This is a genomic window from Bacillus sp. NMCC4 (genome assembly GCF_002998555.1).
Lineage (GTDB): Bacteria > Bacillota > Bacilli > Bacillales > Bacillaceae > Bacillus.
On record NZ_PVRA01000003.1, the window covers coordinates 339,353 to 397,023 of the forward strand.

54 protein-coding genes, 1 other RNA gene and 1 pseudogene (2 of these 56 running past the window's edge) are annotated in these 57,671 nt (G+C 41.2%); 41 read left to right on the plus strand and 15 right to left on the minus strand.

Going from position 1 to position 57,671, the window contains the following annotated elements; genetic code table 11:
• A protein-coding gene (locus tag C6Y02_RS09185; protein WP_024422697.1) for a hypothetical protein crosses the window boundary here: on the plus strand, positions 1-18 show its 3' end. The gene continues 201 nt to the left of window position 1, outside the view; 18 of the gene's 219 nt are visible here — the last part of the coding sequence; its start codon lies beyond the left edge, outside the window; its stop codon occupies positions 16-18.
• A 40-nt stretch (positions 19-58) separates the two neighbouring features.
• Here the strand turns inward: C6Y02_RS09185 and C6Y02_RS09190 are convergent, their stop codons facing one another.
• Entirely contained in the window at positions 59-532 is a 474-nt protein-coding gene (locus C6Y02_RS09190; protein ID WP_034660938.1) for an Hsp20/alpha crystallin family protein, read from the minus strand.
• Between the two features lie 95 nt (positions 533-627).
• On the opposite strand from C6Y02_RS09190, the gene rarD reads away from it, so the two are divergent.
• From rarD to bshB2, 4 genes are all read left to right on the plus strand, one after another.
• On the plus strand, positions 628-1,533 hold the full coding sequence (gene rarD, locus C6Y02_RS09195; protein WP_106031086.1) for an EamA family transporter RarD: 906 nt from the start codon (positions 628-630) through the stop codon (positions 1,531-1,533).
• A gap of 78 nt (positions 1,534-1,611) precedes the next feature.
• Positions 1,612-1,893, plus strand: a complete 282-nt coding sequence (locus C6Y02_RS09200; protein ID WP_034660935.1) for a hypothetical protein — start codon at positions 1,612-1,614, stop codon at positions 1,891-1,893.
• On the plus strand, positions 1,890-2,240 hold the full coding sequence (locus C6Y02_RS09205; RefSeq protein WP_034660934.1) for a YojF family protein: 351 nt from the start codon (positions 1,890-1,892) through the stop codon (positions 2,238-2,240). The genes C6Y02_RS09200 and C6Y02_RS09205 overlap by 4 nt, the downstream gene beginning before the upstream one ends.
• An 18-nt stretch (positions 2,241-2,258) precedes the next feature.
• Positions 2,259-2,924 carry a bacillithiol biosynthesis deacetylase BshB2 gene (gene bshB2, locus C6Y02_RS09210; RefSeq protein ID WP_034660932.1) on the plus strand — a complete coding sequence of 222 codons (666 nt, stop codon included), beginning with the start codon at positions 2,259-2,261 and terminating at the stop codon, positions 2,922-2,924.
• 46 nt (positions 2,925-2,970) lie between these two features.
• On the opposite strand, the gene C6Y02_RS09215 is transcribed toward bshB2, so the two are convergent.
• Positions 2,971-4,332 (minus strand): MATE family efflux transporter, encoded by a 1,362-nt coding sequence (locus tag C6Y02_RS09215; protein WP_106031087.1) that lies wholly within the window; start codon positions 4,330-4,332, stop codon positions 2,971-2,973.
• A gap of 58 nt (positions 4,333-4,390) precedes the next feature.
• On the minus strand, positions 4,391-4,516 hold the full coding sequence (locus C6Y02_RS19615; protein WP_003215647.1) for a hypothetical protein: 126 nt from the start codon (positions 4,514-4,516) through the stop codon (positions 4,391-4,393).
• A 78-nt stretch (positions 4,517-4,594) separates the two neighbouring features.
• Here C6Y02_RS19615 and cdaS point away from each other — a divergent pair, with 78 nt between their 5' ends.
• The 7 genes from cdaS to odhB all read left to right on the plus strand — a co-directional run bounded on the left by cdaS (position 4,595) and on the right by odhB (position 14,814).
• Positions 4,595-5,221, plus strand: a complete 627-nt coding sequence (gene cdaS, locus C6Y02_RS09220) for a sporulation-specific diadenylate cyclase CdaS (protein ID WP_060596554.1) — start codon at positions 4,595-4,597, stop codon at positions 5,219-5,221.
• A gap of 404 nt (positions 5,222-5,625) precedes the next feature.
• Complete coding sequence (locus tag C6Y02_RS09225; protein WP_066030765.1) at positions 5,626-6,933, plus strand: C40 family peptidase; 1,308 nt, start codon at positions 5,626-5,628, stop codon at positions 6,931-6,933.
• A 76-nt stretch (positions 6,934-7,009) separates the two neighbouring features.
• Positions 7,010-7,588, plus strand: a complete 579-nt coding sequence (locus C6Y02_RS09230) for a superoxide dismutase family protein (protein WP_034660928.1) — start codon at positions 7,010-7,012, stop codon at positions 7,586-7,588.
• Between the two features lie 89 nt (positions 7,589-7,677).
• A complete protein-coding gene (locus C6Y02_RS09235; protein WP_003215912.1) occupies positions 7,678-8,556 on the plus strand; it encodes an ATP-binding protein in 879 nt (292 codons plus the stop codon).
• Positions 8,557-8,567: 11 nt separating this feature from the next.
• A complete protein-coding gene (locus tag C6Y02_RS09240; protein WP_106031088.1) occupies positions 8,568-10,484 on the plus strand; it encodes a vWA domain-containing protein in 1,917 nt (638 codons plus the stop codon).
• A gap of 224 nt (positions 10,485-10,708) precedes the next feature.
• On the plus strand, positions 10,709-13,543 hold the full coding sequence (sucA, locus tag C6Y02_RS09245) for a 2-oxoglutarate dehydrogenase E1 component (protein WP_106031089.1): 2,835 nt from the start codon (positions 10,709-10,711) through the stop codon (positions 13,541-13,543).
• A gap of 14 nt (positions 13,544-13,557) precedes the next feature.
• Positions 13,558-14,814 carry a 2-oxoglutarate dehydrogenase complex dihydrolipoyllysine-residue succinyltransferase gene (odhB, locus tag C6Y02_RS09250; RefSeq protein ID WP_034660924.1) on the plus strand — a complete coding sequence of 419 codons (1,257 nt, stop codon included), beginning with the start codon at positions 13,558-13,560 and terminating at the stop codon, positions 14,812-14,814.
• A gap of 26 nt (positions 14,815-14,840) precedes the next feature.
• Here odhB and C6Y02_RS09255 read toward each other — a convergent pair whose 3' ends face one another.
• The 4 genes from C6Y02_RS09255 to C6Y02_RS09270 form a co-directional block, all read right to left on the minus strand.
• A complete protein-coding gene (locus C6Y02_RS09255; protein ID WP_106031090.1) occupies positions 14,841-15,800 on the minus strand; it encodes a bile acid:sodium symporter family protein in 960 nt (319 codons plus the stop codon).
• A 158-nt stretch (positions 15,801-15,958) separates the two neighbouring features.
• Complete coding sequence (locus tag C6Y02_RS09260; RefSeq protein WP_060596547.1) at positions 15,959-16,780, minus strand: superoxide dismutase; 822 nt, start codon at positions 16,778-16,780, stop codon at positions 15,959-15,961.
• On the minus strand, positions 16,773-18,647 hold the full coding sequence (locus C6Y02_RS09265; RefSeq protein WP_106031091.1) for a terpene cyclase/mutase family protein: 1,875 nt from the start codon (positions 18,645-18,647) through the stop codon (positions 16,773-16,775). The genes C6Y02_RS09260 and C6Y02_RS09265 overlap by 8 nt, the downstream gene beginning before the upstream one ends.
• Positions 18,648-18,751: 104 nt before the next feature.
• Complete coding sequence (locus C6Y02_RS09270) at positions 18,752-20,236, minus strand: aldehyde dehydrogenase family protein (RefSeq protein ID WP_060596545.1); 1,485 nt, start codon at positions 20,234-20,236, stop codon at positions 18,752-18,754.
• 213 nt (positions 20,237-20,449) lie between these two features.
• Here C6Y02_RS09270 and C6Y02_RS09275 point away from each other — a divergent pair, with 213 nt between their 5' ends.
• From C6Y02_RS09275 to C6Y02_RS09310, 8 genes are all read left to right on the plus strand, one after another.
• Positions 20,450-20,662, plus strand: coding sequence for a DUF6501 family protein (locus tag C6Y02_RS09275; RefSeq protein WP_012010250.1), 213 nt, complete (start codon positions 20,450-20,452; stop codon positions 20,660-20,662).
• 49 nt (positions 20,663-20,711) lie between these two features.
• On the plus strand, positions 20,712-20,849 hold the full coding sequence (locus C6Y02_RS09280) for a DUF4025 domain-containing protein (RefSeq protein WP_223249850.1): 138 nt from the start codon (positions 20,712-20,714) through the stop codon (positions 20,847-20,849).
• Positions 20,850-21,296: 447 nt separating this feature from the next.
• Positions 21,297-21,635 carry a PH domain-containing protein gene (locus C6Y02_RS09285; RefSeq protein WP_024422682.1) on the plus strand — a complete coding sequence of 113 codons (339 nt, stop codon included), beginning with the start codon at positions 21,297-21,299 and terminating at the stop codon, positions 21,633-21,635.
• Between the two features lie 172 nt (positions 21,636-21,807).
• Positions 21,808-22,455 (plus strand): SDR family oxidoreductase, encoded by a 648-nt coding sequence (locus C6Y02_RS09290; RefSeq protein WP_106031092.1) that lies wholly within the window; start codon positions 21,808-21,810, stop codon positions 22,453-22,455.
• Positions 22,456-22,546: 91 nt separating this feature from the next.
• Positions 22,547-23,047, plus strand: a complete 501-nt coding sequence (locus tag C6Y02_RS09295) for a TraR/DksA family transcriptional regulator (protein WP_034660918.1) — start codon at positions 22,547-22,549, stop codon at positions 23,045-23,047.
• A 132-nt stretch (positions 23,048-23,179) separates the two neighbouring features.
• Positions 23,180-23,365, plus strand: a non-coding RNA gene (ssrS, locus tag C6Y02_RS09300) — 6S RNA.
• 133 nt (positions 23,366-23,498) lie between these two features.
• On the plus strand, positions 23,499-25,280 hold the full coding sequence (recQ, locus tag C6Y02_RS09305; RefSeq protein ID WP_106031093.1) for a DNA helicase RecQ: 1,782 nt from the start codon (positions 23,499-23,501) through the stop codon (positions 25,278-25,280).
• Between the two features lie 256 nt (positions 25,281-25,536).
• Positions 25,537-26,328 (plus strand): LysM peptidoglycan-binding and 3D domain-containing protein, encoded by a 792-nt coding sequence (locus C6Y02_RS09310; protein WP_034660916.1) that lies wholly within the window; start codon positions 25,537-25,539, stop codon positions 26,326-26,328.
• Between the two features lie 152 nt (positions 26,329-26,480).
• On the opposite strand, the gene C6Y02_RS09315 is transcribed toward C6Y02_RS09310, so the two are convergent.
• Positions 26,481-26,993 carry a GNAT family protein gene (locus C6Y02_RS09315; protein ID WP_060596695.1) on the minus strand — a complete coding sequence of 171 codons (513 nt, stop codon included), beginning with the start codon at positions 26,991-26,993 and terminating at the stop codon, positions 26,481-26,483.
• Between the two features lie 198 nt (positions 26,994-27,191).
• On the opposite strand from C6Y02_RS09315, the gene C6Y02_RS09320 reads away from it, so the two are divergent.
• The 6 genes and pseudogenes from C6Y02_RS09320 to C6Y02_RS09345 all read left to right on the plus strand — a co-directional run bounded on the left by C6Y02_RS09320 (position 27,192) and on the right by C6Y02_RS09345 (position 33,149).
• The gene (locus tag C6Y02_RS09320) at positions 27,192-27,731 is read left to right on the plus strand and encodes a DUF420 domain-containing protein (protein ID WP_003215636.1); all 540 of its coding nucleotides are present in this window, start codon (positions 27,192-27,194) and stop codon (positions 27,729-27,731) included.
• A gap of 168 nt (positions 27,732-27,899) precedes the next feature.
• The gene (gene mmgD, locus C6Y02_RS09325; protein WP_106031094.1) at positions 27,900-29,042 is read left to right on the plus strand and encodes a citrate synthase; all 1,143 of its coding nucleotides are present in this window, start codon (positions 27,900-27,902) and stop codon (positions 29,040-29,042) included.
• 2 nt (positions 29,043-29,044) lie between these two features.
• Positions 29,045-30,481, plus strand: coding sequence for a bifunctional 2-methylcitrate dehydratase/aconitate hydratase (locus C6Y02_RS09330; RefSeq protein WP_106031095.1), 1,437 nt, complete (start codon positions 29,045-29,047; stop codon positions 30,479-30,481).
• A gap of 12 nt (positions 30,482-30,493) precedes the next feature.
• Complete coding sequence (gene prpB, locus C6Y02_RS09335; protein WP_106031096.1) at positions 30,494-31,411, plus strand: methylisocitrate lyase; 918 nt, start codon at positions 30,494-30,496, stop codon at positions 31,409-31,411.
• 132 nt (positions 31,412-31,543) lie between these two features.
• A pseudogene (locus C6Y02_RS09340) lies at positions 31,544-31,790 on the plus strand (transposase); the annotation flags it as partial.
• A gap of 273 nt (positions 31,791-32,063) precedes the next feature.
• On the plus strand, positions 32,064-33,149 hold the full coding sequence (locus C6Y02_RS09345) for a hypothetical protein (RefSeq protein WP_034660912.1): 1,086 nt from the start codon (positions 32,064-32,066) through the stop codon (positions 33,147-33,149).
• Positions 33,150-33,264: 115 nt separating this feature from the next.
• Here the strand turns inward: C6Y02_RS09345 and C6Y02_RS09350 are convergent, their stop codons facing one another.
• Entirely contained in the window at positions 33,265-33,927 is a 663-nt protein-coding gene (locus C6Y02_RS09350; protein WP_034660911.1) for a lysozyme family protein, read from the minus strand.
• Between the two features lie 97 nt (positions 33,928-34,024).
• Positions 34,025-35,350, minus strand: a complete 1,326-nt coding sequence (locus C6Y02_RS09355; RefSeq protein ID WP_106031097.1) for an APC family permease — start codon at positions 35,348-35,350, stop codon at positions 34,025-34,027.
• A 186-nt stretch (positions 35,351-35,536) separates the two neighbouring features.
• Between C6Y02_RS09355 and czrA the strand changes: the two genes are divergently transcribed.
• Positions 35,537-35,866, plus strand: a complete 330-nt coding sequence (czrA, locus tag C6Y02_RS09360; RefSeq protein WP_007500691.1) for a Zn(II)-responsive metalloregulatory transcriptional repressor CzrA — start codon at positions 35,537-35,539, stop codon at positions 35,864-35,866.
• Between the two features lie 32 nt (positions 35,867-35,898).
• On the opposite strand, the gene C6Y02_RS09365 is transcribed toward czrA, so the two are convergent.
• Positions 35,899-36,423 (minus strand): CcdC protein domain-containing protein, encoded by a 525-nt coding sequence (locus tag C6Y02_RS09365; RefSeq protein WP_106031098.1) that lies wholly within the window; start codon positions 36,421-36,423, stop codon positions 35,899-35,901.
• Positions 36,424-36,541: 118 nt separating this feature from the next.
• Here C6Y02_RS09365 and C6Y02_RS09370 point away from each other — a divergent pair, with 118 nt between their 5' ends.
• From C6Y02_RS09370 to C6Y02_RS09390, 5 genes are all read left to right on the plus strand, one after another.
• Positions 36,542-37,474 carry a helix-turn-helix transcriptional regulator gene (locus C6Y02_RS09370; RefSeq protein ID WP_034660908.1) on the plus strand — a complete coding sequence of 311 codons (933 nt, stop codon included), beginning with the start codon at positions 36,542-36,544 and terminating at the stop codon, positions 37,472-37,474.
• Between the two features lie 54 nt (positions 37,475-37,528).
• Positions 37,529-38,002 carry a GyrI-like domain-containing protein gene (locus C6Y02_RS09375; RefSeq protein ID WP_106031099.1) on the plus strand — a complete coding sequence of 158 codons (474 nt, stop codon included), beginning with the start codon at positions 37,529-37,531 and terminating at the stop codon, positions 38,000-38,002.
• A 307-nt stretch (positions 38,003-38,309) separates the two neighbouring features.
• A complete protein-coding gene (locus C6Y02_RS09380; RefSeq protein WP_106031100.1) occupies positions 38,310-39,191 on the plus strand; it encodes a hypothetical protein in 882 nt (293 codons plus the stop codon).
• Positions 39,154-39,759: a DUF4166 domain-containing protein gene (locus C6Y02_RS09385; protein WP_106031101.1), complete on the plus strand. Its 606-nt coding sequence runs from the start codon at positions 39,154-39,156 to the stop codon at positions 39,757-39,759. Before C6Y02_RS09380 ends, C6Y02_RS09385 begins: the two co-directional genes overlap by 38 nt.
• The gene (locus tag C6Y02_RS09390) at positions 39,752-41,383 is read left to right on the plus strand and encodes a YndJ family protein (protein WP_106031102.1); all 1,632 of its coding nucleotides are present in this window, start codon (positions 39,752-39,754) and stop codon (positions 41,381-41,383) included. Before C6Y02_RS09385 ends, C6Y02_RS09390 begins: the two co-directional genes overlap by 8 nt.
• On the opposite strand, the gene C6Y02_RS09395 is transcribed toward C6Y02_RS09390, so the two are convergent.
• Positions 41,373-41,852, minus strand: coding sequence for a site-2 protease family protein (locus C6Y02_RS09395; protein WP_034660901.1), 480 nt, complete (start codon positions 41,850-41,852; stop codon positions 41,373-41,375). The genes C6Y02_RS09390 and C6Y02_RS09395 overlap by 11 nt on opposite strands.
• A 231-nt stretch (positions 41,853-42,083) precedes the next feature.
• Here C6Y02_RS09395 and csaA point away from each other — a divergent pair, with 231 nt between their 5' ends.
• The 3 genes from csaA to C6Y02_RS09410 all read left to right on the plus strand — a co-directional run bounded on the left by csaA (position 42,084) and on the right by C6Y02_RS09410 (position 45,951).
• Complete coding sequence (gene csaA / locus C6Y02_RS09400; protein ID WP_066030780.1) at positions 42,084-42,416, plus strand: chaperone CsaA; 333 nt, start codon at positions 42,084-42,086, stop codon at positions 42,414-42,416.
• A gap of 513 nt (positions 42,417-42,929) precedes the next feature.
• Complete coding sequence (locus tag C6Y02_RS09405; RefSeq protein ID WP_066030781.1) at positions 42,930-44,321, plus strand: MFS transporter; 1,392 nt, start codon at positions 42,930-42,932, stop codon at positions 44,319-44,321.
• 22 nt (positions 44,322-44,343) lie between these two features.
• Positions 44,344-45,951: a glycoside hydrolase family 43 protein gene (locus C6Y02_RS09410; protein ID WP_106031103.1), complete on the plus strand. Its 1,608-nt coding sequence runs from the start codon at positions 44,344-44,346 to the stop codon at positions 45,949-45,951.
• 44 nt (positions 45,952-45,995) lie between these two features.
• Here C6Y02_RS09410 and xylR read toward each other — a convergent pair whose 3' ends face one another.
• Positions 45,996-47,156, minus strand: a complete 1,161-nt coding sequence (gene xylR / locus C6Y02_RS09415) for a transcriptional repressor XylR (RefSeq protein WP_106031104.1) — start codon at positions 47,154-47,156, stop codon at positions 45,996-45,998.
• 213 nt (positions 47,157-47,369) lie between these two features.
• Between xylR and xylA the strand changes: the two genes are divergently transcribed.
• From xylA to C6Y02_RS09430, 3 genes are all read left to right on the plus strand, one after another.
• A complete protein-coding gene (gene xylA / locus C6Y02_RS09420) occupies positions 47,370-48,707 on the plus strand; it encodes a xylose isomerase (RefSeq protein ID WP_106031105.1) in 1,338 nt (445 codons plus the stop codon).
• 35 nt (positions 48,708-48,742) lie between these two features.
• The gene (gene xylB / locus C6Y02_RS09425) at positions 48,743-50,242 is read left to right on the plus strand and encodes a xylulokinase (protein WP_106031106.1); all 1,500 of its coding nucleotides are present in this window, start codon (positions 48,743-48,745) and stop codon (positions 50,240-50,242) included.
• An 88-nt stretch (positions 50,243-50,330) separates the two neighbouring features.
• The gene (locus C6Y02_RS09430; RefSeq protein WP_034660895.1) at positions 50,331-51,014 is read left to right on the plus strand and encodes a glycoside hydrolase family 11 protein; all 684 of its coding nucleotides are present in this window, start codon (positions 50,331-50,333) and stop codon (positions 51,012-51,014) included.
• 244 nt (positions 51,015-51,258) lie between these two features.
• On the opposite strand, the gene C6Y02_RS09435 is transcribed toward C6Y02_RS09430, so the two are convergent.
• Together C6Y02_RS09435 and C6Y02_RS09440 are read right to left on the minus strand one after the other, a co-directional pair.
• Positions 51,259-53,301, minus strand: coding sequence for a molybdopterin oxidoreductase family protein (locus C6Y02_RS09435; RefSeq protein WP_106031107.1), 2,043 nt, complete (start codon positions 53,299-53,301; stop codon positions 51,259-51,261).
• Positions 53,302-53,428: 127 nt separating this feature from the next.
• Positions 53,429-54,625, minus strand: coding sequence for a cytochrome P450 (locus tag C6Y02_RS09440; protein ID WP_060596527.1), 1,197 nt, complete (start codon positions 54,623-54,625; stop codon positions 53,429-53,431).
• A 470-nt stretch (positions 54,626-55,095) separates the two neighbouring features.
• On the opposite strand from C6Y02_RS09440, the gene proC reads away from it, so the two are divergent.
• The 3 genes in view from proC to C6Y02_RS09455 are tightly spaced (at most 27 nt apart) and all read left to right on the plus strand, a layout consistent with a single transcriptional unit that may run on beyond the window.
• A complete protein-coding gene (gene proC, locus C6Y02_RS09445) occupies positions 55,096-55,893 on the plus strand; it encodes a pyrroline-5-carboxylate reductase (protein WP_411265989.1) in 798 nt (265 codons plus the stop codon).
• A 27-nt stretch (positions 55,894-55,920) separates the two neighbouring features.
• A complete protein-coding gene (gene proB / locus C6Y02_RS09450) occupies positions 55,921-57,039 on the plus strand; it encodes a glutamate 5-kinase (RefSeq protein ID WP_060596525.1) in 1,119 nt (372 codons plus the stop codon).
• Between the two features lie 18 nt (positions 57,040-57,057).
• On the plus strand, positions 57,058-57,671 hold the beginning of the coding sequence (locus tag C6Y02_RS09455) for a glutamate-5-semialdehyde dehydrogenase (protein WP_066030789.1). 655 nt of this gene lie beyond the right edge of the window; 614 of the gene's 1,269 nt are visible here — the first part of the coding sequence; it begins with the start codon at positions 57,058-57,060; its stop codon lies off the right edge, out of view.

The following is a 57,671-nucleotide window of genomic DNA, read 5'->3' on the forward strand; positions in this document are numbered from 1 at the left end:
TATCCACCATACTATTAAGAAAAAAGAGTAAGCCTGCTTCTATATGAAAGCAGGCTTTTTATAATGGAATATCGATTTCAGAGATCCCCGGATCATCATGCTTTAAAAACATAATCTCCAAAATACCGTCCTGATACGAAGCCTTCGTTCCTTTTCTTTTTACAGCAGCAGGAAGGACAACTTTCTTCTGCGTGCCTTCCTCAGGAAAATGATCAATAAACAGCAGGTTGGCTGTATGTTTGATTTTTACTTTTTCTGTGTTCGGCCGAGCAAGCTCAATTTTAACGAACACGTGATCAGTGGTTTCGAACACTTCCACTTCGGGTTCTTTTTCTTTTTTGACGTCTGTTTCTCTCGTTTTTTGATGTTGAGAGAGTGGATCCTGAAAAGGGAACTGAGCAGGATAATTGGAGCCGAATACACTTTCCATCACTTGATTGACATACTGCTCAACGTCTTTAGGGTCTGAATTCTTTAAGGCTTCTTTTGAAAATTGCTTTTGAAAAGGGAATAATCGGTTCCAGTCAAACATGCAAATCATCCTTTCTAAATGCCCTGAATTAGTATATGCCCATTCACCTGAGTGCGTGCTATAATATACGATAGGTTTAGAAAGGAATGGTTAGATTGAACGATCAGCAACAATCAAAAGGTGTTCTCTATACGGCAGCATCTTTTACATTATGGGGATTATTCCCGTTATATTGGAAACTGATGGAGCATATTTCGTCAGGCGAAATTTTAGCGCACAGAATTTTATGGTCATTTGTTTTTATGTGCGGTATTCTTCTGTATTTAAAACAAGTCCGGCCGGCGATGCAGACAGTGAAGGGTCTCATGCTGGATGGTAAAGCACTTTTTTCACTACTTTTATCTGCTATTTTAATTTCGGTTAACTGGTATGTGTACATTTGGGCAGTCAATCACCATCTCATGCTAGAAGCTAGTTTAGGGTATTATATTAATCCGCTTGTCTCTGTTTTACTAGGCATCATTTTCTTGAAAGAGCGGCTCAATAAATTACAAACCATTGCGATACTAATTGCCGCCACTGGGGTGATTCTTTCCACGATTCAGTACGGTTCATTTCCTGTCGTTGCGATATTACTTGCCTTTAGCTTCGGTTTTTATGGATTGATTAAAAAAAGAATGAGCTTCACGAGTGCAATTGGATTGACAATTGAAACGCTGCTTTTAGCCCCGGCGGCCCTTGTGTACATATTGTTCTTCTTAAAAGAACCTGTGGTGACAATGAATCCTAACAGCTTCGGATCGCTTGGTCTCTTATTCTTTGCAGGGGTCTTTACAGCGGTGCCACTTCTTTTATTCTCTGAAGGCGCAAAAAGAATTCCTCTTTATCAAGTGGGCATTTTACAATACATTGCACCGACGATTACGCTGTTTTTGGGGTTATTTGTGTATCACGAGCATTTATCTTCAGCTAAAATCGTGACGTTTCTTTGTATCTGGGTGGCGATTTTATTATTTACTACCTCTCAATTACGCATGAAAAAAACAGCGAATTCTCATTAAGTGGAACAAGCAGTTTGCTTTTTTTTGAATGCGGATCATGTCATAATAAGTTGTTACCAAAACTGTAGAGGTGATTACATGTCATCTGCCAATGAGCTTGCAGCCGCTTATCAATCTTTATGGAAAAATCGTCAGCTTGATGTCGATGATATGTCTTCTTTACTCGAGGCGATATGTGATGATTTAAGCGATGCGCGCACTCATCCGCGGGCGAGAAAATCATTCCATCAAAAATATGTGCTCGCTGTAGAGAGAATATTAGAAAGTGAGCTTGAGCATGATCATCAGCTGCAGCTGATCAGCTTACATACAAAAAAGCTGCGAGAATTAATTCAAAATGAAGGAAGGAACCACTCATGAAACCAATTCAAACGGAAGATGTCACAACACATCTTGAATCGTTTTTAAATCGTCCAGTTTTCGTTCATCTTGAAACGACAACTGGTTCTTATTCAGCTCATGTAAATGAACAAAATATGACGGTCGTGGCATATATCCGAAATGCGAAAGTCGTCTATTCACAGGCGAAAATAAAAGGACAAGGTCCGTACCGTGTTGGAATGAAAACAGAAGATGGCTGGATTTACGCAGAAGGATTAACGGATTATGTGTTTGATGACCATGGCCGCCTGCTGTTAGCAGGGCACTTGCCAGACGGAAAACTAGCGATCTCATTACAAATTAGTGAAACACCATTTCAGGTGTAGAAGAAAGGGTGACGAGTCATGAACGAACATGTACTAGTGATGTTGCCTCACCCAGATGATGAATCCTTTGGGGTTGCAGGTCTCATTGCACAAAGCAGAAAACGCGGAATCCCAGTCACGTATGCATGCGGGACACTTGGGGAAATGGGCAGAAATATGGGCAGCCCAACATATGCCAATCGTGAAACACTTCCTGAATTAAGAAAACAGGAATTAATCAATGCCTGCAAAGAAATGGATATCACAGACTTACGTATGCTTGGACTTCGTGATAAAACATTGGAATTTGAAGACGACGAGTATTTAGCTGATGTGATGGAAAACATCATTGATGAAGTCAAACCTACACTGATTGTCACGTTTTATCCAGGACACGGTGTACACCCTGATCATGATGCTACAGGAGAAGCGGTTATTCGCGCTCTTTACCGTAAGAAAAAAGAAGACCGTCCTGTCACATACTGCATGGCCATTACGAGAAATAGAGAAGAAGTGCTGGGAAATGCAGATATTATGATCGACATTACAGATGTAGCAGATATCAAATTAAATGCACTGAGAGCGCATAGAACGCAAACAGAAGGCATGCTGAGAGAGCTTGAACAGAAGCTGAAAAACAAAGAACCTGTCGTCCAAAAATGGTTCGATGAAGAAATTTTCTGGACGTACCAATGGAATGACTAAATAAAAAAGCAGCTGACATCGATCAGCTGCTTTTTTTGTGTCGTCTTTAGTGATTGGGCGCTTGCTGAAGCAAGCGTTTTTCAATCAATCTGAGACGAATAAAGAGGACGACGGCACCAGCGGCAAGTCCTGCAATGAGACCAATCCAATAGCCAAATGCCCCAAATGAGGTATAGGTGCCAATCAAATAGCCGGAAGGAAGACCGATCACCCAGTAAGAAACAAATGCGGCAATGAGCGTATAGTTCACATCTTTATAGCCGCGCAGAGCCCCTTGAATGGGTGCAGCAATTGCATCTGACAGCTGGAAAAAGATCGCATAAATCAAAAAGTGCTGTGTCAACTGTAAAACAGCCGATTCAGCTGTGTATAAACCAGCAATCTCTGGTCTAAATAACAAAATGAGTGCCGCCGTACACAATGAGAATAATACCGCCGTTCCAATTCCGATATAGCTGTAGTTTTGCGCGTCTTTATACCGCTTGGCACCGGATTCAAACCCAACGACAATTGTTAAAGCCATTGAGATACTGAGCGGTAAAATATATAAGATAGAAGCAAAGTTCATCGCAGCCTGGTGACTTGCAATCGTCACAGTATCAAAGTGACCCATTAACAGCGTGACAGCTGCAAAGATACTCGTTTCAAAAAAGATCGCAAACCCAATAGGAAGACCGATTTTTAGTATTTGCCCCATACGGGAGATATTGATTCGAGGCAGTTTTTGAAACAAACGAAATGAGGCAAATGGTTCTGCTTTCATGACAATACAAATACTCATGATGAAAATGGCCCAATACGTCATCGCAGATGCAAGGCCAGCTCCCGCACCGCCAAGCTTTGGAAAGCCAAAATTCCCAAAAATAAATACATAGTTTAAAGCAAAGTTAATAGGAAGTGCTGTTAACGTGATGAACATCGTCACACGTGTTTTCCCTAATGCATCAATAAATGACCTGAGTACCGAATAACCAAACAGCGGGATGATACCAAAAGCAAGAAAACTGAGAAAATGCCGCGCAGTATCCTCTACGGATTGCTCAAGTCCAAGTCCACCTAATACGTAAGGGATGCTGATTGTACCAATCGCAATCACACCGATACTTAAAAGAAAGGATAAATAAATCGCCTGAAAGACAGCCTTGGGAACATCTTTTTTATGCCCAGCGCCCATCAGCTGAGCGACAATCGGCGTAACGGCCATTAATATACCAGCAAGTCCTGTATAAACGGGTGTCCAAATACTAGAACCGATCGCAACACCCGCAAGGTCTTCTGCACTCACTTTTCCAGACATTACGGTGTCTAAAAACGTAATAAGCGAAAGACCCGCTTGAGTGATTAAAATCGGAATCAAAATGGTTAAAAATAGTGTCACCTTAGCTCGAATGCTATTTGTTTCTCTCATCATAAGTTCCTCTCTGAACAGAAATAACGAGAGGATTATATCATGCTATGTAAAAAAATCAATTCTCCGTCGGATTATTTTTCTTAGATGGCTTCGTTTTTTTAAACATTTGGGCATAAATAAAGGAAAGACTGACAACACCTAAAATGCTGCAAGCATATTGAATCACTTTCTGAATGGTCATATTAAGTCACCTCCATATCAATAGAATGCGCATAATTTGTTATTTTATGACAACAAAAAGGAGGAGGGAAAAGATCAAATGATCAATCGTACGAATGAAGAAGCGCTATTTAAAGTGGACATGAGAACACACTTGATGAAAATCATGAAGGATGCAAGTGACATTATTGATTCCCTTGATGAGATCGAGCAATGTCTACTTTGTGATCTCGAGTCATTACATGATGAGTTTAATGAAATGCACGCAGAGGCTTCCTCGTTTTATTTGCAATCGTATATGGAAGAATTCACACCTGGATTTGCTCAATTTTCGTTAGCCATTGAGAACTTATCAAAACAAAAACACGGGGCACTTATTGTGATTCAAAGGCGTGATGAGGTTGAGGATTTTATTCAAAAAGGGACAAATCTTCATGCGAAAATTAGTGCTTCATTAATAGAAAGCATTTTCTACCCAGGAAATCCACTTCATGATGGTGCTCTTTTAGTCAAAGAGAATACACTCGTATCTGCTGCAAATGTGCTCCCGCTTACTTCAAAAAAAGTTAATCCTTCTCTCGGGACAAGACACAGGGCCGCGATCGGACTCTCTGGTATGACCGATGCACTTGTTCTCGTCGTATCAGAAGAAACGGGAAAAATGTCGTTTGCGAAAGAAGGAGTCCTTTATCCGCTCACTGTAAAAGAACCTGAAATAAGGAAATAAAAATGAATCGCTGCATTCTTCATTCGGAAGGATGCTTTTTTTCATTTGAGGAGAAAAAACAGCCAATTGAGTAAAAAGTCATTTGATACAGAAAAATTTGTCATGTAGAATAGAACTATGAAACTAGCACCGTGCTTGTTTTGACAAATTTCTAAACGTCAACTTAAAAATTCCTTAAAAAATGTTTATAAATACAGCAAACTGCCGATAGAAACGATATGGCTTTGTTTTAGCATTTTGAGTTGGCTGCTTTAGCCTATTTGTTATTGCCCAAAGTCTACATGTCGAGTAATATAATAGAAATAAAGATAAAATAGTGCAAGAGAAGCAGAACCATTAAATGCTAAACTCAAAACTAGTACATAAGTCTTATTGAATGAAATATGAAAGGCGGAGATTCATCTATGAAGAAAAAAGTAGTAACCGGCCTCACAGTTTCAGCGATCGCTGGCTCAGCTGTGTTTGCTGCACCGGCAGAAGCACAGACGATCAAAGTGAAAAGCGGTGACTCACTTTGGAAGATTGCCGAACAGTACAATACAAGTATTTCGGAACTTCAATCTCTTAATCAACTAAAAACGACGATGATTTTTGCAGGACAAAGCTTGAAAATTCCTGGCGCAAAAAGCAAAAAATCCAGCTCGTCAACTGGATCAAAAGCAACGAAATCAAATGCTTCAACGACATCAAGCTACACTGTAAAGCTTGGAGATTCTTTATGGCTCATTGCAAAAAATCATAAAATGTCAGTCGCAAGCTTAAAAAGTCTAAACAGCTTAAACAGTGACTTAATTCGTCCTGGACAAAAGCTAAAGGTATCTGGAAGTACGAAGACAAGCGGGGGCCAGTCATCAAACTCCTCTTCAAATTCCAGCTCAAACAATAAGACAACGAACTCAAATAGTTCATCCTCATCAAGTACATACAAGGTTAAATTAGGGGATTCTCTCTGGAAAATTGCGAATTCGCTCAATATGTCGATTGGTGAAATCAAAACATTGAATGGGATAAAATCTGATATGATTTATCCGAATCAAGTATTGAAAGTAAAAGGGACGGCTGCATCAAAACCAAGTCAGCCGAAAGCACCTGCTAAACCAAGCAACCCGCCTTCAAGCGGGAAAGCGACATCTTATACTGTAAAATCAGGCGATTCCTTATGGAAAATTGCGAATCAATTTAAAGTGCAGGTTCAATCCATCCGCACAGCCAACAGCTTAAAAAGCGATGTGCTTAGAATTGGACAAGTTCTAAAAATTAATGGTGCAGCTTCAGGCTCAACTGGGTCGAATGGTTCTACGTCTAACGGTTCAACAACTCCGGTCAATAATAACAAAAATGATGTGCCGATGAATGCAAAAATCACGACGATGATCCAAGAAGGGAAAAAGCTGACAGGCATTCCTTACAGATGGGGCGGCAATACACCATCTGGTTTTGACTGCAGCGGCTTTGTTTATTACCTCATTAATAAAGTTTCGTCTGTATCCAGATTAAGCACAGCAGGCTACTGGAGTATGATGAAACCTGTGAGCACACCTCAGGTTGGCGATTTTGTTTATTTCACAACATACAAAGCGGGTCCATCTCATATGGGACTATACCTTGGCGGAGGAGATTTCCTTCATGCAAGTGACAGCGGAGTTGGGATCTCGAACTTAAGCAACCCATATTGGAAAAAAGCCTATTTAGGTGCAAAACGTTTCTTCTAAAAAAAGCCGATTTTCGGCTTTTTTTGTTTGCCTATTGTTCAGATTGTCCATACTGATATCAAAAGGGGGCAGTCATATGAAAAAGTCAGTGTGGGTGATCATGATGTGTCTGGTCTTTGTCGCAACAGCATGTCATGCACCGCCGAAAAAAGAAACGACAGAAGAAATCAGCGAGGTTGCAGCACCTAAACAAGCACCAGTTACCACGACACTCATCAATGAAAACGGGCAAAAAATAGGCAGCATCGAAGTAAGAGATTCCTCGGAAAATGGGCTGGATTTACATGTGAAAGCGAAAGATCTGCCGCCTGGTCCTCATGGCTTCCATATTCACGAAACAGGAATATGTGAAGCGCCAGATTTTGAAACGGCAGGGGCTCACTTTAATCCAACACACCGGGAGCATGGATTTGATAACCCAAAAGGCCACCACGCTGGAGATATGCCTAATTTAGAAGTTGGGGCAGATGGACAAATTGATGTTGTCGTGAATGTACCAGATGTGACGTTAAAGGGAGGTCCAAACCAATTAATCGATCAAAATGGACGGAGCTTTATCATTCATGCAGAAGCAGATGATTACTTAAGCAACCCTTCTGGAAACTCAGGGAAACGCATCGCTTGCGGAGCGATTACAAAAGAAATGGTAAAATAACAGATGTCTAGCCTTTATGTATTGAGTGCATAAAGGTTTTTTTAGTATACTTGGTGAGGAAAATGATCGAAGAGAGGAATTAATCATATATGTTTAACGAACAATCACTCCCAGAAGAAATTCAAGCAATGATTGAAGCAAAAGCAAAAGGACTAGAAGAAGAATTCCGTCCGCTTATTGGAACAGGCGGCTATGAATCACAGGATACGTCTATCATACAAGATGCGATGATTGCACTAGCACTCGGCAAAAATGTTCTTTTAAAAGGGCCGACTGGCTCAGGTAAAACAAAACTAGCAGAAACTTTATCTGCTTTCTTTCAGCAGCCGATGCATAGTGTGAACTGCTCGGTTGATCTTGATGCAGAAAGTTTGATTGGCTATAAAACCATTCACAATGATGGTCAAGTTGCTTCTATTGAATTTATTGAAGGACCCGTAACGAAAGCGATGAAAAAAGGCCATCTTTTATATATTGATGAAATCAACATGGCGAAGCCGGAAACACTGCCTATTTTAAACGGTGTACTCGACTACAGAAAAATGATGACAAACCCATTTACAGGCGAGGTCGTTCGAGCAGATGAAGGCTTTGGCGTGATTGCGGCAATCAATGAAGGCTATGTCGGCACAGTGCCTCTAAATGAAGCGTTAAAAAACCGTTTTGTTGTGATTGACGTTCCATATATCGGCGGCGGTATCCTAAAGGATGTACTGCAATCTCAATCTGTATTAAAGGATGAACGGTTAATCGATCAATTCGTGCAGCTCTCATCAGACCTCATTACACAGGCGCACAACGGGCAGGTAAGTGAAGAAGCTGCATCTATTCGCGCACTCCTAGACACATGTGATCTTGCGCAATACATCCCGCCGCTTCGTGCAGTTGAACGAGGGATTGTTGAAAAGCTAGAAGATGACCGGGAAAAAGCAGCGGTAAGAAATATTGCCCAAACATTATTCGAGTGAGGTTCTGACTTTTGAAATTCATCAAATTTAATGACAGCAGAATCGATTCATTTTTATTTATGGAATTAACGGATTTAGCTAAAACGTTAGCAAAAAGTGATGATGTCGAGCTTGAATACGGAGTGCATTCTTACTATGAGCCTTTTGAAAAGAAAATTTTCATCAGCCATTTTTGGGATGATCGTAAACAAGAAGACATGACAGCCGGGCTAAAAAGTGATGTGTTCCTCCGTGCAGTAGGAACCGTTTATAGTGATCTGACTGTCTTTCAGGAAATTATTCGCTATGCCCATACAATTTCCATTCCTGATCTATGTAAACAATTGTTTATGCTGTTTGAAGATATCCGGATTGAAGAGCGAATTAAACGCGATCGCCCAGGAACAAAAAAGGTATTTAAACGAAGAAGAGAGCTGTACCGGCGACACTTTAAGACGCAATTAACAATTAACCAAGAGCGAAGCATTCTAACGGATGCACTCTATTGTGCAATGTATGTGAAGCTGACAGCTGATTCGCCGCTGGAAGAGATTCCGCCTCTACACGAGCGGATCAACCCAATGATTCCGTTTGTTGAATCAAGTCTTGAGCGTGTATATGAAGCGGGTTCAACCGGAGATATCGCAGTCATTGTCAAAGAATTAATGGAAGGCTTTGATGAGCTTCTTGATAAGGATATGCTGAATACGTACTTTTTCTTCCCGGAATTGGACTATGAAAAAGCGGCAAAAGAACCGCTGTTTCATGACTTGAAAAGAAAACCTAAATTAAGTGAGGACATCAAAGTCGACCGGGAAAAAGAGGGCGATGAAGATATCCACCAGGAGTATATGGAAGTGTGGCATCGAGAAACAGAAGCGCCGTCAAAAAGCTTCCTTCAATTTGATTTAGAGCACGGCGGTAAAAGTGATCTCGGGAAGGATGCAGCAAGAGAAGGCGATGACGGAGATCAAGCACTCGGCACTGTCCAAGGCTCTGCCAAGCAAACATACCGAAAAGATTATTCAAAGCTTGAGGCGCTGGAAGAGGCTGAAGGGGAAGAAAGCGGGGCGGATGCTCATGAGAATGGAAAAGAGAACAAATATGCGTTTCCAGTCATGATTTCACCTGATCCTCCCGCGCCAGAACAAATCAATGTATACAAGCAGCACGCTAAGGAGATTGAGCCTTATCAGAAACGCTTAAAACAGATGATTCAAAAAACGCTCGAACACAAAAAATCATGGCCAAAAACGGACCTTCATGCAGGGCGTCTGAGTAAAAAGCTGATTCGTTATTTTACAGAGTCTAACCCGCGTCTTTTCTATAAAAAACAGGCACCTTCTTCGGAGATTGATGCTGTTTTCACTTTATTAGTAGACTGTTCTGCCAGCATGTTTGACAAGATGGACGAGACGAAAAAAGGAATTGTTCTATTTCATGAAGCGTTAAAATCCGTTCAAGTCCCACATCAAATTGTAGGATTTTGGGAAGATACAAACGACGCAACCGAAACCAGTCAGCCGAACTATTTCAACACGGTCGTGTCGTTCAAAGATTCTTTATTTGATGCAGGTCCTTCCATTATGTCCCTTGAACCAGAAGAGGATAACCGGGATGGCTATGCGATTCGCCAAATGACAAAAATGATTTTAAAACGAAGAGAAGAGCAAAAGTTTCTCATTGTCTTTTCAGACGGAGAGCCAGCTGCCTTCAGCTACGAACAAAATGGGATCGTCGATACACATGAAGCAGTTCTTGAGGCGAGGAAAAAGGGCATTGAGGTGATCAATGTGTTTTTATCCAATTCGCCGATCGAAGAAGCACAGATAAAAACCATTCAAGATATGTATGGCAAGTTCAGCATTTTTGTACCAGATGTCGATACATTGCCGGATGTTTTATATCCATTACTGAAAAAATTACTGCATAAAAGCATTGGGGCATAAGGTTTTGCCCCTTTCTTCAAAATATTTTTCGGAATGATTTAAATTTTTTGTTTTTCTGTGAATTTTTTATCTTTAATTGAACAAAGAATGTAGAAAGTAATCCGAAACAGTGGTAGAATATTATTGGAAGCGTTTTATTACATAAATTTGGTCATTGTGTTCTGGAAGTTATATCGAGATAGTGTTCAATCACTTGATGATCAAAGTTGGGGGTAGTGTTCAAAATGTTTCAAAATGATGTGAAACAACCGTTGAGTTGGGAAGAATTTCATGGTCCGAACCTCGGCTATGTGCTCGAGCTCTACGATCAGTATGTCCAGGATCCTACTAGTGTTGATGAAGATCTAAGAGGCATATTTGATGAACTTGGTGCACCACCGAGTGAAATGAAGGAGGAAATTGGGAAAAAAGAAAATAGCGTAGTTACTTCTGAACAAATCCAAAAGATAGCATCAGTCGTTAAACTGGCAGAAGACATCAGAACGTATGGCCATTTAAATGCTTCCGTCAATCCTCTTCGCAAAGAAAAGGAATTACAAGAGCTGTTTCCTTTAAAGGAGTACGGTTTAACAGAAGAAGACGTCAAGAATATTCCAATATCTATTATTAGTCCTGACGCACCAAAACACATTTCAAACGGCATAGAAGCCATTAACCATTTGAGAAATACGTATAAGCGTACCATTTCATTTGAGTTTGATCACGTGCATGATTTCGAAGAACGAAACTGGCTCTCAAAATCGATTGAGTCTGGTGAACTATTTAAGAAAAAGCCAGCGGATAAACTAGTTTCTGTTTTCAAGAGATTAACAGAAGTTGAGCAGTTCGAACAGTTTCTTCATAAAACATTTGTTGGGCAAAAGCGCTTCTCAATAGAAGGATTAGACGCACTTGTCCCAGTACTTGATGAAATTATTTCAGAGTCTGTTACACAAGGGACTTCAAATATTAACATTGGAATGGCACACAGAGGCCGTTTAAATGTATTAGCACATGTGTTAGGAAAACCATATGAGATTATTTTCTCAGAATTCCAGCATGCGCCAAATAAAGAGCTTGTTCCATCAGAAGGCTCTATCGGCATCAGCTACGGGTGGACAGGTGATGTAAAGTACCATCTTGGAGCAGATCGCCAAATTAAAGACGAAGATACAAAGAGTGCAAGAGTTACGCTTGCCAATAACCCAAGTCACTTGGAATTCATTGATCCAATCATTGAAGGAAGCACACGTGCCGCTCAGGAAACACGTACTCAAAAAGGTTATCCAGCCCAAGACGTTGAAAAGGCATTAGCCATCTTAATTCATGGTGATGCGGCATTTCCTGGAGAAGGAATTGTGGCAGAAACATTAAATTTAAGTCAACTTGTAGGCTATCAGGTGGGCGGAACAATCCATATCATTGCAAACAATATGATCGGATTTACAACAGAAAGCAATGAATCTCGCTCAACAAAATATGCAAGTGACCTTGCAAAAGGATTTGAGATTCCAATTGTTCACGTCAATGCAGATGATCCAGAAGCATGTTTAGCGGCTGTTCAGCTAGCTGTAGAATACCGCAAACGCTTTAAGAAGGATTTCTTAATTGACTTGATCGGTTACCGCAGATTCGGTCATAACGAAATGGATGAGCCTTCTACGACTCAGCCGATGCTGTACGATGCAGTCAGAAAGCACAAAACGGTCAAGAATATCTTTGCAGATAAACTTGTTACAGAAGGTCTTCTAACGAAAGAGCAGCGTGAAGAAATCGAGCAGGCTGTAGCGACGAAAATAGAAGAAGCCTATCAAAAGGTGCCTTCAAAGAAAGAGCATACGATTCAAGAAATTGAACTGCCAGAACCAGTATCAAATGGCTTCCCAGCAGTAGATACATCAGTAGAATTTGATGTATTACGAAAGCTGAATGAAGAATTGATCAGCTGGCCGGAGGATTTCCAAGTATTTGGTAAGCTCAAGCGGATCCTTGAAAAACGTGCAAAAGTGTTTACAGATGACCGTAAAGTAGAATGGTCGCTTGGGGAAGCACTTGCATTTGCATCTATATTAAAAGACGGTACGCCAATTCGAATGACCGGACAGGATTCAGAGCGCGGTACTTTTGCTCAAAGAAACCTTGTTCTTCACGACAGTCAAACTGGAGATGAATTTATTGCTCTTCATGAGCTGAGTGATGCAAACGCATCATTTACTGTTCATAATAGTCCACTGTCAGAGGGCTCAGTGATCGGATTTGAATATGGTTATAATGTCTATTCTCCTGAAACGTTAGTCATTTGGGAGGCTCAATTTGGAGACTTCGCAAATGCGGCTCAAGTGTATTTCGATCAATTTATTTCAGCTGGCCGCGCAAAATGGGGGCAAAAATCAGGTCTAGTGATGCTCTTGCCGCATGGATATGAAGGACAAGGACCTGAACATTCAAGTGGTAGAACAGAGCGTTTCCTGCAATCAGCTGCTGAGAATAACTGGACAGTGGCGAACTTGACAAGTGCAGCACAATACTTCCATATCCTTAGAAGACAGGCGAAAATGCTGCTTCGTGAAGAGATTCGTCCGCTTGTCATCATGACACCGAAGAGTCTGCTTCGTAATCCGAACACATTGTCTGAAGTCCAGGAATTAACGGATGGACAGTTCCGTCCAGTTCTTGAACAGCCAGGCCTTGTGCATGATCACGAAAAAGTATCGCGCCTCGTGCTATCTAGCGGGAAGGTATCAATCGATATTAGTGATCGTTTTACCCAAATGGAAGAGGCGAAAGATTGGCTTCACATTGCGAGAGTGGAACAACTATATCCATTCCCAGCCAAAGATATTAAAGCGATTTTATCGAAACTAAAAAACTTAGAAGAAATCGTATGGGTGCAAGAAGAGCCACAAAATATGGGGGCTTGGGGATACATTGAGCCATATTTACGTGAAATTGCGCCTGAAAAAGTAAAAGTACGTTATATCGGCCGAAGAAGACGTTCAAGTACGGCTGAGGGTGACCCAACTGTGCATAAAAAAGAACAAGAACGAATTGTATCTGATAGCTTGACTCGCAAAAACTAAGGGGGAAATGAAAAATGGCGGAAATTAAAGTACCTGAATTAGCGGAATCGATCTCGGAAGGAACGATTGCTCAATGGCTAAAGCAGCCGGGCGATTATGTGGAGCAGGGAGAGTACCTGTTAGAACTTGAAACAGATAAAGTCAATGTCGAACTGACAGCCGAAGAATCTGGTGTACTGAAAGAAGTGCTGAAAGATTCTGGTGACACTGTACAAGTTGGAGAAGTCATTGGAACAATTGCAGCAGGTGAAGCTGGCGGAAGCGAGTCCGCAGCTCCAGCACCTGAGCAAGAGTCTGCACCAGCTTCGAAAGAAGAACCGGCAGCTGCCCAAAAAGAAGAAGCAGTGAAAGAAGAGCCGAAATCTGGTAATGGCAGAACCATTGCTTCTCCTGCAGCTAGAAAACTGGCGAGAGAGAAGGGACTAGACTTATCTGAGATTCCAACCGTAGATCCGCTGGGCAGGGTACGAAAGCAGGATGTCGCTTCTTATCAAAAGAATGAAGCACCTGCAAGTGCACCGAAAGCCGCGCCAAAAGCAAATGCTGCGGTGCAAAATGAGCAACCAGGAAAGCCAGTTGAACGTGAGAGAATGTCACGCCGCAGACAAACGATTGCAAAACGTTTAGTTGAGGTTCAGCAAACGGCTGCGATGCTGACAACATTTAATGAAGTGGATATGACGGCCGTGATGGACTTAAGAAAGCGCCGTAAAGATGCCTTCCTTGAACAAAATGATGTAAAGCTTGGCTTCATGTCCTTCTTCACAAAAGCAGTTGTAGCAGCACTGAAGAAATATCCGCTGCTTAACGCAGAAATTCAAGGTGATGAGCTTGTCTTGAAGAAATTCTATGACATCGGCATCGCCGTTGCTGCTAACGAAGGACTTGTCGTACCGGTTGTCCGTGATGCAGACAGATTGTCGTTTGCAGGGATTGAAAAGGAAATTGGTCATCTTGCGAAAAAAGCAAGAGATAACAAATTGTCTCTGAATGAGCTACAAGGTGGATCATTCACGATCACTAACGGTGGAACATTCGGTTCACTGCTTTCAACACCAATTTTAAACAGCCCTCAAGTTGGAATTTTAGGTATGCATAAAATTCAGCTTCGTCCTGTGGCAATTGATGAAGAACGTTTTGAAAACCGTCCGATGATGTATTTAGCTCTTTCTTACGACCACCGAATTGTCGATGGTAAAGAAGCAGTTGGATTCCTTGTCACGATTAAAAACTTGCTTGAAGATCCGGAGCAGCTATTGCTTGAAGGATAATCTTCAATTTGAAAAGCTAGCACCCGTTAAGGTGCTAGCTTTTTTTCTTTTTCATTTTCAGGATTTCCTTTTTTTGACCAATATGTTGCAAGCCAGGAACCAGATAAATTATGCCACACACTAAAAATGGCACTTGGTACGGCTGCAAGTGGCGAGAAGTGTGCTGTCGCTAGAGCTGCACCGAGTCCAGAGTTTTGCATGCCAACTTCGATCGAGATCGCTCTACGAGAAGGGATATCCATTTTGCACCACTTTGCGATCAGGTAACCAAATAAAAGACCAAGTCCATTATGTAATATAACAACCGCCAATATCAGCAGTCCAGATTGAAGAATCTGCTCTTTATTTGCACTGACAACCGCAGCAATGATCACCACAATTCCGGCAACAGATACAAGCGGCAGTGCTTGAACCGCATACGATACTTGTTTTTTAAAAAACAATTTCACAAGAATACCTAAAATAATAGGGATTAAGACAACTTGTACAATGGATAAAAACAGAGCCTCTGGTGATACAGGTAACCAAGATCTTGCAAAAATTAAAATGAAAACAGGGGTTAAAAACGGCGCAAGCAATGTTGATAGGGTGGTTACAGCTACAGATAAAGCTGTATTTCCTTTCGCCAAAAAGGTCATGACGTTCGATGCTGTACCGCCTGGGCAGCAGCCTACGAGAACAACTCCTACTGCGATTTCAGACGGAAGCCGCAGTCCGTAAGCTAACAAAAAGGCAAGAAGCGGCATGAGTGTGTACTGCGTCAGCACCCCGATCAGAACATAAAGAGGTTTTCGAAACAGTTCTTTAAAATCTTCAGCGGACAAGGTAAGCCCCATTCCAAACATAATAATACCGAGTAAAAAAGGAATATACGGTCCAATCTTAGAGAATTCGGCAGGAAAGGCAAATCCAAAAAGTGCAAAGACAATGACCCAAATCGCAAAGGTCCTTCCTGCAAAGTGACTAATAGTTAAAAGAATCTTCATTTATTGTTTCAACTCTCTTTCCTTACATATCTTTTATATTTTAAACGAATTTTCTGAAAAAACAACCCATTCTTTATAGTGATGATCATAATAAAATTATGTAAACTAAATTGAATTAAAAACCCCCATATAAGCATTTGCCTATATGGAGTATCGTCTTAAAAAGGGGTCCATTTCACTTGCTGAGCTTGCTTTAGTCGTGCTTCTGGCTCACGCCAGTCAACGACATTCCACCAACGGTCTACATATTGTGCTTTTTCATTCAGATATTGCAGATAGTAGGCATGTTCCCATACGTCAAGAGCTAGAAGAGGGATCACATCCCATTGTGATAGAAATTGATGGCGTTCGGCTTGTAAAATCTCTAATCGTTGAGATCTTGGTGCCCATACAAGAATGGCCCAGCCAACACCTTCTACTTGTTTGGCTGCAGCTGAAAATTGGGATTTGAATGCATCATAGCTTTCAAACGATTGTTCAATGAGACGCAGCATTTGTCCAGTGGGCTTTCGTTTTCCTGAAGGACTCATAGAAAACCAAAAAATGCAATGTAAATAGTGTCCCGCACCATTGAAGGCAAGCTCCCGTTCCCAATGCTTGATCATTTTAAAATCATTGGTTCTTCTCGCTCTTTTTAAGGCAAGCTCAGCTTGGTTCAGACCATCAACATATGATTGATGATGTTTCTGGTGATGCAAATACATAATCTCTTTTGAAATAAACGGTTCTAGTGCATCATACCGGTAAGGGAGCGGAGGTAATTTATGGTCGCCAGCTGCCACATCTCGCATTGCTTCTAGTGGTTTCATATCCTCTGCAATACTTTCAGCCAATTCGTACCACTCTTCTTCACTGGAATATTCATCATTCATGATGAACGATAAATGTTCTGTTTTCTGACGGATGTTGTCATCTTGAACTGCACCTTGAATGGAGCTAAGCCAATCTTTAAGCTGCATGCGATATTCTTCCTTATTCATTTTTACGCCTCATTTCTTCTAAAAATGTGGAACAAGCCATCATTGGAAAGACAAATGGATAGCTATGATAGGTGATGTAAAATTGCTTTGGAAGACCAATGCCTACTGGATAGTGCAAGGCTTCACTCGAGTGCTGATGATGAATCAAAAATGAGATGGCTTTTAAAATTGTTGTGTGATCCGGCTTCTCATATTGTAAAAGTGCCTCAGCAGCCCAAGCCGTTTGAACCACTGTTCCAAATGGGAGCGGGACATATCTTTTTACCTCTGCACTTTTACACGATTCTCCGAAGCTGCCATCTTCCAATTGAATTGTTTTTAAAAATCGACACGCTTTTTGAACAGCAGGATGCGATGAGGGGATGCCAGCAGCCTTTAGTCCTGTTAATGCAGCCCAGGTTCCATAAATATAGCAAACGCCCCATCTGCCAAACCATGATCCGTTGTTCTCTTGATGATCAAGAAGCCATTTTACGCAATGATCTTTTTGCCTTTGCATGAGTGGTGACATGTTGTTCTCTTCAAGACCGATGAGATGAAGCACACGACCTGTAATATCAGGAGTAGATGGGTCAATGGCCGCATCCTCAGCAGATTCGAGCGGAAGATGACGAAGCAAGAAGTGATCTTGATTTTTTTCAAAAGCAGAAAAGCCGCCATCACGGTTTTGCATGGAAAGAAGCCAATCAAACCCTCGTTTCCACTGAACCGGTGCGTAGGTGTGAGGAATGGCTTTTAACACAATTTGCGTATCATCACAATCAGGGTTATTTGTGTTCAAATCTGAAAAACCAAAGCCTCCCGGAGCCGCATGCCGGTTATGAATCGCCCAATCTGCTTTCTTCATTTGCTGCCGGTTCAATAAGTACGTAAAAGACTTTTCGATAACTGGATCTTCTTGTGTTCTGCCTGCTCGCTGAGAAGCATAACTGACAAGCGCTGTATCCCAAACTGTGGATGTAGAATTCTCAGCATATTTCCTGCCCCCACAGTCAGTGACTATCTTTTTCATCCCTTTAACTGCTTTTAAAATGAGATGATGTCCTGGAGAGTATCCAAGACTCATGAGTGCATAGACCATAAAAATACTGGCACTTAAATAGCTGTACAGCGTGCCATCTTTTTCAAGGCGGTCAAACATATACCGCTTCGCTGCCTCATACCCGAAAAAGTCGAGGCGGCTGTCGAGTGCTGTATACGACCGCATGTACGCTAGAAAGTGGTGAGTGGAACGTTCTTCTCTTGCCATAAACCAGTCAAAAGGACTTTTAGACATGTTCGCATCAAGATGTGCTAAGCTTGGAAACTTTTCATGAGAGGTATATCGTTTGTTGAGTGCAATCATCATTGGGACAAAATGAATTCTTGCATATGCACTAAGATGATAGAAGTGCAGCGGAAAGTATGTAGGGATGAGTAAAAATGAAAGTGGCGCATAGAAGTATGGCCAAGGGTGCATGCCATTGACGGCAAGCATCCACTTTGTCATAAAATGAACGTCTTTTAATCCGCCTTTTGATCGAATAAAGTGTGCTGCTTTTTCCATATGCGGCTCATCTTGTTGAAACCTCCCTGAAACGAGCATTCCACAATAGCCTTGCACAGTCGCTGTTACATGTCCCGATTGATCATGATACAAAGAAAAAGAACCATCTTCATTTTGCTTTTCGCGAATTGCTTCTGCCAATTGATGAACGAGTGCCTGGTCCGAATCACCGACAGCCTTTAACAGCATAATCAAAAAAGCATTTGTCATCATTGGGCCTTCAAAGCAGAAGACAAAAGCGCCATCTTCTCGTTGTCTGCGTAGCATTTGCATGTGCAATTCATCAATAAATTCGTTTACTTTCGTTTTGAAATCTTGCATATGCGGCCATGCTCCTTTCCTTTATTACTATATTCAGGAGACTGCCTGTCACATGCAATCACAAAAAAAAGCCGATGACATGGTCACCGGCTTTATAGGCGTCATTAGTCTTGGAGATTAATCCACACACTTTTGACTTCTGTATAGTTGTTAAGGGCGTATGATCCCATTTCTCTGCCAAGACCTGATTGCTTGTATCCTCCAAACGGGGCTGCAGCATCAAAGACATTATAGCAGTTGACCCAAATCGTGCCTGCTTCAAGACGTGCAGCAATGTCATGGGCATGTTTTAAGTTTTCTGTCCAAAGTCCTGCTGCTAATCCATAGTCAGACTGGTTGGCTCTTTCGACCACTTCATCAATGGAATCGTATGGAATCGCAGATAGGACAGGCCCGAAGATTTCTTCTTTTGCGATGGTCATGTCATCTTCTACATCTTTAAAAACAGTAGGGGAGACAAAATAGCCAGCCTCATAAGGGCAATCGCCACCGACAACGGCTGTTGCACCTTCAGATTTACCTTTTTCAATATATCCTAACACGCGCTCATGCTGTTCTTTACTTACAAGAGGTCCGATTTGCGTATCTTGATGAAGACCGGCGCCTTGCTTGAGGGATGTCGCATACTTAGCCATTTGATCGACAACCTCATCATATTGACTCCGGTGAACAAAGACTCTAGAACCTGCAGAGCACACTTGGCCTTGGTTAAACATGACCCCATTTAAAGCACCTGGAATGGCTTTCTTTAAATCGGCATCTGGCAATATAATATTTGGTGATTTTCCGCCAAGTTCTAATGTGACCCTCTTAATGGATTTGGCTGCTTTCTCCATGATGAGTTTCCCAACGCTTGTTGACCCCGTGAAGGCAAGCTTATTTACATCAGGGTGATCGGTTAATGCGTTTCCAGCTGTTTCACCAAATCCAGGAACGATGTTAATCACACCTTCTGGGAAGCCGGCTTTATCCACTAATTCAGCTAAATAAAGAGCAGAGAGGGGTGTTTGTTCTGCTGGCTTTAAAACGATGGTGCAGCCAGTTGCAAGTGCAGCACCCATTTTCCACATGGCCATGAGCAGCGGGAAGTTCCAAGGAATGATTTGTCCTACAACACCAACAGGCTCATGACGGGTATAATTAAAATAACCTTGACTGACAGGAATGGTTTGTCCGCTTATTTTGGTCGTCCAGCCCGCATAATAGCGCATATGCTCAATGGCGAGAGGGATATCTGCATTTGTTGTTTCATTAATTGGTTTTCCGTTATCTAAAGTTTCAAGCTGCGCGAGCTCTTCTTGGTTTTCTTCCATTAAATCAGCAAGCTTGAACATGAGGCGGGCGCGTTCAGCGGCAGACATTGAGCGCCATGGGCCTTGAAAGGCTTTTTTGGCAGCCTTTACTGCTTCATCAATGTCTTTTGCACCTGCTTCATATACATCAATAAGGGTTTCACCTGTGGCTGGGTTAGGAGTCGAAAAGGTTTTGTTATCGTGACTTGTGACAAACTGACCGTTAATGTAGAGTTTTTTCGTCCCTTGGAGAAAAGAATCGAGTTTTGAACTAATTTGAAGTGTTGTAGAGCTCATAAATAAACAAACCTCCTTAAAGATATGGGTTGTTCTGCGAGTTCTAGGTGGAAAAGCGGACCTGAAGCAAATGAACCAGTATACGCACATGTGTGTAAACGTATACATTCATCATATTACACGACATGTTTAAAAGCAATCCATAACACTCATTGCATTTCACGAAAAATTGGCTACAATAAATGTATAGATGAAAAAAGGAGTTTTTAAATCATGATCCATCAAAACTGGCAAACGGCTCAAACGTTAAAGCAAGTAAAATGTATACATACGAATGCGAAAAAATATATGGTCGATCGTGCACTAACGGTTGGAAGCACATATGAAGTGAAAAATGAGACAGAAGAATTCCTGTTTGTCGTTGATAATACAGGTAAAGTAGGCGGGTATTATAAAGAGTATTTCGAAGACATTTCTGCTGAATGATTTTAGTGATCATCACTCATACTAAGAAAAACAGTAAAGGATGATGATGATGAAAAAGAAGCAAACAGACGAGCAGAATAATCAAAATGCTTGGCATGATCACGAAGATGCTGATATGGCGATTACGCTTGAGCAGATTTCCGATGTATATGCCGAGGGAACCATTGATACACCAAAAGACGAATAGTCCAGATTGTTGACAAAGTGCTAAAATGATCTTTATTTTAGCACTTTGTCTTCTTTTTCAGCGTGACATGAAAACCTTTGCAGTCTAGGAAGGACGAGTACCGGAGCGGAGCGAATTTGACATTCGTGAGCACCGGCGCGCAGGACTGACAAAGAATGCGAGGGTTTGTATACACGCTGACAGTGATTTGAAAAAATCACTGTTTTTTTATTGGTAACATTCAGCAATTTTTCTCAAAAAGAACTGAAACTTTTTTCCTGCTTTAACTGTCTAAATAAGTAGAGGAAAGAGCATCGAATCAAAAAGAAAAAGTTAAATGAAATTTAATCTATTCGTAATGGAATAACGACCATTTATAGCGTATTCTATAAGTGAGAATAAAACGTACCCACAGAGCGTGCGTCCGTTTTTTCATAAAGGAATTTGATGGAGGAAGAGGGGGTTTACGTGGGTATTTTTTCTGTCAGTAAACAAAATGATAAGAAATTCGAATCCTTACTAATTGAAGGGGAAAGAATTGAGGCTGTTTACAGACTGCGTCACGACCAAATTTGTTTCACCAATAAACGACTGATCTTTGGCGATAACCGCGTATTTTCTAAGAAGAAAGTCAGGGTCTCCTTGCCGTATCGATCAATTGAAAGTTTTGCCATTCAAGAAGCTGGCGTGTTTGATCAGGACACAGGTATGCTGCTTGTCACAAGCTCAAAAGTATTTGAACTCGATTTTTCGAAAGAGACGGATTTGAGTGATGTGCAAGCCATTTTGACAAAACATCTTTGCTGATCAATCTTGCGATTACATAGATCATGCACTTTTCTCATTCTACTTATTTTAATAGATCGCACATTTCCTGAGCCCTTACCCATATTTTCTGGGAAGGGCTTTTTTTGTTTAGGTGTTTGAATGATAGCAAAAAAGGATAAAGATGAAACAAATACAGAAAGGAGAATGAACAATGAAAGTATTAGTTGCTGGAGCAAATGGACATACAGGCAGGCTCGTCATTCGTTATTTAAAAGAAAAAGGACATGAGCCGCTTGCTCTCATTCGAGATGAAAAACAAGCGGATGCGCTAAAGGAACTTGGTGCAGCGCCTGTCATCGGTGATCTTGAAAAGGATGTGACAGATGCTGTGAAACAAGCAGATGCTGTCATCTTTGCAGCTGGTTCAGGCTCAAAAACAGGTGCAGATAAGACGATTGCAGTGGATCAAGAAGGTGCAAAACGCCTTGTCGACACAGCGAAAAAAGAAAACATTCAGCATTTTGTTATGCTGAGTTCCTATAATGCCGATGACCCAAACCAGGGAAAAGGGCAAGGAAGTATGGAAATTTATTATGAGGCGAAAAGAAAAGCAGATGAACACTTAAAACAGTCTGGGCTTTCCTATACCATCGTCCGCCCAGGTGCCTTGCTGCATGAGGAAAAGACAGGAAAGATTGAAGCTGCGGAGCATATTCCAGATGATCAAAACATTGAGATTTCAAGAGAGGACGTAGCCGCTGTACTTGTGGAAAGCTTAACGGAATCCAATGTGAAAAATAAATCCTTTGACTTGATTAAAGGGGATAAACCAGTAGAAGAAGCACTTCGTACTCTGTAAGAGAAGAAAGCTGCTGCCAAAAAGGCGGCGGCTTTTTTGATGTTTTCAATTCCCTTGCAGCGGGAAGGTAATGAGAAAGGAGTGATTGACCGTGGGCTTAACGAAAGAACAAAAAGCTGATTTATACGAAAGGTTGAATCAATTAAAGGGAGATGTAAAAGGATCAAAAAAGAAAGAAGAATCTATGCTAAGTGAATCCAGCGAGATTTCAAATGGTGTTGGGAACCATATCGCTGATCATGGGAGCATCTATTTAGACCGCATGACAGAACAAACGCTGGATCAAGTTGATGGCGAGCTTGAAGACGAAATTGATGCAGCACTGAAACGAATGGAAGACGGAACATATGGGATATGTGAGAAAACAGGGAAAGACATTCCATATGAACGTTTAAAAGCAGTCCCATATACACGTTATTCAATCGATGCGAAGAAAAACGAAGAAACCACTCAAGACCCAAACGAGTTTGACCGTAATTTCTCTGATCAAATGCGTGATTTAACAAATAGAGAAACAATGGATCAGATGCATTCAGATACGTATGAACGATTAGAGGAAGAGCAGGATGTTGACATAGACGAAGAAAAATAGGATAATAAGTTGAATTTACATTTTTTCAGAATAATGTTTTCTTATGTGTGCAAGGACAAATATCTTGTATATATAAGTATTTCTTAGAAAAAAGATCTCTTGAAATTTAATAAACTTTCGTGTAATATAGTTTAAAGGCTGCGATGCGCGTAATGTTAATTAAGTTTTAACCTTTAAGCTGTAATAGGGAGTTTTATATTGAAGCCGGAATGTCATGCCTCCTTAGAGAGGAAGACAGGAACGTTTCTGCAAACACCCACTTTGAGGAGTGGTGGTTTAAAACTTTCTTACTTAGATTACGGCATCCGCAGCTTTTCCTAGGATGATTCAAGCCATTTTCCATTTCGGAAAATGGCTTTTTATTTTGTGAAAATGCGAAATTGGACAGATCGCCTGTAGAGGCAAGAATATATGTTAAAATGGACAAAACTAATGACGGAGAGGGAATTGGATGTTAGAACAAGCAGAAGCACTCCTGAAACAATACTATGGCTTTGATGTCTTTAGAAAAGGACAGAAACAAGCCATTGAAGCGATTGTAAATAAACAAAAGGATACTGTCTGCATTATGCCGACAGGCGGTGGGAAGTCAGTTTGCTATCAGATCCCTGCCCTCATGATGGAAGGCACAACGATCGTTGTATCTCCGCTTATTTCTTTAATGAAGGATCAGGTCGATGCGTTAAATGAGATGGGAATACGTTCTTCCTTTTTAAACAGCACACTTTCCGCAGCTGAAATGAATGAAAGGCTGAAAAAATGCGAAAATGGGGAATATGAGCTGCTTTATATCACACCTGAACGCTTACAAAATGAACGTTTTTTTCAGCTGCTGGATCGGTTAACGATCCCTTTAATCGCGATTGATGAAGCGCACTGTATATCTGAGTGGGGGCATGATTTTAGGCCAAGTTATCGCTTCATTCAAGAATGCTTGAACAAGCTGTCAAAAAGACCGGTGATTGTCGCATTAACAGCTACAGCGACGAAAAAGGTCCACCAAGATATATGTGAACAGCTTGGCATGAACGGAGAAGAAACCATCTTTACTGGGTTTGCTAGAGAAAATTTGTCCTTTCAAGTGATCAAAGGGGAAAATAGTGACCGTTTTATCACACAATATATGAAGAAAAACAGTCTTGAGTCTGGCATTATTTATACAGCAACTCGTAAAGAAGCGGATAACATTTATAATCGACTGAAAAAACAAAAGATCAAAGCTGGCGTTTATCATGGCGGATTGGATGACCATACGAGAGAAGAGCAGCAAAACCTGTTTTTAAATGATGACATCCAGGTTATGGTCGCTACATCAGCATTTGGCATGGGAATCAATAAGTCGAATGTACGTTTTGTGATCCATCATCAAATTCCAAGGGATATTGAAAGCTACTATCAAGAAGCTGGGCGTGCCGGCAGAGACGGGCTTGAAAGTGAATGCATTTTACTGTTTTCACCACAAGGCGTAAGAGTGCAGCGCTTTCTCATTGAACAGTCAATAGAAGATGAGACGCGCTACCAACATGAACTGCTTAAATTAAGGCAAATGGTGGATTACTGTCATACCGAGCAATGTCTGCAGCAATTTGTGATGGACTATTTTGATCAAACAGCTAGTTCGCCTTGCGGTAAATGCAGCAACTGCCTTGATGAGAGAGAGCGTGAAGAGGTCACAAGAGAAGCACAGATGGTGTTATCTTGTACAGTGAGGATGAATGAGCGATTCGGTAAAATGATGATAGCCCAAGTACTGGCAGGCTCTAAAAACAAAAAAGTGCTTGAACTAGGTTTCGACCGTCTCCCTACATATGCTTTAATGAAACAACATTCGGCTCAGCAAATCAGTGACTTCATTGAATTTTTAATTACAGAAGAGTATTTGCACATGTCTGAAGGTGCTTACCCAACACTTAAGGTGACCCATAAAGGGAAGAAAGTGTTAGTTGGACAAGAGACAGTGTATAAAAAGCAGGCGATCAAAGCAGAGGCCATTCAAGAAAATGATGCATTATTTGAGCGATTGAGATCGCTGAGAATGAAGCTAGCCAGAGAGCAAGGTGTCCCGCCGTTTGTTGTTTTTTCTGATCAAACATTGAAGGAAATGTCAGCTGTAGAGCCTCAAACAGATGAAGAATTACTCCAAATTAAGGGGATTGGCGCTCAAAAAAGAGAGAAATACGGAGATGTTTTTTTAGAAGAAATTCGTTTATTTATAGAAAAAGAGAAAAAATAAAGTGTTTAAAGAAGAAAAATAAATTTTTTTCGCTGCACTTGGACACGTTTTCATCAGGTCGTTTTCGATCCTTTTAAAACCTTGATATGGCGGGGAATCAAGCCGTTTTGTGGTCTGATTTACCAATGGAGAGAGATGTTTCATGTAAAGGAACTGTAATCTAAAACATATCGTTTTGTTATTGAAATGACATTTACATATGTTACGATAGCACTCGTTAGCCGCCATAAAAAGCTAACAAGGGAGGATTTACTTTATGAAGAAGACTATTATGTCCTTGGTTGCTGTTGCAGCAATCTCAACAACAGCATTTGGAGCGCAGCAAGCTTCTGCAAAGGAAATCACTGTGAAGAAAGGTGATACACTTTGGGGAATCTCTCAAAAAAATGATGTGTCTCTAAAAGACCTAAAGGGTTGGAACAATTTATCTACTGATATGATCTATGTAGGTGATAAATTGACAATCTCTTCAAAAGAGAAAACTCAGGAGCAGTATAAAGTCCAGAAGGGGGACAGCCTCTGGAAAATCGCTCAAAAATTCAATGTGTCAATTAGCGATATTAAGTCTTGGAATAACTTAAACTCAGATATAATTATGGTTGGTTCAACACTAAGTGTTGCTGGTCAAAGCTCGGCTCCGGTAAGCTCAGAACCTGTTCAAAAACAGGAACCTGTCCAAAAAGAGCAAACAACGAAAAAAGCTGCTCCTAAAAAGGAAACAGCTAAAGCAGAATCATCTTCTGCTAGTCAAAGTGTACAAAAAGAAATGACTGTTACGGCTACGGCTTATACAGCAAATGATGGTGGCATCTCAGGTATCACTGCAACAGGGGTAAACTTAAACAAAAACCCAAACGCAAAAGTCATTGCAGTAGATCCTAATGTCATTCCACTAGGAAGTAAGGTTTATGTTGAAGGCTACGGTGAAGCCATCGCAGCAGATACTGGCGGCGCAATTAAAGGTAACAAAATTGATGTACATGTACCGAGCAAATCCCAAGCGCAAAATTGGGGCGTAAAATCAGTCAAAGTAAAAGTACTTAACTAGTAAACAATTGTTTTTTGGAAGAAAGCATCAGGTGGCGGCCTGATGCTTTTATTATACCCTTTTTTTGGTCAAAAATACACATATTTTTCTGAAAAGTTTGCATTTTCGACAAAAAGCAGCGCATATCTTATGATACACGCTGGTTGTTGTCGTTAGCTGTCCACCCAATAAATTTCTCCGCTTTGTTCTTTCCAATTGATTTGGACATCAAATTGATGTTTTTCATAAAAATGAATCAAGCGGTCCACGTGATTCCAGTCCCTTTTGACGAGGTCGCCAGTAATCACTGGTATGTTCTGCTCTCTTGCGATTTCTTTTAAATGCTTCATACAGATGGAGCCGTACCCATTATCTGGCGGGCCTTTAATATCGGCAATATGAATCTTTCCTTCTTCAGGATATTCCGCAATTAAGGAAAAATCAGATTGTCCGCGAAAAGCTTTTTCACAATCGCTCAACATAATTTTACATGTATCTGCACTTTCAATGGCAGAGACGATCATCCACTCATCTTCTTTCGCTTGATCGATGCCAATGATTTTTGCTTTTTTCGAAATATCTTTCATATTTTCTTGCATTCGATACATTTGGAACTGCAATTGCTGTAATTCTTGCTCTAACGTCTTCACATCTTTGGCTGTTTCCTGTAAGATTGACAAGTCCATTACTCCTTTCATATCAGAAATGATAAAAATCACATAAATTCCAATTCTAAAGGAAGTGGATGGATCTTTCAAGCCGTTAGAACGCCTGCAACCCTTAAGTTTGTCTAAAATTCGACGAAGACAGCGAATTCATTGACTTTATAGAGAAAGTTAAATAACATACTCTTAGTCGGAACTAATAAAGAGAGGTTTTCAAACATGAACGAACAGAATCAAAAACCGAAAAATTTCACTGGTATTGTGATCATTTTAACAATTGCCATAAACGGATTAATCGCTTTATTATTTTTAATGCCAAAATCAGATAAATTTAGTCATCTGGATATTACATTTTTGCCGTTACTTAATGCCGTGATGAACAGCTTTACGTTTATCTTTTTACTTTCAGCACTCATCATGATTAAACAAAAGAACATTAAAGCGCATAGACGATTTATCTTTGCTGCATTTTCAACGACACTTGTCTTTTTAATTTCGTATGTGACATATCATTCAATGGCAGCTGATACCCATTTCGGAGGAGAAGGGATCATCCGTCCAATTTACTTCTTTATTTTAATCACACATATCGTCTTATCAGCTGTAATTGTACCGCTTGCCCTGATTACTCTTTTTAGAGGCGCACAGATGCAAGTCGAGCGTCACCGTAAAATTGCCCGCTGGACAATGCCGCTATGGCTTTATGTCAGTCTCACTGGCGTCATTGTGTATATGATGATTTCTCCATATTACAGCTAACGTATGCCCAACTGGACATACGTTCTTTTATTTACAAGAGGCAGTGCTTTGGATAAAATGGGAATTGGGTATCCGACTTGCACGGTATCTTCCCATCTATAGACTCACATCATTTCTGGCCGTTTGCTCGTTTGGAGAACAACAATTGAACGAAACGGGGGTTATATGATGACTGAACAACTGCATTATAAACCGGGGCTTGAAGACATTGTGGCAAGCGAAACGTCTATCTCATACTTAGATGTGCAGCAAGAAGAAATTGTAATTCGCGGGTATGACCTCATCGAGTTGGCACAAAAAAAGACCTATTTAGAAACAGCCTATCTGCTTATTTATGGAAGATTACCAGATACCATGGAATATCACCAATTTCAGCAAGACATTTCCTCACAAACCAACTTACATCCAACCATTCAAACCATTTTAACAAAGCTGCCAAAAACCACTCATCCGATGGATGCCATGAGAACGTGCATATCTGCTCTTAGTGGGTACGATGATGCATTACATGATCGATCAGAAGCGTGCCAGCAAAGGCGTGCTGTTCGATTACTCGGCCAGCTGCCGGCCATTGTTGCTGGAAGCTATCATATTCTCACAAAAGACGCCGCTATTACTCCAGATCAGACCAAATCCTACACTGAAACCTTTTTAGCCATGCTCACAGGACGTACTCCAACACAAGACGAAATCACCGCTTTTGACCAAACACTCACATTATATAGTGAACATGAACTGCCTAATTCAACGTTTGCCGCTAGAGTCATCGCATCCACACATTCTGACATGTATGGTGCTTTTACTGGAGCGATTTCTTCATTAAAAGGTGACTTGCACGGGGGAGCGAATGAAGCTGTCATGCACATGCTTCTCGAAGGAAAAACAACGGAAGGATTCCTTGCGCTGATTGAACGAAAATTAGCCGCAAAAGAAAAAATGATGGGCTTTGGCCACAGGGTATACATGAGAAAAATGGACCCAAGAGCCGCTCTTTTAAAACGATCATTGAAAACGCTTACGGAATCAAAGGGAGATACAACGCTTTATGACATGTGTGCAGCAGGCGAGGCATACATGAAAGAGAAGAAAAACCTCTATCCGAATCTTGATTATTACGCCGCCCCTATTTATTACGTGCTCGGGATTCCAATTTCACTTTATACACCGATTTTCTTTGCTGCTAGAGCTAGCGGATTAGCAGCCCATGTCATTGAACAGCATTTGCATAATCGCATTTTTAGACCGAGAGTCCGGTATTTAGGGCCAAGAGGATTAAAAGTCTCAGATGATGATAGAAAAACGGGGGAATGAACATGAATAAAACAGCAGTCGCCAATCAAACGGATCAGCTATTAGAAGAAATCGCAGCCTATGCAGTAGACGGGGAAATTACGAGCAAAGAAGCCATTGAAACAGCGCGGTATGTACTGATAGACACACTCGGCTGCGGAATGCTGGCGCTCAATTTTCCAGAATGTACGAAACATCTTGGCCCCATCGTACCTGGTACCGTTGTGCCTAACGGAGCAAGAGTTCCAGGCACTTCGTTTGTGCTAGATCCTGTTCAAGCGGCTTTTGATATAGGCTGTATGATTCGCTGGTTAGATTATAATGACACGTGGCTTGCAGAGGAGTGGGGACATCCGTCAGATAACTTAGGCGGAATATTAGCTGTAAGTGATTACATCAGCAGAACGCGGCTTGCAAACGGTGAAGAGCCGCTTTCGATGAATGACGTATTGCATGCAATAGTCAAGGCACATGAAATTCAAGGTGTGCTCGCTTTAGAAAATTGTCTGAATCGCAATGGCTTGGATCATGTGTTATTTGTCAAAGTGGCAACAAGTGCTGTTGTGTGTGCATTGCTTGGCGGAACGAAGGAAGACGTGCAGCATGTTTTATCGCAAGCGTTTGTTGATAATTCTCCGCTTAGGACGTATCGCCACGCCCCAAACACAGGATCAAGGAAATCGTGGGCAGCAGGTGATGCAACAAGCCGCGGGGTAAGACTGGCAATGATGACACTAAAAGGGGAAATGGGCTATCAAACGCCGCTCAGTGCTGAGAAGTGGGGCTTTGAAGATGTTCTTATGCAAGGAAAATCTCTCACACTCGCTCAGCCGCTAGGATCATACGTCATAGAAAATGTGCTTTTCAAAATTGCTTATCCTGCTGAGTTTCATGCCCAGACGGCTGCAGAGGCCGCTATGATGCTGCATGACGCTGTAAAAGATCGATTAGATGAAATAGACCGGGTAGAGATTACAACACATGAATCAGCGATTCGGATTATTGATAAGAAGGGGCCACTGTATAACCCAGCAGACCGCGATCATTGCTTGCAGTATATTACCGCGATTGGATTGATCTATGGTGAGCTAACAGCTGACCATTATGAAGAAGAAACGGCGCGAAATCCGGCCATTGATCGTCTCCGGGATCAAATGGTTGTCAAAGAAGATAAACGTTATACAGCAGATTATTTAGATCCGAAAAAGAGATCAATAGCAAACTGTGTGCAGATCTTCTTTAAAGACGGGACGATGACAGACCGAATCGAAATTGAATATCCACTTGGTCATCGCAGAAGAAGACAGGAAGGCATTCCGCTGCTTGAAAAGAAATGGGTCTATCATTTGAAGACAAGATTTCCACAAAAACAAGTGGATCAAATTGTGTCACTCTGTCAAAATCCAAATCAATTAAAAACAACAACCGTACCAGCATTTATGGACCTATTCGTCATATAAGGGGGAACTAGTGTGTGGATCGTGAATGATGAATCAAGTCAAGCAGATTTAGCCGCAGCCTTTAAAGAACAAATGCACAAATCAGCTTTATTTCAAATCCCAGGCGTTCACGATGGAATGTCTGCGCTTTATGCAAAAAAAATGGGCTTCCAAGGGCTCTATTTATCTGGCGCCGCTTTTTGTGCCAGCAAAGGACTGCCTGATCTCGGCATGATCCATTCAACGGAAATGGCTGAAAAAGCGAAGGAAATCATTCGAGCTTCTCAGCTGCCGCTTTTGGTCGATATGGATACTGGCTATGGCGGCGTATTGAATGCTGCAAGGGCGGCAAAAGAAATGGTAGAGAGCAAGGTGGCAGCTGTTCAAATTGAAGATCAGCAAATGCCGAAAAAATGCGGACATTTAAACGGAAAATCGCTCGTTCCAGTAGAAGAGATGATCGCGAAAATCAAAGCCATCAAACAAGCGGCACCAACGCTTTTGGTGATTGCAAGAACCGATGCAAAGTCTGTAAACGGGATGGAGGATGTCATCCGCAGAGGCAATCTTTATCTCGAAGCAGGAGCTGATGCTATTTTTCCTGAGGCGCTCATTACAGCTGAAGACTTCACGCATGCGTCAAGCAGCATAAAAGGACCTCTTCTTGCAAATATGACGGAGTTTGGTAAGACACCTTATTATCATGCAGACGAATTTTCGATGTTTGGATTTCAGATGGTCATATACCCTGTGTCATCACTTAGAGTCGCTGCAAAAGCGTATGAGCGTTTATTTACAGAAATCATGGAGAAGGGGACGCAGCAAGGAATGCTGAAGGACATGCAAACGAGAAAAGAGCTGTATGAAACGATTCAATATGATGAATATGAGGAAATGGATCAGCATTTAGCGAAAACGATCCTGCCGGAAATCGGGAAAGAACAGCGATAAAATGAAAAGCACTTCCGTTTAGGAAGTGCTCAGGCTGTCGAGAAAATCTCGACAGCTTTATTTTTTTCCTTAAAGTTTCCATTCCCCCATTTTATAATAGAAAAAAGCAAACTAAAGGAAGGTATTTTTCTCATGTTCCACACTAGAAATTCTTCTCAGCACGAAGCTGAATTTGTATTACTAGATCAACTGGTCGAAGAGGATCACCTGCTTCGTAAAATTGATCAGTACATTGACTTTTCATTTATCGTAGATAAAGTAAAACCGTATTATAGCGAGAATAAAGGTCGCCCTTCTCTTTGATCCACTTATTTTGTTCAAAATGATGTTTATCGGATACCTGTACGGTATCCGTTCTGAAAGACAACTTGAAAAAGAATAAAAAAGATTGTAGAAAAACATGAGTTTCTCTACAATCTGAGCACTTCCATTTAGGAAGTGCTTTTCATTTTATGATAATTAAGAATGAGTTAGATAATGAGATTTTGAAATGTTAATTATTCTTTTAAACATTTTTTTGCTACAAATAAAGTTTAAGGTCTTATGTTGTAAATAAATACCTTATAAGTTATAATTATGAATTAAAAAATATTTCAATAATCTTGAATCCAAAAGATTAATATATTCAAAATTAGTATAAGTAGGTGTTTTAATGAGGAACAAAGAAGTTTTTTATAGTGATATTCAAAAAAGAGCACAATCTATTTATGAAGGCTATCAAGATATAATGAAAAATACTTCAAGAAAAGATATGTCTCTTTCAGAAACTCAATTAAAATTCTTTATAAAAAATGATGGACGTTTAGGCGGAAAAGCTTGGTGTAAAGATAATATTGACCATATAGAAATAAATACAGGAGTAATTAGCAATTTTTTTGATTATTTTATTGGTTTTGCAGAAGAATTAAACCACAAGTTTATAAATGATTTACATTTTAAAATAAGCAAAAAACAAGGAGATGATGTATCATTCTTGCTTCTTTTACAAGATGAAAATAAGGAGGGGATAATATTAAATAATGAAACAATAGATTATAATTTAGCAAGTTTTCTTACTGTTTTTGTATCCAGATTCATTTTAACTCATGAATTAGGGCATTTACTCAACGGTCATTGTCAATATTTGAATAATAACGATTTAAGTTATATCCCTATGTATTACATTAATAGAAGAACTAATAATATATCTCCATTAGATATTAAAACTATGGAAATGGATGCTGACTTTTTTGCAGGTACAGATAGTTTTAGATATTTATTAATATTATATAATCATTTTGAAGAAAGAGTTGATCCCGCTTTATTGATAAAGCCAATTGATTTGTTTTTTTGGTGGTCTTTTGCAATTAGAAGTAATTTTTTAATTTCACAACATATATTGAATGATGAAGAGTATTCGACTGATAGGACACACTTACCAAGTGTAGCGCGATTTGTCCTAATACTAACTTCAATTGTAGAGAGTATAGATAATGGTATTTACAAAATAAATTATCGCAGTGGGGATAGTGAAGAGAAACTAGTAAAAAAGCTCCTAGATGGAGCAATGTATGCTGAAGAATATTATAATTCAAAATTCCATACAGAATATGCTATGACTGAAACTATGAAGAATGAAAAGTATGTAAATACAGTATCAGATTTGGAAACTAACTGGGATAATTTAAGAAATAAATTAATCAGTTTTTCGAGGCTCCCACTATTTGAAAGAAAAAATAGGGATTTTACATTAGAATGAACTGTATTAAGCCGACTTTGTGAAAATTTTATCACTAAAGATTTGTGTGTAGCATTTTTCTCATTGATATAATCAAACTATGTTAGTACTGATTATACCAATGAGAAATGTTTTTTTACGATGATGGTGTGGATGATGAAGCCAATTTCATCTTTTCTTCAACTGTTTTCGTTTTTTCTTTTACTTTTTCAGCATAAGTGAAATCACCGTAGCAATACGGATAGCGGAAGTTATCTTTGTTGCCTCCGCACGTATAGACTTCGGGGTTTTGTTTCACTTGCTTTTTGGAGTATTGCTTTGCCAATTTCTCGGAATGTTTTCCCCCGTTTTTTGCAACAAAATCAATATAGCCGATTCCCATATTATAGCTTTGAATAATGGTTTCCAAATCAACGCCTTTTTTCTTCCCATGCTTGTACATAGTAGAAAAATGATGGACTCCTTGTCTAATGCTTTTCTGAGGGTCATTGATTTCATTTCGTTTCAAACCAAGAGATTCAGAGGACTGCATTGGATCTCCGCCTCTGCCTTTTGATTCTTGATACATCATACCGAGGATTAACGCGGTATATTGATCTAAATCTTGATCTCTTAGCTCTGTTTCTACAAGCGGCTTGTAATCATCCAATCTCGACAAAACAATTGATTCCGTATCAATCGGCAGCTTTTTTAATTCCTTTTGATTAAAGGACATGACAATGGCTGCTAATACGAAAACAAACAGAAAAATCGTGAAGCAGCCTGAAATGGCAAAACATCCTGTTTTTTTCTTTTTCAAGGTCAGTTCACCCCTGTTTTGCCCCGCTTTTAAAAGGGAAGTACAGCCTTTTTATTATGCCATATCCTGCACAGGATACCAAGTGAAAACCTTATAATCAATCATACCCAAATGTAAATTCGGGTCTTGTTTTCAATCTGTAGCAGAAATAAACAAAACCGATAATCAGCCAAAGCATACCAATGATTAATGCATTTGTACTGATGCTCGTTAACAGCCAAATACAAAAGGCCGTCCCGCACAGAGGGATCAATGCGTATCTCAATGTATTGAGTACACCTCTTTGTTTTTGTCTGACGAAATAGTACGCAAAAACAGACAAGTTCACAAAAGTGAATCCAATCAACGCGCCGAAGCTGATAAAGGAATAAATGACTTCAAGTTCGCCAACGACTGCGGTTAAGGAGAAAGCACCAATTAATAAAATATTAAAAACAGGGGTTTTTAATCTCGGATGAATATATCCGAAGAAACGCTTCGGTAACGACTCATCTCTACCCATTGCATATAACAGCCTTGCTGCACTTGCATGTGACGATAAGGAAGAAGAGATGACAGCGACCATTGTGCCAGCTAAAAAGAACGAGTGGAGAAATGCGCCCCCCACAAATTCCGCAATTTCAAGTGAGGCAGCATCGGGATGCTTGAACTGTTGAAAATTTGGAAATACCTGCTGCAAAAAATAAGACGTCAAGGTAAACAGTACGCCTCCAATGGCGACGGTTAAGAAGATGGCAAGTGGGATCGTCTTTTTTGGCTTAATGGTTTCCTCAGACATGGTCGAAATTGCATCAAATCCTAGAAACGAAAAACATAAAATGGTCGCTCCTGAAAAAATAAGCGCTGGTTCTAAGCTCGCTGAATAAAAAGGCCGGGCGGACAATAATTCTCCACTTCCAGCGTTTTTTGTGAGCCCATAAATAACAAACCCAACAAAAGTGACGGCGACAATGACCTGGAAGGTCACAAATAGTGCCGTGATGTTGGCTGTAAGCCGAATACCGATTACATTGACAGTCGTTATGGCGATAGCAAGTATGATGATCCAAATGAAATGAGGTACATCAGGAAAGGCTGCGGTTAAATAAGCACTTCCGATCGCAAAATTCACCATAGGCAAAAATAAATAATCCAGTAAAAGTGTCCAGCCCACAAGGAAGCCGACATGAGGATGAATACTTTTTTGCGCATATGTATAAGCAGATCCTGCTTTTGGAAAAGCCTTCACCATATTCCCATAGCTAAGCGCTGTCAATAGTAATGCAAGTAACGTAAATATATAAGCTGCAGCGACGTGTCCTTTCGTCAGCTGAGCAACAATGCCGTATGAATCAAATACGACAAGTGGATCCATATAAGCAAGCCCGATCACAACAAGTGGAAAGACAGTCAGGCTGCGTTTTAGTCTTGGCTCTTCAGTCAATTTGCCTATCAGCTCCTCTAAAAAAATGAATAAATAATGCTCATTTTAAAAAGAATGCTACCAAGTGTCAATGCTATTTGAGTAAATCTTTTTTCTAAAGTGTGCCCGCTTTGCATGCCGGACGTTTTGGTATATGATGATACAGAGAATAAGTCGTGATTTGACGGACAAGAAAGGTGAAGCAAAATGAAGGAAGAACTGAATACAAATCAAGAACAGGAACGGATGGAGCTGGATGAAGAAAGTCTATTTCTTGTCTCCCAAACCTTTAAAGCTTTATCTGATCCGACTCGTATTCGAATTCTGCACCTGCTGTCTCAAGGTGAACACTCGGTAAATGATATAGCAGAAACACTGAATCTCATGCAATCAACCGTTTCTCATCAGCTGCGCTTTTTAAAAAACCTTCGTCTCGTGAAATCTAGACGAGCAGGGACCTCGATTTTTTACAGCCCTGAAGATCAGCATGTGATGGAAGTGCTTGAACAGATGATTCACCATGCACAGCACGATTGATAAAAAACCTTCCTACGCCTATAGGAAGGTTTTTATGCATGATGCACATGTGTCGATCGTTTACTTGCTTTCATCATGTGATAAGAAAAAACAACATAGTAAGCAGCTAAAAGAAAAAAGCTGAGCATGGTCATCGCATCATCGCTCACGATATGCTGATATAGTTCAACGACACTGATCTTGGTCATCGAATGGTTTGTCAGCTCAACCAGCTTAAAACTAAGCCTGGGTAAAAACAAACATAAAATGAAGCTTTCAATCCATTTACTCGTTTTCATATACAGCCGGCCATTTTCTTCTTTCATTCGAATCGTCTGATAGGCATGAATAGCCAGGCTGCTTCCAAAAAGCATGCCAATAGCGGCATAGATGAAGATACTGTGATTTTGCCATCCTTCTGATAGGAGAATAAGGGCAGAGAGACCAAAGATATACATTCTCATCAAAAGACTGATGGGGCGTACAAGCTGATAGCGTCTCATTCGATTCATTCGAATCATGATGCAGATCAACATAATGCTCCCAATCATGAACAACTGCCACACGTTATGTGTCATGATGCAACCTCCTCCTGCACGTGCAGGGATGTAAACGAATGCTGGCTGTTACTTATCTTTACCATTCTTTCTTTTTTTATCAAAACAAAACCTACATTTATGAAAAAGAGGAAAAGTCATGAAAATCGACCGCATTTTATCTATTGTGATGCTGCTCATTAGCAAGAAGCAGGTACAGGCGAAAGATCTTGCTGAACTCCACGAAGTGAGCGTGAGGACCATTTATCGTGATATTGATACCATCAATCAAGCGGGAATCCCTATTGTGACAACCCAAGGAGCAGGTGGAGGCATTTCACTTGTTGAGGACTATCGTTTAGAGAAAAAATTATTTACCGATGATGACATCGAGGTCATTTTAACAGCCCTCGAAAGCATGACGAGTGCGTACTCCTTTAAAGAAAGTGAGCATGTACTGAAAAAAATCAAATCGCTCATTCCCACGCATACGGGTGAGAGCGAAAAACAGCATCATGTCTTCATTGATTTAAGCTCCTGGGGAAAAGACAGCCAGGCAGAGCAGAAGCTCCAGCTCATCCATACAGCTGCCTCAGCGCACCAATATATTCAGTTCACCTATCGCAATGCGAAAGGCGAAACACTTCCACGCAAAGTGGAGCCTTATACGCTTGTTTTAAAAGGAAGGCATTGGTATTTGTATGCGTTTTGTTGTGTGAAAAAAGCTTTTCGTCTGTTCAAGCTGACCAGAATGACGGGTCTTGTCACCATTTCAGGATATTTCCAACCGAAAAGAATCAAAAACGAAGAGAAGCCTTGGAATGACTCTTGGCAAGAACAACCATCGGTCAGCTCTGTCACGCTCAGGTTAACGGAAGCATCAGTGGGCAAAGTGAAGGAATGGGTGGATGAGAACGAATTGAACGTATGTTCAGACGGAAGCTATCTTGCCACCATCACTGTACCTCAAGATGATTGGTTAAATAGTTTCCTATTCCATTTAGGTCCAGATGTCGACATTCTTTCCCCGAAGCATGTCAAAGAAGCGTTTGATCTCCAGTTGAAACAATTTCTCAAACGAATGGAAACTTGACACAATGTTGTCAGGTTTCTTTTTATATGATAGAAAAAAAGGAGATGAGAATGTATGTACGATATCGTGACATTAGAGAAACAATGGATGAAAGGGTTGTCTGTTCGAACAACAAACGAAATGGAGCTGACAAAAGAGCGGAAGATTGCTCCGCTCTGGCAGCAATTTTTCTCGCAGCAGCTTCACGGAGGGCAAGCGCCCGTCATAGGGCTGTATTCAGATTATGAGAAAGATGAACATGGCTCTTATTTATTTACTGCTGGGCAATTCGTGGATCAGCAGTTAGAACATGCCATAGAGATTCCTGCGTCCACCTACGCAAAATTCCAAACGAGAAAGGGCCCGATTGAAGAGGTCGTGTTTGAAACATGGCAGCAGATTTGGACGTGGGATGAGCGCCATTACCGCACATATACAGGCGACTTTGAATGGTATGATGAAAGATCTATAGATCCAAAAGAAGCGCAAATTGATATTTATATTGCGATTGATCAAGAAATGCTTGCTAAAACTAATAGCGTTAGTTAAGTTATTGGAGCTACGCTTATCCTGGCGACCTTATCATAAAGCCTCAAGAAAAGCTTCAAGCTGCCGTTTGTGAAGAAGGCATACACGGAGGGATAAAGAAGAAGCTGTTTTACCCTTTGCCATGCAGTATGTTCAATTAAAGGAGATCTGTCTCATTGACAGGTCTTTTTTTTGCAGTGAATCGATATCTTAAAAGGGCGGCCGTCTTGAAGAATTTTTTTAACAGAAAACGAATAAAGATTTGACAGTTTTGTGAAACATGGTATGCTTATTATGTGAAATAATTCACATAGAGGAGTAGAGGCAGATGAAAAGAAAGCCTGTTTATGTGGAAACAACCATTCATGCACCTATAGAGAAAGTATGGGAATATACGCAAAATCCAAAGCTTCATGAACAGTGGGATTTGCGTTTTTCAACCATTTCATTAAATGAACCCCAAAATGAACAGCCCCAATCCTTTTTGTATGAAAAGCATCTTGGGTTTGGTTTAAGTGTCACAGGGACAGGAGCGTATCGAACAAGAATGATGGATGAACGGAATGAGCGGGCATCCTCACTCAATTTCAAATCGTCACACCCATTGTCTTTTATCAAAGAAGGCAGCGGCTACTGGAAGTATATGAAAACAAGCGATCACATTGTATTTCAAACTCAATTTGATTACGAAACGAAAGAAGGAAAAGGCTGGACATGGGCAGACCGAATTCTTTTTCGCCCGATGATAGGATTTATGACGGCCTTTAGTTTTGGCGCATTAAAGACGTGGCTTGAAAAGGGTACGCATCCTCGGTTATTACTAGAGAGAACACTTGCTCATTACGGGATTTGTTTGCTGTTTGCCATCGTCTGGCTATGCCAAGCGGTCATCCCTTTTTCACATTCTGCTTTTGATCATAGCACGAGTTTTCGATTGTTTTATGCGCTTTTAGGTGTATCATGGCTAATTCCTAAGCTATCAAAAAAATATCTTTTCATTCTACAAAGCATTTTTTTTCTGATCATGCTTTGTATAGGGATCCTATCCCCGCAAACGACGCTTCATGAGCCGCTTGTGATGAGTGCATTTTTCATCTTGTCGATTGCAGGTATGATAAATCTAAAAGATTGTGTAGATGTATTTTCCATCAAACGAAAAAGGGGAGGTAGACATGGTCGTTCATCGTCATCAAGTAAAGGATTACGATAAACTGCATCCAAAACTAAAAGAGAGATACAACCGCGCGTTTTCTGCTGAAGGCACCATGGAGGAGATAGGCGGCGGGTCAAGACTCATTCAATTGATCTTCAGAATTGGTCCATTGTTTCGCTGTTTTTTCCCTGAGAGAGGAAAAGATATTCCTTTCCAAATTGTCAATGAGCCCTTTGTGACAAATAAGGGGGAGGAAGGGATGCACTGGTATCGAACGTTTTATTTCCCAAAGCAGGAGCGGCACTTTGATGCAGATATGATCATTGATCAGAAGAGTCATACAGTCCTAGACTACTTTGGAAAGCCTAGACTTCTTGTGTCAGAGCTTCATTTTACAGTAACAAAGCATGGTTTCTTGCATATTCAATCCGGCCGGCAGAAGTTTTTGATGTTCGGCAGGGAATGGCCGCTGCCTTCATGTCTTTATGGTGTGTCAGATGTAACGGAAGGCTACGATGAGCATGCAGGTGAATATACCATTGATGTCCACGTGAAAAATCGCCTGTTTGGTACTCTTTTTACATATAAAGGCCGTTTTACAGAAAGGGTGTCTCATGATGAATAAGTGGCATTTGACATCCAGTCTGATCTTTATGTCTTTTTTTATCGCCACCCGTTTGATGACAGGTCCGATAGCAGAATTTTTTGTTCTCATGGCGATTCTATTTTTTCTTCCCGCTGCCTTACACTTTTTTGAGAAAGAAGGGAAGAAACAAAAGCCAGGGATGCTGATCGGCTTTTTAATGAAAGCCTTTCCACTAGCCGCTCTTTGTGCAACCGCTGCTTTTATCTATCATTCCGCCTGGTTTGCATCGGGATGGCTTTTATATACATTCCTGTTGGCGTTATTTGGCTTTGCTCGTTTGCTGAAAAGAGGAATCTTTCCGCTTCATGAACTGATGATTGATGGTGCATGGATGTATATCGCTTTAGGCGGGCTTTGGTTTTGGCTGTACACAACAGATATACAGGTGATGACATTTTCGCCGATCATTGTTCTTTTGACCGCTATTCATTTTCATTACTCAGCTTTTTTTATCCCGCTTTTTTATGGATTTTTAGGAAGGCAGCGAACAAAGGAGACAGCTTTATACAAAGCGGCGGGCTGGGTGATTTTGCTGTCGCCTGTGATGATTGCTGTTGGGATTAGCTTCTCCCGTCTATTTGATACGTTCAGCGTCGTTCTTTATGTGGTTGCCCTCTACATATATGGAATCCTTTGTGTGAAAACAAAATTTCGGTCAACTTTCGCAAAAGGTCTTGTTGTGTTTTCTAGCTTTGTTTTAATGGGGACGATCGTGTTATCTCTTCTTTATTCAGCGGGTATGCTTATGCGAGTGACCTACATCAGCATTGATCAGATGATTTGGTTTCATGGCAGTATCAATGCTTTTTTTGTGATTTTGCCAGGTTTAATTGGCTGGTTGATCGAAGGACCGAAGGATCAATTGAAGCAGAAGGATTTTCCGATTTCGAAAGTGCATGGTCGCTTTCATTTGATCTCTTTTCAAGAGGAAAGAGTGCACGATCGAGAGAAGCTCGGTTTAGTCGATTCACTTGATGAATTAAATGGAACGACATTTTCAGCTGATCGGGTTTCACCTGTGATTCGCAGATTTTATGAGAACCCTATGGCTTTTACGTTAAAAGCAGCCGTCAGTTTCCATTGGTGGGTGAGGCCTTTTGTTTTTTTACTTCAGCCAGTGTTTAAGAAAATAGGTCAGCTTTATTTGGGGTCATCTCGTATTCCTTATGAAATGCCGGGAAGTCTTTGTAGATTTCAACACACTAAGGAAGAAAGAGAGAATGTGCGTGCGTGGATTCGTCACAACGAGAAAGGGGAGCAAGTCTTTTTTGCACTTTATGCTCTTCATCACGATGCAGCTGCGGGTTATATGAATATTGCGCTGCCACTTCCGTATTCTCAGCTGACTGCCATTTTAAAACCTTTTAATGAAAAGGAAGACTTTCTATTAAAAAGCACATGTCCAAAAGGCAGTACCGGTGACGAAGGATTGTATTTACATACGCCTTTTATCACCATGAAACTGCCAATGGAAGAAAGCTTTCATATGAAGCCGGAGACAGATCAAAGTCTCACAGCGGTCCACCAAATGAAGCTGTTCGGTGTTCCTTTTTTAACGATTCATTATCATATTGACAGCGAAAGTCATCATGTTAGTCAATGATGTCACATGGTTCACCGTGCCGAATGATGTTCACAATCGCTTGCCCATCACTCGGATGATGATCTGCATACTGGACTGGCAGCAGTGCAAAAAATACATAGTAGACTGAGAAGTAAGCAAATTGATAGAAAAATTGGTGCTCTGGCAGGAAATCATTGGCGATCATTGTATTCAGTATGAGAACACTGAGCAGGTTGCATAATGAACCGCCTAAGTAGACAAGAATGTGCGAAAATCGGTTATTTTTTCTCATTTCTTCATAGTGGCAAAATGCATCTAGAAAATAGATTCGTCTAATTTCAACGACGCCTACTTTCAACACTTTTTTGCCTCTGCCAAGAGCAAAGGAAACCTTTGCCCCAAACATCCACGCGACCACAATATGGCCAAGCTGATGCAGGATGGCAACGATAGGAAGAATGACGAAAAACGACCAGCAAAACGTCCACATATCCGATAATGTAAACAAGTGTGACCCCTCCCCAATATATTCGGGAGGAAGCAGTAGGATTATTTGCCATTTTACTGAATTCATTTTCAAGATGCAAACATTTAATACACGACTATAAATTTATTATGTAAACTAAAAGGGTGATTTTAGCGCTGAATAGGCTTTTTGAACCTCCTTTTTGACGAAATGAATGTGCTACAATGGATAATCAATAGATTACGTTACCTTTCGTGAAGGGGAGAGAGTCATATGGCAGATATTGAACAGTTCTTGGCGTTAGATATTCGTGTTGGGACGATCATAGAAGCAGAATTATTTGCAGAGGCAAGAGTGCCAGCGTTGAAACTCAAGATTGATTTTGGTGAAGAAATTGGTGTAAAGCAATCTAGTGCTCAGCTGACAAAGCGTTATACAGCGGAGAAACTTACCGGCAAACAAATTGTAGCAGTCGTTAATTTCCCGCCAAGAAGAATTGCAGGGTTCAAATCAGAAGTGCTTGTCTTAGGAGGCATGCCATCAAAAGAAGACGTGGTTTTGCTAGCCACAGATGAACCGGTTGAGAATGGAACAAAAATAGGGTAAGAAAAAAGACATCTTCCTCAGAAGATGTCTTTTGCGTATTGAGGCGGAATAACCACACGCCACATTCGTGTGTGTCTCAAAGAGACATGTTACCCGACTTACACAATTCAGCTCATCGCTTGATTAATATAGCATGGGATGAGCTTGAATGCAACCATTAAATGAATTCTTTCAGATTTTCATGTCATTTTACAAGATGAATGACAAAAAATCGATTATTTGGATTATTTTTTCAAAAAATATTGAAAAGTCAGATCAGATTTTATAAAATGAATTCATCTTAGTTTGTTTGGTCAATAAACTAAGATGGATTTCAAGCATTGATTCCTACATTGAAGGAGATGATTCCGTCATTCAACTGATTTGCTGCTTAAATGGGCTAAGCTGAAAGGATGAGATGTTCAGCTACATTTTTACAACAAATTGAAAGCGCTTTATATTTCCCGCATTGATTGCTGCTGCCCTCCATCATCTGTTCGTTAGAAGAGGCTAAGTGAAGAAGGGAGAAAGCTCATGGTTAGTGAGAATTTAAAGAAGATTCGTATGTCTGAAAAAGTGGGATATGCTTCAGGGGATTTCGCATGTAATTTGATTTATGCAACTGTCTCTACGTATCTATTATTTTTTTATACAGATGTGTACGGTTTATCAGCGGCAGCAGCAGGGACGATGTTTTTGGTTGTTCGCGCCATCGATGCGCTTGCAGATCCATTTATTGGTGCATTGGTGGACCGGACGAACAGCCGTTTTGGCAGGTTCAGACCTTACTTGTTATTCGGTGCGTTTCCTTTCGTCGTACTTGCCATCCTTTGCTTTACAACACCTGATTTTTCCGAAATGGGTAAACTCATTTATGCCTACATCACGTATGTTGGTTTATCGCTTACATACACATTCATCAACGTTCCTTATGGTGCTTTAACTTCCGCAATGACAAGAAATAACCAAGAGGTTGTCAGTATTACGTCCGTTCGTATGGTTTTTGCCAATCTAGGCGGTCTAGTTGTGGCTTTTTTTGTTCCTTTTCTTGCGACCTTTTTAAGTGATACGACAGGTAATACAGCACTCGGCTGGCAGATGACGATGGCTTTTCTCGGCGTTCTTGGCGGTGCATTACTGATTTTCTGTTTTAAAAGCACGAATGAACGTGTCACGCTTCAAAAGCCAGAGGAAAAGATTAAATTCAGTGATATCTTTGTCCAGTTGCGAGTGAATCGTCCGCTTGTTGTATTAAGCATTTTCTTTATTATTATTTTTGGTGTGAACTCGATCAGCAACTCTGTTGGGATCTATTATGTGACGTATAACCTTGGCAGAGAAGATTTAGTGAAATGGTACGGACTCATTGGCAGTCTGCCAGCTTTAATGGTGCTGCCGTTTATTCCTAAGCTGCACAAGCTGTTAGGAAAGAAAAAGCTGCTGAATTATTCTTTATTGCTGAATATCGTAGGTCTTCTTGCATTACTTGTGATACCGCCGAGTCAAATCACTTTAATACTGATTTTCAGGCTCGTTGCTGCTGCGGGGAGTATTACAGCCGGTGCTTACATGTGGGCACTTATTCCAGAGACTGTTGAATATGGCGAATATAAAACAGGGAAAAGGATGGGCGGGCTCATCTACGCGGTCATTGGGTTCTTCTTTAAATTTGGGATGGCGTTAGGCGGGATTGTGCCGGGGCTTGTACTCGATCGATTTGGCTATGTCGCGAACCAAATGCAGACACCAGAAGCATTACTTGGCATTTTAATTACGGTAACGGTGATTCCTGTATGCTTACTGATTTTAGCGATGATTGATATTAATTTTTACAACCTAGATGAAGAAAAACACAAAAAAGTTGTAAGGGAGCTTGAGAATAGGGATCAAGTATATATCGATCATATGGATGATTTTAAAATGTAGGTCGTGAAGAGGAGGAAGTTGAATGAAAATTACCAATCCAGTGCTCAAAGGGTTTAACCCGGACCCAAGTATTTGCCGTGTAGGAGAAGATTATTACATGGCGGTCTCTACATTTGAATGGTTTCCAGGGGTGCAAATTTATCATTCGAGGGATTTAGTCCATTGGCGGCTTGCTGCGCGTCCTTTGCAAAAAACGTCGCAGCTGGATATGAAGGGGAATCCTGATTCTGGCGGAGTATGGGCACCGTGCCTAAGCTATGCAGATGGTCAGTTTTGGCTCATTTATTCAGATATCAAAGTAGTGGATGGTCCATTTAAAGATGGTCATAATTATTTGGTCACGGCAAGTGAAGTGGATGGTGATTGGAGTGAGCCGGTCCGTCTCAATAGCTCTGGCTTTGATCCCTCTTTATTTCATGATCAAAGCGGCAAGAAATACGTCTTAAATATGCTGTGGGATCATAGGGAAAAGCACCATTCATTTGCGGGTATTGCCCTGCAGGAATATAGCGTGACGGAAAAGAAACTCATTGGTCAGCGGAAGGTCATTTTTAAAGGCACGCCGATAAAATTGACAGAAGCGCCGCATCTTTATCACATTGGTGATTACTATTATTTATTAACAGCAGAAGGAGGTACCCGGTACGAGCATGCGGCAACAATTGCCCGTTCCTCGCAGATTGAAGGGCCTTATGAGGTTCATCCTGATAACCCCATTTTAAGTGCTTTTCACGCACCTGAACATCCGCTTCAAAAATGCGGGCATGCTTCCATCGTTCAAACGCATACAAATGAATGGTATTTGGCTCATCTCACTGGCCGCCCCATTCAATCAAGCAAGGAATCTATTTTTCAACAGAGAGGGTGGTGTCCTTTAGGAAGAGAAACAGCGATTCAAAAGCTCGAATGGAAGGATGGCTGGCCGTATGTTGTGGGCGGAAAAGAGGGGGCGCTGGAGGTTGAAGCGCCAGCGATAAACGAAAAGGTTTTTGCTCCTACACACCATACAGTCGATGAATTTAAAGAATCAACGTTAAATAGACACTTCCAAACATTAAGAATCCCTTTTACTGATCAGATCGGTTCATTAACGGAAAAACCTCAGCATTTAAGGTTATACGGTCAGGAATCTCTAACATCTAAGTTTACCCAAGCTTTCGTTGCAAGGCGCTGGCAAAGCTTTTATTTTGAAGCAGAGACAGCTGTGTCGTTCTTTCCAGAGAATTTCCAGCAAGCCGCTGGTCTTGTGAATTATTATAATACGGAAAATTGGACAGCGCTTCAGGTGACATATGACGAGGAACTTGGCCGCATTCTTGAACTATCTGTCTGTCAAAACCTTTCCTTTTCTCAGCCGTTGACACAAAAAATCGTCATTCCAGAGGAGGTCACGTATGTGTATTTAAAAGTGACCGTTCAGAAAGAGACATATACCTATTCTTATTCTTTTGATCAACGAGAATGGAAGGAAATTGATGTGTCATTTGAATCAAGCCATTTATCCGATGACTTCATTCGAGGAGGGGGATTTTTTACAGGGGCATTTGTCGGCATGCAGTGCCAGGATACAAGCGGCGAGCGTCTTCCTGCTGATTTCAACTATTTCCGTTATGAAGAAACAGATAAATAAAAAAGACAACACGCTGAGAGCTGTCTTTTTTATCTATGAACCTGTCATGGTGAGAGGGTGGCATCTTGCAGGAAAGCTTCAATGACTAGAGATGTCATCCCTAATACCGGTGCGTTGTGTCCTAATGACGAAGGAAGCAGCTCTACATGTGAACTGAATTGAGTATCTATCCTTGAGGATACCTCCTCTTGAATCACACGTAAAACCGTTGGCTGTGCTTCAATCACCTTGTTTCGTAAAATAATCGCTTGCGGGTTAAAGGTATGCAGGACGTTTGTGAGACCGACGCCAAGGTAAAAACCAAAGTTGCGCAGGGCATTGAGCGTTTTCATATCATTTAACGTCGCCAGCTGTTCCAAGTCTTGATGGGAGATGGGCTGATCATTTGTTTGAAGAGACTGAAACAAGGCTTTCTCAGATGCATACAGCTCCCAGCATCCACGGTTTCCGCAGCTGCATGTTGGTCCATTAAAGTCGATGGTCATATGTCCCATTTCACCAGAAAAGCCGTATGCGCCTCTGTATAAATGATGATTGATAATGATCCCGATCCCAATGCCAGTGCCGATGCTGGCATAGATCAAATGATCATAGTGTTTAGCAGCGCCAAAGATTTTTTCACCATATGCACCCGCGTTTGCTTCATTTTCAATGAAGACGGGTACTTGGAAAGCGTCTTGGAGCGTTGTTTTCAGGTCAACATTTTTCCATTTGGAATGAGGCGTAAACACGATTTGTTCATCGGTATCCACTAACCCAGGTATACATAGGCCAATACCTATGAGCCCGTATGGGGAAGAGGGGATTTGTGCCATCAACTGCTGTATTAATTCAATTAAAATGCGTATGGTCACATCAGGAGAGCTTGATGGGAGCTTGATCTGCTCTTCATGAAGAATGAACCCTTCGAGGTCGGTTAAAATGCCGTTGACATAATCAACGCCGACATCAATCCCGATGGAGCAGCCAGCACGTTTATTAAACATCAGTAAAACCGGTCTTCTCCCGCCGCTAGACTCACCTTGACCGATCTCATAGACGAGATGCTCTTTCATTAATGTACTTACTTGAGAGGAAACAGTCGATTTATTTAATCCAGTGCGTTCAGATAATTTTGCTCTGGAAATTGGCGCATGCTGGAGAATTTCTTTTAATAATAGCTTTTGATTTATTTTTTTCACAAAGTTCTGATCAGCAATATCCACGTTATCCACTCCATTTGTTTCGTCTTTAGATTAAGTTGAAAAAAAGTTACTTTTGTTTGCCTGTATTCTGTAAGAAGGATGATTTTAACTTTATTATAACGAAAATATTTCTAAAAAACTAAAAAATATGGAAAATTCAAAGTGAATTGATCATAGATTGAACATTAGTTTGTTGAATCAACTTACTAAGTATATTCATAGGAGGAATAAAAGATGGCCAACTCAAATATGAAAACGTTACACAACTTAGAAGGAATCGGAAAAATACAATATGAAGGAAAACAATCAAAAAATCCACTCGCTTTTAAACACTATGATCCAAACGAAATGATTGGCGGAAAAACAATGAAAGATCACCTGCGCTTCTCAGTCGCTTATTGGCATACATTGACTGCAGATGGAACAGACATGTTTGGAACTGGCACGATGCAGAGAGCCTGGGACTCCTATAGCGGAATGGATTTAGCGAAAGCTAGATTAGAAGTGGCCTTTCAACTTTTTGATCTATTGGATGTTCCGTATTTTTCCTTCCATGACCGTGACATTGCACCGGAGGGAGATACGCTTCAAGAGACCAATCAACAATTAGACATCATTTTAGATAGAATGAAAGAATACATGCGGGATAGCGGAGTAAAGCTGCTCTGGAACACGGCCAATATGTTCAAACATCCTAGATTTGTACACGGCGCAGCGACATCTTGTCATGCAGATGTCTTTGCCTATGCGGCCGCACAGGTGAAAAAAGGCATCGAAACAGCTAAAGAACTCGGCGCTGAAAACTACGTTTTCTGGGGAGGACGAGAAGGATACGATACTCTGCTGAATACAGATATGAAAAGAGAGCTTGACCACATGGCGTCGTTCTTGCATATGGCTGTTGATTATGCAAAGGAAATAGAGTACACTGGCCAATTTTTAATTGAGCCTAAGCCAAAGGAGCCAACCACTCATCAATACGATGCAGATGCAGCGACATCTATCGCCTTTTTAAAGCAATACGGATTAGATTCACATTTTAAATTGAATATCGAGGCCAATCACGCGACGCTTGCCGGTCATACGTTTGAGCATGAATTACGAGTAGCAAGAATACATGGATTGCTCGGTTCTGTGGATGCGAACCAAGGGAATACGCTGCTCGGCTGGGACACTGATGAATTTCCAACAGATTTATATGCCACAACTCTTGCCATGTATGAAATTCTGCAAAATGGCGGACTAGGAACTGGTGGTCTCAATTTTGATGCAAAAGTTAGAAGAGCTTCTTTTGAGCTTGAAGATATTTTGTATGCCCATATTGCGGGTATGGATGCATTCGCAAAAGGACTGCGGGTCGCTCATAGACTCATAGAAGATCGTGTGTTTGAAGATGTGATAAAGCACAGGTATCGCAGTTTTTCTGAAGGGATTGGCCGTGACATTTCAGAAGGAAAGGCAAACTTTCATACATTAGAAGAGTATGCGCTCAAACACCCTTTGATCAGAAACGAATCGGGAAGAGAGGAACAGTTGAAAGCCCGGTTAAATCAATATTTGTTAGAAGATTGATTAAAGGAGCGGACCTGTTTTGAAGGAGTGAAGACATGAAGTATGTGATGGGAATTGATCTTGGAACGAGCGGAGTCAAAGCAATATTAGTAGATGAGAATGGAAAGGTGTGCTGCGAGGCCTCTAAGCCTTACCGCCTCATTCAAGATAAACCTGGATATTGTGAGCAGAACCCAGAGGATTGGGTTGAGCAAACAGTGGCTGCGATGAAAGAACTGATGGCAAGACAGCCTGTTCATTCAAAGAAAGTAGAAGGCATCAGCTTTTCTGGACAGATGCATGGTCTGGTTCTTTTAAATGAATCCCGCAAGGTACTCCGCCCTGCGATTTTATGGAATGATACACGAACGACAGCGCAATGTACACGCATCACAAAAAAGCTGGGGGAACGGCTGCAAAAGATCACGAAAAATCAGGCGCTAGAAGGATTTACACTGCCAAAATTATTATGGGTAAAGGAACATGAACCAGAAATTGATCAACAAATCGACATGTTTTTACTCCCGAAAGATTATGTCAGATTTCGTTTAACAGGGTCTGTTCATATCGATCATTCTGATGCGGCTGGCACATTGCTGTTAGATATTGGAGAGCAAAAGTGGAGTGAAGAGATTTGTCAGGCATTTGATATTCCTCCTCATATTTGTCCGCCGCTTGTCTCATCAGAGGATGAGGTCGGTACACTATTGCCGCATATTGCACGTGAGGCGGGGATCGAAGAGGGTGCAAAAGTCTTTGCTGGCGGGGCAGACAATGCTTGCGGAGCAATTGGAGCTGGCATTTTATCCTCTGGCCGCACGTTATGCAGCATTGGCACATCTGGCGTCATTCTCTCTTACGAAGAGGATCATGAAAGAGCGCTTCAAGGAAACTTGCATTTGTTTCATCATGCAAAAAAAGACGCTTTTTACACAATGGGTGTCACCCTTTCAGCAGGATATAGCCTTAACTGGGTAAAACACTTACTGGCTCCAGAGGAATCGTTCCAATCGCTTTTAGAGGGTGCGGTTGATGTCGCGCCAGGAGCGAATGGATTGCTCTTTACGCCATATTTAGTCGGGGAGAGAACACCTCATGCGGATTCTACCGTTCGTGGAAGCTTGATTGGATTAGACAGCAGACATGAAAGGACACATATCGTAAGGGCTGTGCTAGAAGGGATTACCTTCTCGTTAAATGAATCCATCGCCTTATTCCGGCAAGCAGGGAAACACATAGATTCTATTGTCTCCATTGGGGGCGGCGCGAGAAGCCGGACATGGCTTCAAATGCAAGCAGACATTTTTCAGGCTGAGGTCATCCAGTTAGACAATGAACAAGGGCCTGCTTTAGGTGCAGCTATGCTGGCCGCCGTTGGCTGCGGATGGTATCCATCGCTTGAGGCATGTGCAGATCAGTTTATTCATCAAGCTGCTGTCTATGAGCCAGAGCAGCAGCATGCAAGTATATATGCTGATCTATTTCATCTGTATCAAAAGATCTATACACAAACAAGAGACATCCATGCCGGGTTAGAACAATACCGTTCTGTCTAGCAAGAAAGGTTACATGAAAGGAGGTGATGGGCTCGTTTCATCTTAGAGAAGGCAGAATAATATGATGAAAAAAGGAGAGGGATGAAAAATGAATTTGAAAAGATTGAGGCTGTTGTTTGTGATGTGTATTGGATTTGTGCTGACACTGACTGCTGTACCAGCTCATGCGGAAACGATTTATGATAATAGAATAGGCACACACAGCGGATACGATTTTGAATTATGGAAGGATTACGGAAATACCTCAATGACACTCAATAATGGCGGAGCATTTAGCGCACAATGGAACAATATTGGAAATGCTTTGTTTCGAAAAGGGAAGAAGTTTGATTCCACTAAAACTCATCATCAACTTGGCAACATCTCCATCAATTACAACGCAGCCTTTAACCCAGGCGGGAATTCCTACTTATGTGTCTATGGCTGGACACAATCTCCATTAGCTGAATACTACATTGTTGAGTCATGGGGCACATATCGCCCAACAGGAACGTATAAAGGATCATTTTATGCCGATGGAGGCACATATGACATTTATGAAACGCTACGTGTCAACCAGCCTTCTATTATTGGGGACGCTACCTTTAAGCAATATTGGAGTGTACGTCAAACAAAACGTACGAGCGGAACTGTATCCGTCAGTGAGCATTTCAGAAAATGGGAAAGCCTAGGTATGCCAATGGGGAAAATGTATGAAACAGCATTAACTGTAGAAGGCTACCGAAGCAACGGAAGTGCAAATGTGATGACCAACCAGCTGATTATTCGATAAAACCAAATGAAAAAAAGCCAGCAGTTTTTGCTGGCTTCAGCGTGTAGACAAACCCTCGCATTCGTTGTCAGGTCTGCGCGCTGGTGCTCACGAATGTTAAATTCGCTCCGCGCCAGTGCTCGCCCTTCCTAGACTTCAAAGGTTTTCTATCACGCTGAAAAGAAGACAAAGTGCTAAAATAAAAATCATTTTAGCACTTTGTCAACAATCTAAAGCCAGCAGTTTTTGCTGGCTTTTCTTCTGTCTATGATAATTTTTCAACTTCCACTCTGCCAGAAAAGAACGTCGCGCCGCCGCCCATATCTGCCAAGCGATCTGGTGTTAATCCATTGACTAAATGCTTTTTGCCTTTTTGATCAGCCCATAATCCTTGACTGACCACAACACCAGATAATACATTTTGACCGACTGACACGACCAGCTCACATTCTCCCCGGTCATTCAGCACACGCACCATGTCACCGTCTTCAATCTGTCTTGCCTTTGCATCTTGTTCATTCATATGAAGCTTAGGAAACTTCTCAAGCTTTTGATGCTTTTCATGAAGTGAGAAGGTCGAGTTAAGAAAATTATGATTCGGACCTGGTATAAAGGTAAGCGGATATTCACTCTCCTGATAAAGGGGCACATAGGTTGGTAGTGCTGGATAGCCGTCTTTTTTCATTTGTTCAGAATAAAGCTCAATTTTCCCGCTTGGAGTAGAGAGCTTTAAGTCTTGGAAAGGTCCTCGTTTTGCTTTGATCCATTTCTTTTCTTTTAATGCTTCGTACGAAATGTCCTCATAATGCGGATTTTCCGGATGATGAAGGGCTTGTTCCATGAGCTCCGCATCTGTCTCGCGGAAGGCTTCATCTTCAAAGCCCATTGCATGGGCTAACAGGCGGAACACTTCCGTATTGGATTTACTTTCTCCATAGCGTTCAATCACCGGCTCTTGAATTTGAATATAATGGTGCCAGTATGATGTATAGAAATCCTCATTTTCAAAAGCGGAGGTTGCCGGCAGGACAATGTCTGCATACGCAGCTGTCTCTGTCAGAAATAGGTCATGAACCACTGTAAATAAGTCCTCTCTCAGCAAACCTTCTCTTACTTTATTTGCTTCAGGTGTCACAACGGCTGGGTTGCACGAGTAGACAAAGAGTGAATCAATGGAAGGAGATGCATTCGTCAGCACACTGCCTAGCTGATTCATATTAAATGATCTTGGCGTGCGTTCCTTTAACAGATCCGGCCGCTGAAGAGCGGTTTCATTATAACTGAGAAAAGAAGAGTTTGATTTCATCGCACCGCCGCCCTTGTAGAGCCATTGACCAGTCAGGGCAGGGAGGCAGGAAATGGTTCGAATACTCATCCCGCCATTATCATGGTGCTGCAAACCATTGCCAATGCGAATGAGAGATGGCGATGTCTCTGCGTACATTCTCGCAAGTGTAAGGATGTCCTCTTTAGAAACCCCAGTGATACCCTCAACGGTGTCTGGATCATACTGCTTCACATGCTCACGCAGCTCTTTATGACCGGTTGTATATTCCTCTAAAAAGGCTTCATCTGTCAGTCCTTCTTTAAAAAGGACATGCATGATGCCAAGGGCAAGTGCGCTGTCAGTACCAGGTCGAAGCGGAATAAACCAATCTGCCATCCGTCCGGTTTGGTTCTTGTGAACATCAATCACGACAATCTTTGCTCCTTGCTTTCGCGCTTTTTGTGCGAGGGTGATTTGGTGCATATTGGTCGACACAGCATTGATGCCCCAAAAGATAAATAGTTTCGTATGAATGGTGTCTTCTGGGTCTGTCCCGATGCTTGCACCCATTGTATATTTATAGCCAGTCGTTCCTGCTGACTGACAGATGGTCCGGTCTAACTGACTTGAACCAAGACGATAGAAAAAGCGGCGGTCCATGCCTTCTGCATTCAGATTGCCCATGTTCCCATAAAAGCTGTAAGGCAGAATACTTTCTGGACCTTTTTCTTCAATCAGCTTTGTCCATTTTTGACGAATGGTTTCAATGGCTTCTTCCCACGTAATCGGTGCAAATTGACCATCGCCTTTGCGTCCAACACGTTTCAAAGGAGTGGTCAGCCGTTTTTCATCATATAAACGGGCTGTGACATTCCGCACCTTGTTGCATATGTTGCCTTGGGTAACTGGGTGGTCTGGATCTCCCTGCACTTTTACGATCTTTCCATTTTCTTTATGTATCAAAAGACCGCACTGATCCGGGCAATCTAACGAACAAACTGATTTGAATATTCCGTCTTTCATTGCTGTATAATCGGTCATGAATTTTGGCTCCCTTTCTGCATTCCGTTATCACTTTGTATGGACTTTATTTTAGCATGTTCGGAGATGGAAGGTAAGAAAGAGATGATGAATTGAAGAAAATGAAAAAGTCCCTCAAAAGGGACTTTTAAAAACGGGTGACCTGTACAGGAAATTCTTTTACCCCAAAAACAAATGTGCTTTGAATGGGTTTTAGCTGATCTGCCGCACAGGTGATGTCTTGAAACGTCTGGAGTAAAACCTCAAGGGCAATGTTGCTCTCAAGGCGGGCAAGCGGTGCACCGAGACAAAAATGAATGCCAAAGCCAAAGCTCATATGCGGATTTGATTTCCGGTCAAGGCGGAACGTATCTGGATCGTCAAATTTCTGTTCATCGCGATTTGCAGAAGCGACCCAGCTAATGAGATAGTCACCTTTTTCAATTTTTGAGCCTGCAATCTCCACATCCTCGGCCGCGATTCGCCCAATGGCTTGAACAGGCGGGTAATAGCGTAATGTTTCCTCGGTCAATTGAGGAATAAGAGAGGGGTCCTGCCGTACTGCTTCGGCGATATGCGGCTGCTCTGTAAGCAGTCGTACTGCATTTGTAATTAAATTGGTCGTTGTCTCATTACCAGCAACAAGTAATAGAATACAAAAGCCAAGCAGTTCATTCTCGGTTAAACGCTCACCATCGATTTCCGCTTGAATGAGAAGTGAGATCAGGTCATCAGCAGGGGATTCTTTTCGTTTTTGGATTAAGTGAGCAAAATAAGCGGACAGCTCTTCCTCTGCGCGTTTCTGCATATCGACAACTGCCTGAATGGCTTCTTTTGATTCATCCTTAGCACCTGCCACTAGGGCATCAGAATGTTTCTTAATCAGATCTCTATCTTTTACCTCTGCACCGAGAAGCTCAGCAATAATCATCACAGGAAGGGGAGCTGCTAGATCTTGCACGATATCAAACGTACGTTGATCCTTGACTTGTTGCAGCAGGTCATGTGTCAGGTCTTTAATCTTACCTTCTAATTGCTTGATCGCTTTTGGCGTGAATGCTTTATTCACGAGTGCTCTCATCTTTGTATGTTTTGGAGGGTCCATTGTTAAAATACTCGTTTTCGAGGTGCTTCTTCCTCGCTGTGAGGAGAACACTTTCGGCTGCTTGAGAACAGATTGGATATCCGCATATCGAAAGAGATCCCAGCACTTTCTTGTCTCATCATATCTCATATCACTCTGCGCACGTAGCTCATTGTAAATAGGGAATGGGAAAAGAAGGTCATCGGTAGAACGGATTTCTTTCATTGGAATGACATTGACATAGTTTTCTTTCACTTTCATTATGAACGCTCCTTTTTCACTTGGTTTCTCTTTCACCGTATCACCAGTAAAATGTCATTTCAACGGACATGTTTTCTAAAATATGTCAATAGTCTAATCGGAAGATTCAAGCACATTCATCGTATAGGAAAATAGAAAGTCATTAAAAATGATAGCGCTTTCTAAAAAATAGAATTGAAGTCACCGAATCAAAAATAAAATGGGGAATTCAGTCGAAAGAAAGGGTACTATGATGCTAATTCGAATAGTTCTTTTGATCTAAATTGTTGTTTCGTAAAAGCGCAGTCAGCATACATATAGCAAGCGGTTCGCTATACAATCGGGACTTTTGAAAAGCACTAGCTCTTTCTTGACACGATTTCTCATCATGTTACGATAACTAACGTGTGAAAAACACGAACAAAAAGCGAACAAGGGAGAGGATCCATATCATTGATCAAAAGAAAGTTGCTTTCATTGGAGCAGGCTCTATGGCGGAAGGAATGATTGCAGGGATTGTGCGATCAGGACAGATGCCGCTAGGCCAAATTTACGCAACAAACAGACAAAATCAACATCGATTGAATGAACTAACGAAACGATACGGAATACAAACAGCCACAATGGATTCTTTTCCTTTTGAAGAAATGGATATGTTGATCCTGGCCATGAAGCCAAAGGATGCTGAAACAGCACTTGAATCGTTAAAACCTCATATTCAGAGAGACCAGCTGATCATGTCTGTCCTTGCAGGCGTTAAGCAATCATATATTGAAGATATGCTGCATGAAGGGCAGCCTGTTATGAGGGTGATGCCCAATACGTCAAGTACGATTGGGGCTTCAGCGACCGCTTTATGTGCTGGACGTTATGTGAAAGACGACCATATCAGCATGAGTCAGGCTCTTTTATCTGAAATGGGCGAAGTCTATACCATTCAGGAAGAGCAAATGGATATTTTCACTGGAATTGCCGGAAGCGGCCCAGCCTATTTTTATTTCTTAATGGAGAGAATCGAAGAAGCAGGAGAAGAAGCAGGTTTATCTAAGGAATTGTCTCGTCAAATTGGCGCGCAGACACTTCTCGGTGCTGCGAAAATGCTGCAAGAAACAGAAGAAGACCCTTCTACTCTAAGAGAGAAAATTACGTCACCAAATGGAACAACGGCTGCTGGATTGAATGCATTAGATGATTTTGGCGGTGGAGAAGCGATCAAGCAGGCCGTCAAACATGCTGCTAATCGATCAAAAGAGATCAGCAATCAGCAAAAACAAAAAGTATCTATATAAATAGAGCTCAGGTACAGGAGTGATAAGGTGTACGCAGATAAAGAGAGAAAACGAATTGTTGTGAAAATCGGAAGCAGCTCGCTTACTAGCTTTCAAGGGGAGATTAGTTTAAAAAAACTAGAAAACCTCGTCAATCAAATTGTGAAACTCAAAGATGCAGGACACGAAGTCATTTTGGTTTCATCTGGTGCGGTTGCAGCTGGTTACCGAAAACTAGGATTTATCGATAGACCCAAAACACTGCCGGAAAAACAGGCATCTGCCTCAATTGGGCAAGGCCTTTTAATGGAATCATATTCTACTTTATTTTTATCACACGGTTATATTGCCTCACAGCTTTTAATCACAAGAAGTGATTTTTCAGATGAAACGCGCTATCAAAATGTACGCAACACGATGAATGTGTTATTAGATCGAGGCATCATCCCAATTATTAATGAAAATGACACAGTGACGATCAATCGGCTGAAGTTCGGAGATAACGATACATTGTCTGCAAAAGTAGCTGGATTGATTGATGCGGATTTCCTTGCCATTTTATCTGATATTGATGGCTTGTATGAAGATAACCCGCATACAAACCCAAATGCGAAGAGAATTCTTGAAGTCACAGACATCACAGAAGACATCGAAGCAGCGGCTGGAGATGCAGGCAGCAGTGTGGGCACAGGCGGAATGAAATCAAAGCTCGATGCGTTTAAAATTTCCATGGCCGCTGGCATCAATGGCTTTTTAGGAAAAGCGGATACGCCTCACATTTTAGATAAAGCGATCAATGGGACAGAGGACGGCACTTATTTTACGGCTGATGAAAATTTAGCTCCGCTGAATTACAAGAAGCAGTGGATTGCCTTTCATTCTGGACCAAAAGGCGAGATCGTTGTTCAAAAAAAATCACAGGAGCACCTCATGCACCGCGAGAAAAGCCTTGATTCCGATGGCATTGTCAATGTAAAGGGTTCGTTTAAAAAAGGCGATGTCGTCCGTATTTTAGATCAAGATGGTAGAGAAATAGGGCTTGGTATTGTGAATTACCCAGCTGACGAACTTGCACTGAGCAGTGACTCGTTACAGGATGAAGTGGTTCATGTCGTCGATCTTGAAGCGTTTGTTTGTCATTTAGAATTATCGATACCAGTTTGCTAACCAAAAGGGAGGAATTCCATGACACTGACAGCTGAAGTTGTCACATCGGTCAAAGAAAAAGCAAAAAAAGCAAAGCACGTTTCAAAAAAACTAGGTTTACTTCATACAGAGGATAAAAACGAGGCGCTTCTTAAACTAGCAGAAGCGTTAGAACAAAAAAGCACCTTCATTTTACAGGAGAACCAAAAGGATGTAGATGCCGGGAAGGAAAAGGGCTTCTCAGAGGCACTCTTGGATCGTTTAATGTTAAATGAAGAAAGAATTCATGAGTTTGCGGAAAGCTTACGGCTTGTGACGAGATTAACAGATCCTGTTGGAGAAATATTGGATGAATGGACTCTTGAAAACGGCTTGCACGTGAAAAGCCGAAGAGTACCGCTCGGCGTGATCGGGATGATCTATGAAGCGAGACCGAACGTCACTGTCGATGCAGCAGGGCTTGCCCTCAAGGCAGGCAACGCAGTGATTTTAAAAGGCGGTTCCTCCGCTATTTCTTCCAACAAAGCCATTGTTCGTGTCATTCATGAAACATTAGATCAAACAAAGATTCCGCGTGATGCGGTGCAATTGATTGAACAAACAGACCGTTCATCGGTTCAAGCGATGTTCCATCTAAAAGAATGGATCGATGT

What these genes read in the sequence shown, in the direction of transcription:
- C6Y02_RS09190 (WP_034660938.1), bottom strand. Translation starts at nt 532, where the DNA reads ATGTTTGACTGGAACCGATTATTCCCTTTTCAAAAGCAATTTTCAAAA.
- C6Y02_RS09200 (WP_034660935.1), top strand. Translation starts at nt 1,612, where the DNA reads ATGTCATCTGCCAATGAGCTTGCAGCCGCTTATCAATCTTTATGGAAA.
- C6Y02_RS09205 (WP_034660934.1), top strand. Translation starts at nt 1,890, where the DNA reads ATGAAACCAATTCAAACGGAAGATGTCACAACACATCTTGAATCGTTT.
- bshB2 (WP_034660932.1), top strand. Translation starts at nt 2,259, where the DNA reads ATGAACGAACATGTACTAGTGATGTTGCCTCACCCAGATGATGAATCC.
- C6Y02_RS09215 (WP_106031087.1), bottom strand. Translation starts at nt 4,332, where the DNA reads ATGAGAGAAACAAATAGCATTCGAGCTAAGGTGACACTATTTTTAACC.
- C6Y02_RS19615 (WP_003215647.1), bottom strand. Translation starts at nt 4,516, where the DNA reads ATGACCATTCAGAAAGTGATTCAATATGCTTGCAGCATTTTAGGTGTT.
- cdaS (WP_060596554.1), top strand. Translation starts at nt 4,595, where the DNA reads ATGATCAATCGTACGAATGAAGAAGCGCTATTTAAAGTGGACATGAGA.
- C6Y02_RS09225 (WP_066030765.1), top strand. Translation starts at nt 5,626, where the DNA reads ATGAAGAAAAAAGTAGTAACCGGCCTCACAGTTTCAGCGATCGCTGGC.
- C6Y02_RS09230 (WP_034660928.1), top strand. Translation starts at nt 7,010, where the DNA reads ATGAAAAAGTCAGTGTGGGTGATCATGATGTGTCTGGTCTTTGTCGCA.
- C6Y02_RS09235 (WP_003215912.1), top strand. Translation starts at nt 7,678, where the DNA reads ATGTTTAACGAACAATCACTCCCAGAAGAAATTCAAGCAATGATTGAA.
- sucA (WP_106031089.1), top strand. Translation starts at nt 10,709, where the DNA reads ATGTTTCAAAATGATGTGAAACAACCGTTGAGTTGGGAAGAATTTCAT.
- odhB (WP_034660924.1), top strand. Translation starts at nt 13,558, where the DNA reads ATGGCGGAAATTAAAGTACCTGAATTAGCGGAATCGATCTCGGAAGGA.
- C6Y02_RS09255 (WP_106031090.1), bottom strand. Translation starts at nt 15,800, where the DNA reads ATGAAGATTCTTTTAACTATTAGTCACTTTGCAGGAAGGACCTTTGCG.
- C6Y02_RS09260 (WP_060596547.1), bottom strand. Translation starts at nt 16,780, where the DNA reads ATGAATAAGGAAGAATATCGCATGCAGCTTAAAGATTGGCTTAGCTCC.
- C6Y02_RS09265 (WP_106031091.1), bottom strand. Translation starts at nt 18,647, where the DNA reads ATGCAAGATTTCAAAACGAAAGTAAACGAATTTATTGATGAATTGCAC.
- C6Y02_RS09270 (WP_060596545.1), bottom strand. Translation starts at nt 20,236, where the DNA reads ATGAGCTCTACAACACTTCAAATTAGTTCAAAACTCGATTCTTTTCTC.
- C6Y02_RS09275 (WP_012010250.1), top strand. Translation starts at nt 20,450, where the DNA reads ATGATCCATCAAAACTGGCAAACGGCTCAAACGTTAAAGCAAGTAAAA.
- C6Y02_RS09280 (WP_223249850.1), top strand. Translation starts at nt 20,712, where the DNA reads ATGAAAAAGAAGCAAACAGACGAGCAGAATAATCAAAATGCTTGGCAT.
- C6Y02_RS09290 (WP_106031092.1), top strand. Translation starts at nt 21,808, where the DNA reads ATGAAAGTATTAGTTGCTGGAGCAAATGGACATACAGGCAGGCTCGTC.
- recQ (WP_106031093.1), top strand. Translation starts at nt 23,499, where the DNA reads ATGTTAGAACAAGCAGAAGCACTCCTGAAACAATACTATGGCTTTGAT.
- C6Y02_RS09310 (WP_034660916.1), top strand. Translation starts at nt 25,537, where the DNA reads ATGAAGAAGACTATTATGTCCTTGGTTGCTGTTGCAGCAATCTCAACA.
- C6Y02_RS09315 (WP_060596695.1), bottom strand. Translation starts at nt 26,993, where the DNA reads ATGGACTTGTCAATCTTACAGGAAACAGCCAAAGATGTGAAGACGTTA.
- C6Y02_RS09320 (WP_003215636.1), top strand. Translation starts at nt 27,192, where the DNA reads ATGAACGAACAGAATCAAAAACCGAAAAATTTCACTGGTATTGTGATC.
- mmgD (WP_106031094.1), top strand. Translation starts at nt 27,900, where the DNA reads ATGACTGAACAACTGCATTATAAACCGGGGCTTGAAGACATTGTGGCA.
- C6Y02_RS09330 (WP_106031095.1), top strand. Translation starts at nt 29,045, where the DNA reads ATGAATAAAACAGCAGTCGCCAATCAAACGGATCAGCTATTAGAAGAA.
- C6Y02_RS09345 (WP_034660912.1), top strand. Translation starts at nt 32,064, where the DNA reads ATGAGGAACAAAGAAGTTTTTTATAGTGATATTCAAAAAAGAGCACAA.
- czrA (WP_007500691.1), top strand. Translation starts at nt 35,537, where the DNA reads ATGAAGGAAGAACTGAATACAAATCAAGAACAGGAACGGATGGAGCTG.
- C6Y02_RS09365 (WP_106031098.1), bottom strand. Translation starts at nt 36,423, where the DNA reads ATGACACATAACGTGTGGCAGTTGTTCATGATTGGGAGCATTATGTTG.
- C6Y02_RS09370 (WP_034660908.1), top strand. Translation starts at nt 36,542, where the DNA reads ATGAAAATCGACCGCATTTTATCTATTGTGATGCTGCTCATTAGCAAG.
- C6Y02_RS09375 (WP_106031099.1), top strand. Translation starts at nt 37,529, where the DNA reads ATGTACGATATCGTGACATTAGAGAAACAATGGATGAAAGGGTTGTCT.
- C6Y02_RS09380 (WP_106031100.1), top strand. Translation starts at nt 38,310, where the DNA reads ATGAAAAGAAAGCCTGTTTATGTGGAAACAACCATTCATGCACCTATA.
- C6Y02_RS09385 (WP_106031101.1), top strand. Translation starts at nt 39,154, where the DNA reads ATGGTCGTTCATCGTCATCAAGTAAAGGATTACGATAAACTGCATCCA.
- C6Y02_RS09390 (WP_106031102.1), top strand. Translation starts at nt 39,752, where the DNA reads ATGAATAAGTGGCATTTGACATCCAGTCTGATCTTTATGTCTTTTTTT.
- csaA (WP_066030780.1), top strand. Translation starts at nt 42,084, where the DNA reads ATGGCAGATATTGAACAGTTCTTGGCGTTAGATATTCGTGTTGGGACG.
- C6Y02_RS09405 (WP_066030781.1), top strand. Translation starts at nt 42,930, where the DNA reads ATGGTTAGTGAGAATTTAAAGAAGATTCGTATGTCTGAAAAAGTGGGA.
- C6Y02_RS09410 (WP_106031103.1), top strand. Translation starts at nt 44,344, where the DNA reads ATGAAAATTACCAATCCAGTGCTCAAAGGGTTTAACCCGGACCCAAGT.
- xylA (WP_106031105.1), top strand. Translation starts at nt 47,370, where the DNA reads ATGGCCAACTCAAATATGAAAACGTTACACAACTTAGAAGGAATCGGA.
- xylB (WP_106031106.1), top strand. Translation starts at nt 48,743, where the DNA reads ATGAAGTATGTGATGGGAATTGATCTTGGAACGAGCGGAGTCAAAGCA.
- C6Y02_RS09430 (WP_034660895.1), top strand. Translation starts at nt 50,331, where the DNA reads ATGAATTTGAAAAGATTGAGGCTGTTGTTTGTGATGTGTATTGGATTT.
- C6Y02_RS09435 (WP_106031107.1), bottom strand. Translation starts at nt 53,301, where the DNA reads ATGACCGATTATACAGCAATGAAAGACGGAATATTCAAATCAGTTTGT.
- C6Y02_RS09440 (WP_060596527.1), bottom strand. Translation starts at nt 54,625, where the DNA reads ATGAAAGTGAAAGAAAACTATGTCAATGTCATTCCAATGAAAGAAATC.
- proC (WP_411265989.1), top strand. Translation starts at nt 55,096, where the DNA reads ATGGCGGAAGGAATGATTGCAGGGATTGTGCGATCAGGACAGATGCCG.